Here is a 40,733-nt window from a genome sequence, read left to right as displayed (position 1 = left end):
TTTCCGATTTCACCTATGTGGCTACTTGGCAGGGCTTCGTTTACGTCGCGTTCGTGATCGATGCCTTCGCTCGCCGTCTGTCGGAAGCGTTGGCGACAGTTACGACAACGCTCTCGCCGAAACGATCAACGGTCTTTACAAGGCCGAGGTCATCCATCGGCGAGGACCATGGCGAAACTTCGAAGCCGTGGAGTTCGCCACGCTCGAATGGGTCGACTGGTTCAACCACCGTCGCCTTCTGGAACCCATCGGGAATATTCCGCCAGCCGAAGCCGAGGAGCAGTATTACGCCATGCTGGACCCGCCAGCTATGGCCGCATAACTCAAACGAAATGGCCTCCGGAAAACCCGGAGCGGTTCATACCGAGCTTGTCGCTTCTATAGTGCGAAGATAGATATTTGCTCGAGGATTCCGGGTCGTCACGGCTTCAAAGGCAGACCAGTTGAGTTAGGCGCCGGGGAAAATCCTTGGCACCACCACAGGGGCATCCTACGCGTGAACTTCAACATCGATTGGAGGTAACATGGCGACGATCCGGAAGCTCAGAAGACGTTGGCAGGCGCAGGTGCGCCGGCGGGGCATGAAACCCCGGTGCAAGTCCTTTGACAGCGAGCAGGAAGCCGAGAAGTGGGCGCGCGATCTGGAAGCCCAGGTCGATCGCTTTGGTGCTGCCCCAGACACGAAGATCCTCGAAGGCACGACGCTCGGACAACTTCTGGTACGTTACCAGCGCGAGATCTCTCCTACCAAGCGCGAATCCGTCCAGGAGACCCAGCGGATCGACGTGCTGCGTCGTCATGATCTTGCCTACGGGACTTTGATCGGGCTGAGCCAGCAGGACATCGCATCGTTCCGTGGGAAGCGGGCTCCAGTCGGTTGCCCGGCTGAGGACGCCAGACGGCGCGCTCGACCATCACAACTGCGGCGATGTCAGAATTGTCCGATCAGGCCTGCGCGAACGCAGCCGGTGAACCGGAGCCAGCGAAGGCGTAGCGCTTGGTTGCCGCGGTATGATCCAAACGGGGATCAACAGGATCCATGAGGGGGAGTGCTTCCATGATTGAAGCGAAGCGGATAAAGGTCTTCATAGCCCAACTCCTTCTCACTAAGGTTGTGGGTCAGGCCCTCGTTCGGCGTTGGTAGCACCAGCGAGGGCCGCTTAAGTTACGGAGATCGTTTGACTATCCGGCACGCGCCCGACTTAGCCCGGACACCATGCTCCGGCAAGGTAAATAGAACGCAGCCGGAACAAAGAGCTCCGGTATGGTCAACGATTTGCAGGACAAGTGCACTATGCGTCATCGAGTGGGCTTCGGCATTGGCGAAAAAATGGAGGGATGCCTCTAGCTTAAGCGGTGCTGCGGAACGGCCCCCATGTTCAATAGCTTCGACATTCGTCCAACTTGAGTTGGGTGCCACATTCCCGTCAGTTTTCGGGGAACAGCGCAGCTCCCGAGGAAAAGGCGCGGGCACCGAGCGGCTGCAGGCAGCCCCGCTAGTGAAGAAAACAGACATCTGGCAAATCATCATGTCGAGCGCAGGCAGTCACTACGGGTGCGGCCGAAATCACTTGCCGTGCTACAAAGATGCTGTTAACCGGACGTCAATCTACCTACGATCCCTTGGCCAAGGTTCATTTCCCAGCCAAGTCGGGCAATATTTTGCTGCAAATTATTGAGGTGCAGCTGGTCGCTCTGTTGGCGAAGACGGCATGGTACGGTTTGCTGCTAAATTTGGCCGCGTCAGTGCGAAGCCTTGTGGTACTGGCGAATTTTCAGGATTGATCCCTCATGACCGACGAAATGCGAAGCACAGAGAATTTAGCCAGCGATGAAAAAACTGAACGTGTCATCGTGTACTCGGACCTGCTTCGGGCGGCTCGCGCCGGTTGGCTTTGGATTTTGGGTTTAACTTTGGTTGCGACTGTCGTGAGCGTCGTCTGGGATGCTCGTCGCCCGCCGCTTTTCGAGGCAAATGCAACAGTAAGAATTGGATGGGTTCACGACGGCTTCAGTATTGTTCCAATCGAGCCAATCGAGGATCTCGTTATCATGATGAAGCAGGAGAGTTTCTTGAAGCCTGTCTTTGAGGGACTTAATGTGGATAGTGTAAGTGACAGAGAGAAAAATGAATTTTCTGGGACGCTTTCCATAAAATGGGCTCCGAAATCAAATATGGTCGAATTTAAAAATTTTTCCACGTCGAAGGAAAGTGCTCGCGTTTTGTTGGAAAGGCTAATTTCCTTCAAGGTTGCTCAGCATGAAAAAATAGTAAACGATTTTTTTGCTTCACGCCAACAGATGTTGGCAGAATGCAATCGCCTCGCGGAGAGTGGAAATCAGAGCGAGTCTGCTGATTTGTTGGGCCGTTGCTCGGCGCAACAATTAACGCTTGCGCACCTGGTGCCGCCGTTGATGGCGCATACCGTCGTTTCTCAGTCAGTCAATGTTGCCGAAAGAGCGGTTTTTCCTTCGTTGTATTTTCTGATCGTGGCCTCCGTTTTGGGTGGTCTAGTATTTGGCACGTTGTTTTCATTTGTACTCGGGATTTACAAGCGCCCCGAGTAATCCAAATCGGCCTAAAAATTGAAATCCAGTCCTCGGCGAGTAACATGAGAAAAAAAGCACTAATCACTGGCATAACTGGACAAGATGGTTCCTATCTAGCGGAATTTCTTCTGGAGAAGGGGTATGAGGTGCATGGCCTCAGGCGTCGGTCATCATCTTTCAATTCCAATCGTATTGACCACATTTACAGAGATCCGCACGATCCAGATGCGCGGATGTTTCTGCACTACGGTGATTTGGCCGATTCCTCGGGGCTTTCTCGGATAATCCAGACGGTTCAACCGGATGAGGTGTACAACCTAGGCGCTATGAGCCATGTGGCCGTTTCGTTCGAGGCGCCTGAGTACACAGCTGATGTGGATGCTGTCGGTACGTTGCGCTTGCTGGAGGCGATCCGACTGCTCGGGCTGGCTAAGAAAACTCGTTTCTATCAAGCCTCTACTTCTGAGCTCTATGGTCTGGTCCAAGAGGTGCCGCAGAAGGAAACTACCCCGTTCCATCCGCGCAGCCCGTACGCCGTCGCTAAGATGTATGCTTATTGGATTACTGTAAACTACCGCGAAGCCTATGATATGTATGCATGTAACGGCATACTCTTCAACCACGAGTCACCTCGTCGCGGAGAAACTTTCGTTACACGAAAGATCACTCGGGCGATCGCCAACATTGCAATCGGCACTGAGAAGGTCTGCTATTTGGGCAACCTAGACGCGCTGCGCGATTGGGGGCATGCCCGTGACTACGTCGAAATGCAATGGTTGATGCTTCAGCAAGACGTGGCCGAAGACTACGTCATTGCGACGGGAAAGCAGTATTCAGTCCGCAACTTCGTAGACGCTGCCGCAGCAGAGCTGGGCATCAGCTTGCGATGGGATGGTCAGGGTCTGGATGAGAAGGGTATTGTTTCTGCCGTCGAGGGCGACAAGGCGCCTGGTGTCGTGGTTGGGCAGGTCATTGTGGCCGTCGATCCGCGCTACTTCCGGCCTGCCGAAGTCGAGACCCTTCTTGGCGATCCGAGCAAAGCCAAGGAAAAGCTCGGCTGGTCGCCGCGCATTTCCTTCGAAGAGATGGTGCGTGAGATGGTCCGCGAGGACCTTGTGATCGCGAAACGTCACGCGTTGCTCAAGTCGCACGGTATGGAATTGCCACACTCCGCGGGTATGTGAATTTCTCGCAGCAGTGACATCAAGTAGTTGAAAAGATTCGGTGGTTGAAATGAAATACGATGTCAGAACAAAACGCGTTCTGGTTACAGGCGGAGCTGGATTCCTCGGGTCGCACCTTTGCGAGCGCTTGCTTGACGCCGGGCATGATGTGCTGTGTGTGGACAACTTCTACACCGGGACGAAACGCAATATTGCACATTTGCTCGACAACCCGAACTTCGAGGTTATTCGTCACGACGTGACTTTTCCTCTCTTCGTGGAAGTGGACGATATCTATAACTTGGCTTGTCCAGCGTCGCCGATTCATTACCAGTTTGATCCCGTCCAGACGACAAAGACCTCTGTTCACGGTGCGATCAATCTGCTTGGGCTGGCCAAGCGCCTTCGTGCACGTATTTTTCAGGCGTCCACCAGCGAAGTTTACGGGGACCCTGAGGTCCATCCTCAGACAGAAGATTATTGGGGTCGTGTAAACCCAATCGGGATGCGCTCGTGTTATGACGAAGGCAAGCGTTGTGCGGAAACGCTATTCTTCGACTATCGACGGCAGCACAATCTGACTATCAAGGTTGCTCGGATTTTCAACACTTATGGGCCTCGGATGCACCCGAATGACGGGCGCGTGGTGTCGAATTTCATCGTGCAGGCCTTGCGTGGAGAGCCGATCACTCTTTACGGCGATGGGAACCAGACGCGATCGTTCTGCTACGTTGATGACCTGATCAGTGCCTTCTTGGCCATCATGGACACATCCGATGACGTGACCGGGCCCATTAACATCGGGAACCCAACTGAATTCACTATTCGTTCGCTCGCTGAGATGGTGGTTGAGCTCACAGGGTCCAAGTCCCGCATAGAGTTCCGGCCGTTGCCCTCCGACGACCCCAGACAGAGAAAGCCCGACATCACCCTGGCCCGCGAAGCTCTGGGTTGGGAGCCGACTACGGCATTGAGGGATGGTCTCCTGAAGACTATTGCCTATTTTGAGCAGACGCTCTGACGTGACATCAGCACACACGATGAGTGTTTAGTTGCAGACGCAGCCTGCTCTGTGAGGAAGAGAATGAGCAAGTTAAGAGACCGAATTTACGGCCAATACGTTACTGCATCCGGCGAGACTTCCCGACTGAGCAGTGTCGGCGATATGGAAGGACGACGTCCGACCATGGAGCATGTGATCGATAGCTACTTCCCGCCCGACAAATCATCCGTGATAATTGATTTGGGCTGTGGACACGGAACACTGGTTCATTTCGCCCACAAGCGCGGGTACCATGCCATGCGTGGTGTGGATGTTTCTGCGCAACAGGTGGCACTTGCCGCACGTTTGGGCATCGAGGGGGTGACTGAAGGCGATCTCTCTTCGACATTGGCGGCGCTACCTCCGGAGTCGGTGGATGGGATTGTGGCTTTCGACGTGATCGAGCATTTCACCAGGGACGAGTTGATCGATTTCGTTGATGCAGTCCATCGCGTATTGAAGAAGGGCGGTCGCTGGATCATTCACGCCCCAAATGGTGCTTCGCCATTCGTCGGTGCGATCCGCTATGGCGACTTCACGCACGAACTCGCTTTCACGCGCTCCTCCCTTGAGCAACTCATGCTCGCGTCGGGGTTTAGCCATCTCACTTGCCACGAGTGCGCGCCCAGAGTGCATGGGGTGAAAAGCGCCATAAGGTTCGTTGCATGGAAGCTTACCCGCCTCGTGCTTCAGTTCATGGATGCCGCTGAAACCGGGGAATTACGCCGCGACAGTTTGTTGACCCGCAACCTTTACGCGGTAGTCTGGAAATAGGTGATGAACCCTAGCCCACACGCGGCGAAAGCTAAGGTCGCGTTCATCTGTGGCGTCACGGGCCAAGATGGCGCTTATCTTGCTGCCCATCTGCTCGCGAAAGGCTATGCAGTGCATGGCTCGACACGTGCGCTCCCCTTGCCGCCAAAGAACAATTTGGCGCGACTTGGTATCGAAGAGCGTGTTCGCCTTGTGCAACTCAATCCCGAGTGTCTGGATTCGGTCCGCGCCCAACTTGCTGCGGCTGTACCGACAGAGGTTTACAATCTGGCAGGCCAGAGTTCTGTCGGAGCGTCTTTTTCGCGCCCCTACGAGACTTGGAAGAGTATCGAGATTGTCGTCAACAATTGGCTTGAGGCGATCCGTTGCGATGCGCCCGACACCCGGTTTTTCAACGCTGGATCGGCTGAATGCTTCGGTGCAGTCAATGGCGCGATTAGCGAAGTCACAAATATGGCACCTATGAATCCGTATGCGGCCGCCAAGGCTGCGGCTCGTTGGCAAGTCAGTATCTATCGTGAGTGCTTTGGGCTTCACGCAGCCACGGGTTTGCTTTTCAATCACGAGTCCCCGTTGAGAGAAGCTCATTTCGTGACGCGCAAGATCGTGGATGGCGCGCGAAGAATTGCTGAGGGAGATAAACAGGCACTGCATCTTGGCAATCTCGATGTTTGGCGAGACTGGGGCTGGGCGCCTGATTACGTTGACGCTATGTGGCGCATGTTGCAAGTTCCGAGCGCCACTGACTATGTGATCGCGACTGGTAAAACCGTCAGCTTGCAGTATTTCGTGGAGCTTTCATTCGCCCACTTCGGTCTCGACTGGCGAGAGCATGTTGTGAGCGATACGGCATTCATGCGACCGTTCGACATCGTACGCACTGAAGCTGACCCATCGAAAATTCGCCGAGAGTTGGGTTGGCAGGCCGCGCAATCGGTCGAGCAGGTGGTAGCTTTGATGGCTAATGCGACATGAGCATCCAAAATGCATCTCCGCTGTCTTCGACCGCATATTCTGGAAGATTGGTCAGGGTCGACTACCTAAGGGGCACTTTTGCCATCTTCGTCGCCCTTGGTCATTTGTATGACATGGCGCGGCTCAATTCCGATGCCACGGGATGGCTGGACGTGCCTCGTTCGCTCTTCGGCACCAATTGGGTCATAGGCTTCGTCGTTATCAGCGGCTTTCTGATCGAAAGCTCTGTCGAGGGCATGATGAAGCGAGGCGAGGGCGTCGCTCGGTACGTTAAGGCCCGAGCGACTCGGATTGCGCCCTTGTATTATTTTGGTTTTGCAGCAGCACTGACCGTCGAGTACGCAGGTACATCGCTGTTCAATCCGGGAACCAGGCCGGCATACTGGCTGCCCGGCGATTGGGCCACTATTCTTGGCCAGCTCCTGCTGATGCAGAATGTTTTGCTTGGCTTAGGCACCTTCGGTTCATTTGCGGCGACTTCAACGGTTGCGTTCGAGGTCTGGTACTACTGCTTATGGGCAATCCGTATCCGGTTTTTCCGAGAGCAAAATCTGCCGTTGGTCTTCCTGGGGATTATACTGCTTTGGCCGCAGCTTGTGGCGACCGATTGGGTACTCACCAATGACGTCTGCCTCTTTTGGGGCTACTGGCTTATTGGGGCCTATACTTGGCATTACCGCTATGCGCTCCTAAGTCAGCCGATCATTCGTATGATGACGCGCTTTGGTTACCTGTGGGTAATGATATTCATGTCCTGTTATCTAGTCGTTCCGGCGACTGTTTTGGCCGAATATTACTGGTTGTTGGCGTTGCTGTTTGCGCTGCTGTTGTTGAAGGAAGAGCAGCCGAATCCTGGGGTGCGCAATCGACGAGTAGCTGCTTTGCTGGGTGATGCGAGTTATCCGATCTTCATCATGCATGGACCCGCTGGCATCTTCACAGCGTGGGCGCTGAATGCATCGGCATTCGAGGACTTCTACCTTCGGTACGGCAGTTTGCTTTGCGTAACAGCAGCAGTCTCATTGATTGTTGTTTTTCTTCTGGAGCGTCCATTGATGAGATGGCGTAGACAAGCATGAAAAAAGTTCGTTTGGCGTGGATATCCACGCACCCGATTCAGTACCAGGCGCCACTTTTGCGTCAGATTGCTACATGCCCCGACATCGAACTGACCGCGTTGTTCTTTTCGGATTTTTCGACGCGGAGCTTTGTCGATCCAGAGTTCAATCGAACTATTCATTGGGATACGCCCTTGTTGGAGGGGTATCACTCAGAGTTCTTGCCGGGGACGGGCTCGCAGGTCAGTGCGATCAAGGCCTTCGAGCCGCGTGTCGGCGGACTTTACAAGCGCCTCCACAAGGACAACTTTGATGCCGTGTTGGTGCAAGGCTGGCAGCACTACGGAATGCTCAAGGCGGCATGGCTGGCCAAGCGTGCAGGTTTGCAGGTGCTTATGCGTTGCGAGGCGACAGACCATGTGGCGTCGTCAAAAGGGCTAAAGGGCAAGGTGCGCGAGGCGATCGTTTCCTGCCTGCTGTCGAACGTTGATAAGTGTCTCGCTATCGGGACCCGAAATCGAGATTTCTATCTGCGCCGGGGCTTCAAGGCTGAGAACATTGGCAGCATGCCCTATTGTGTGGATAACGATCACTTCCGGCAGAAGGCAGAGGCGACCGATGTCTCCGCTTTGCGGGCCGAGCTGGGAATGGACGCGGATCGCCCCGTCATCCTGTACGCCAGCAAGCTGATGCGTCGGAAGTTTCCGGACCAGCTACTGCAGGCTTATGCCCAGTTGCCTGAGCCTCGGCCCTATCTGCTCTACGTGGGCGATGGCGAGCTTCGGGCAGCGCTCGAGGCCGAGGTTAAAGTGCAGAAACTTGGCGATGTTCGATTCTTAGGCTTCAGAAACCAAAGTGAGTTGCCGGCCTTCTATGCTCTGGCAGACATCTTCGTTTTGCCTTCCATCAACGAAACTTGGGGACTGGTGATCAATGAAGCGATGAATGCCGGCTGCGCCATCATCTCCACAGACCAAGTGGGCAGTGCAGTTGATTTGGTCGAACACGGCAAGAATGGGTATGTGCTCAAGGCAGGCGATACACCCGCTCTGACCGTCGCACTGAACTCATGTCTAGATGAGGAGCGCCTCGCGGCAATGCAGGCCGAGAGCCTAAAACGCATTGAGCATTGGGGTATCCGTGAAAATGTCCAAGGGCTGAGAGCGGCACTGGGCTTATCTGAGCTGGAGTAGGGGAGGGCACATGCGTTTCAGTATCGTGGTCCCCACGTATAACGAAGAGCACGACATTGCGAGGACGCTCGATAGCTTAGTCACGCTCGACTGGCCGGATCTTGAGATTATCGTCGTCGATGATTCGACAGATTCTACGCCGCGGATCGTTCGTTCCTATGCGGACAAGGGTGTCAAACTCATCCGGCCCGAAGTTCGCGAAGGGCGTTGCGGCGCACGAAATCTCGGCATCATGGCGGCGACAGGAGAGGTGGTGGTCGTTCTTAATGCTGACACTCACCTGCCGGTTGATTTCTTCAAGCGCATCGAGCCTCATTACGCCGCGGGAGCAGACTACGTCCTAGTGCGCTCTGTGGTCGAAAACATGAACGACCTGTTTGCACGCTATGTCGAGTCTTCCGGCATCGCGCTGTTCTACGGCCAAGATCCGAACCTCCTGGAGTGGACCGAGGGTTTTTCATGCCGCCGCGAGATGGCGATCCGCGCAGGCCTCTTTCCCACCGGTTTCGCGGTTCCCATCTGTGCGGGCGAGGACGGATTCTTTGGAGAGAAGCTCCGCAAGCTCGGCGCTCGCAAGAAAGTCGATCTGGACATTGTGGTTACTCATGTGGCGCCGGCTCCCATCGGCGAGTATTGGGCAATTCGCAAGGGGCGCGGGCAAGGTAGTCCCCAGGTTCGCCGGTTCCTTCAGAAATGGAGTTTCAGCCGCATTTTGGTCCGTGCCGCACTTAGGGTTGCAAAAAACAGTTTCATGGCGCTGTCGCTGTTCCCGATGCTTTGGGTTTGCTTTCGCTACGCCCGTGTTTCTCCACTGGGCGCGCGTGATACGCTGCCGTTTTGCTGGGCATGGTTGATCGAGCAGGCCGCATTCAGCGTGGGAGAGTGGCAAAGCCTTAAGCGCATCTATCTTGCCGAGCGCTCGCTGACCTGATAGTGCGCAGCTTCAGCCAGTATACAAGCAATCCACAGACGCATCGCGCGTCTGGCTGCACAGGGACAATCATGAGCCACTTGCCTGTCGGAGATCACACGCCTTCCGGGTACAGTTTGCCTGCGTCTAGTCGGCTTGAGCCAGTCAAACGACTGATCCGCGCCTATATTTACCCTTTGTACAACATTTGGAATCATCCGCGGCTGAAGGCCCGATACGGCCATCCAAGCATTGATGCCGATTTGTACCTGTGGGGTCAGCGGGGCAACGATTACGAGCGACATCGCCGACGTGTTGCCCGCTTTGTCCCGATCCAGTTCGCGCGCATATTGGTTGCTGGCTGTGGTACCGGGCGAGACGTAGAATCATGGGCTCGGCTGGGTCCGAAGTCTATTATGGGGCTCGACCTGTTTTCCTACCGTCAAGCATGGGAGATGTGGCAGTCGCGCTTCTCAACGGTGGCTCCTGAGGTGGATGTGTCTTTCGCTCAGGGAGACCTGGAAGATCTCAGCCAGTTTCCTGATGCAAGTTTTGACCTAATCAGTTCGGACGCTGTTTTCGAGCATGTTCGGGACTTGCAGACGGTGCTTTCTCAGTTCCACCGTATTCTGAAACCCGGTGGCGTGCTTTATGCAACCTTCGGGCCACTGTGGTACGGCTGGGGTGGAGACCATGTGTCGGGATACGATTCCGTACTGTCCGGCTTCAATCACCTGACCATGGAGGGAGCCGCCTACCGCCATTATCTCGACGGGTTGGGGTCTCAGGAGCATTCTGAGCACGATGGGAGAACGTGGATCGACAACGATCTGTTCAGCCGCCTGAAGCCGGTGCAGTATCTTCAATACCTCGACGCGGCGGGGTTCGAACGAATTTTCGTGTCCGAGATCATTGATCCGTCTGCGGTCGCTTGCCTTCAACATCCCGAGTTTGATCGCAGCCCCCTCCGGGACGTGGACGAGCATGATTTGATCGCCTCCGGCATGTCCATTATCTACCGACGCTCATCGTGAGTGGTATTTCTGACAGAGAGAGCGCTGCTGCAGACCCATTGAAGGTTGTCACGTCCTGCAGGGGGCGATTTCATATTTTTGACCAGGCACGCGAGTTGGCCAGCCTCGGCGTGCTTCATCGGCTCATTACGGATTATCCAGTCAGCCACGCCGAGCACTTTGGTGTTCCAGCAGACAAAGTCCACTCCCTATTGTTGCAGGGCGTCCTCAACCAAGGTTACGTGAGGTCGCGCCGTTTGCTCCCTGCCGCGCTTCAGGACTACGCTGACGAACTCATTCATAATAAGTTTTCTAAACGACTAGCAAACTACATTCCCAACGACAGCGATTTCTTCATTGGGCTCTCGTCTTTCTGTCTTGAAGCGTTGCAATATTGCCGCGAGCAGAATATTTCCTGCGCGGTGGATCACGGTAGCTTCCATTTGCAAGGCAGCAATTCGATATTGCAAGAAGAGGCTCGGCGTTGGGGCATTCGGGGAGCTTTGCCGATTGTCCAGGACTGGGTGATCGAAAAAGAAAATCGGGAGTACGAATGTGCGGAACGAGTGTATGTGCTCTCGACCGCGGCACGCGACAGCTTTCTTCGGTTTGGGGTCCAACAAGAGAAGATCTTCGTTAATCCCTGCGGGGTCGATCTAAGCGCGTTCCGTCCTGGACTGAAGCGGGACGATGTCTTTCGTGTGATCCAGGTCGGTGCGGTGAACCTTCGCAAGGGGGTGGTGACAGCCTTGAGTGCGTTTGCTGATTTTAAAGCCGCCGATGCGCAGATGTGGTTTGTGGGCGGCACACTCGAAGGTAGCGAAATCGAGACTGTCGCTGAAAAATTCCTTTCACCGCGGGTACAATTCCTCAAACCGGTGCCGCAGTTCGAGCTGAATGATTTCTATCAGCAGAGCTCTGTGTTTGTTCTTGCCTCTTTAGAGGACGGCTTTGGTATGGTGGTGGCTCAGGCTATGGCCTGCGGGCTACCGGTGATCGTGACGGAAAATGTAGGGGCGCGAGACCTAGTGCAGGACGGCGTCAACGGGTTCGTCGTGCCGGTGGGAGCCCCGGAAGTGATCGCAGAACGGCTCCGCTATTTATATGAACAGCCTGAACTCCGCCGCGAAATGGGTGTGAAGGCTCGACAGACTGTTGAATCAGGTTACGGCTGGAGGGATTATGGCCTCAGGCTCGTCTCGTCGATTAGATCACAGGTGCATGCATGACCGGCGAGTCTGACATGCGGGGACGCATTCTTCGCGCAATCGGCGCGGAGGGGGTTGGACAATTGCTTAATGTAGCAGTGCGGCTTCTTCTGGTTCCGCTGTTTTTGGCTGCTTGGGGTCCCGAGACTTATGGGGAATGGCTTATCCTGACTGCTGTTGCCGGTTGGTTTGGATTGGCCGACTTGGGGGGGCAGCTGTATTTCGTTAACCGCATGACTGAAGCCTGGGCCCAACAAAAGCTAGGGGATTTCCAAAAAATATTTGCGACCGGTCTCATTTTCTTCGGCGTTTCCTCGGCTGTGCTGATGAGCCTGGCGGCGGCGGTGTTGACCGCGCCATTCATTCCCAGCTGGCTAGGTATTCAAAGAACGAACACGGATGTCGTTTATTGGGTCTTGATCATCATGTGCCTGCGCGTGCTGGCATCATTACCGCTCGGATTGCTGTTGGGGGTCTATCGAGCTACGGGGGCTCAGGCAACGAGTGTGATGTATGGCAATCTCATGCTGCTCGTTCAATTGATCGCTGGTGCGGCAGTATTGATGTCAAGCGGTGGAATGTTGCTCATGGCGCTGACCGAGGTCGTGGGCTTGTTCGTCGTATCTGCCTTGGTCGCTTTTGATCTGCGTCGTCGCATGCCTGCAGGCGTGCGTTTGTTTTGGCCTATCCACCCTCAGATGAGTATTCTGCAAGACGCGTGGTCCCCGAGCTTGCATTTCCTGGGGATCCAGCTGGCGATGGCTGTTATGATCCAAGGTAGCGTGATCGTGGTGGCAAAGGCTATGGGACCGCTTGAGGTTGTGGTTTTCTCAATCATGCGGACGATAGCGAATTTGGTCTCCCGGTTCCTGGGCATGATGGCCCACTCAGCTTGGCCTGAATTTACGCGGCTGCATAGCAAAGGCGAAACTCAGCGATTTCAAGCTCTGTTCCGCACGATCCTACTTGCCAGCACACTGGCAGGGTTGCTGTTCCTTGGCTCGGTTCAGCTCTTCGGTAGCCAGTTGTTCGCACTCTGGTTGGGCAAGCAGTTGCCCTACGAAACCCAAAGCATGCTGATGATGGGAGCCTTGGTCATTTTCACCAACACTTGGACACTCGGGGGCAATCTGCTCATGGCGACGAACCGCCATAATGATTATGCCAGGGTGCAGTTGCCGGTGAATATGATTGCACTTGGTGTGGCTTACCTTGGCGGAGTCTGGTTTGGTCTCGAGGGGTTCATTGGAGGTCTGATTTTCGGCCAATCGGTTCCAATGATTGTCCTGACTGCATGGATGCTTCGGCGCAATGCGTGGGGGGAGGCGTCCCGATATCTTGGCGCCCAAGCCGCGCTCGTGCTAGTTCTGCTGCCTCTTTACGTTAATCCGTGGAGCGCTTTACTGGTAATGGCAGGGGTCATGTTTTTGGGCGCCTGGAGGTTTTGGCCCCGCAATGCCAAGGCCAGTGATTGAGGATGGCTTCCCGATAAGTTTTCAGAGGGATGACAGCGCTGAGAGATTATTTGAACCTGATGAGCGTGGCGAAGATCTATCTCTTCGTTCAGCTTTTTATCACGCCTTTACTGCTAAGTGTCTTCGCGCACTCGTCGTTGGTGCGCACCATCGAAAGCGAATTGTATTTTCCGCTGGCGACCACGTTCACGCTGGAATCCGTTGCGGTGAGCGCGGTCGCCTATATCTGCTTCCTGTTGGGAGGGCAGGTCCGCCTGCCGCGATTGACCAGTGGCACGGAAGAGCTCGATTGGCGCAGCCCGAACGTCGTTCGGCTATTCTGGGTTATCTTTCTAACCGGCTTTGCATTCAAGTTGCTTCGAATTGTGCTCGGCGGCGATATCCAGGTCAGTAGCGCGCGGATCGGATTCTTCAGTGACGTGGCGACGTTTTTTCAGTCGTTGAACTGGTTTCATATGGTCGCACTGCCATTTCTCGCAATCGCCTATTATGAGAATAGAACTTCGGCTCGGCGAGTTGCGCGCTATTATCCGGTGGTGTTGTTGGCCTATCTTGTCAACGGGGCCATTAACGGTGCGACGTCATTCGTCATCTTTCCGCTGATGATGCATCTGGCGATCAGCCAGCGCTATCGTCCGATGGACGGTCTGCGGATTGTCGGGTTGGGGCTCGTGCTGGTGCTACTGGTGTATCTCAAGGTGTACTTGAAGGTGCTCATCCTTGATGATCCCACCAATCAATTCAGTTTCTCTGCCCCGTTAACGTTTCTCGTCAACCGCGTCAGCGTGTCTTTTGTCGTGTCCGCCATTACCAGTGATCCGGGTTTCTCCTATGGGTCAGGCATCATCGAGCAACTCCTCCAAAGTCTTAAGGTGCCGGGATTTGAATACGCCATTTCCGACGGGAATGCGTTGGGGCGCTATTATTCAATCATTCGTACGGATGATTTCGTCACCGGCGTAGCCGTCTCGCTGGTGGGTGACTTGCTTCTGCATTGGGGCGTCATCGGGGCGAGCGCTGGCATGTTTTTTACCGGTATGCTTTACGGGCATGTTGCATGTCTCAGCGAGTCTAAGCGCCGACTGCCCTGGATAGTCTATGCCGTACTCTGGCCCATCATGTTGCATGGACTTGAGAGTCCGGTTCCTGTGCTGATTGCCACAATCCTGAAGATGGCGGCGTTGTGTATAGCCTATTACTATTTCGGGCGCCTGTTTCTGTTGCCGGGAAAGAATATATGGGACTCTCGACTCTTTCCACTGCGCGTGAGGAAGTCGTAAAATAGCGATAATCAGTGTGAGGCAGCGCTGTTCGGTTGTCGGGATAGGAATAACTAAGGAATCGGTATGTCGCTTCTCACCACTATCAAATTCATCTTGGATCATCCGCTCAACCGAGAGCACAAACTCAGATCCATCCTCCGCTTTGCAAAGTGGCAGATAGGTAGCCGTCTTGTGCCCGGCGCAATTGTGTACGAGTGGGTAAATCAGTCAAAGTTTCTGGTTGAAACGGGGGAGACCGGACTAACCGGAAATGTTTACACCGGGCTTCATGAGTTTGCGGATATGGGTTTTCTGCTGCACTATTTGCGGCCTGAAGATTTGTTCGTCGATGTTGGTGCGAATGTCGGATCCTATACTATCCTGGCTTGTGCAGCTATTGGTGCGAAAGGCATTGCGTTCGAGCCGGTTCCAAGCACCTACGAGAAACTTGTCCAGAACTTGCATATAAATTATCTGGGTGACAAAGTTGAAAGCGTGAATAGTGGTGTGGGTGCAGGGCAGGGAACGATTGCCTTCACGAGTGATAGCGACACAACTAACCATGTGGTTGCGTCGGGTGAGCGCTATGAGAACACAGTAACCGTCAATGTTACTGCGTTGGATGCCGCCTTGACCGGTCAATTCCCATCACTGATAAAGATTGACGTTGAGGGATATGAGACTCCTGTTCTAGAAGGAGCGCGTCAAACATTGAAGAACCCCAGCCTAAATGCTGTCATTATGGAACTCAATGGAAGCGGTAGCCGCTATGGATTTGACGAATCAGAAATCCTTGCGTTGATGCTCAAGTGCGGATTTAAAACGTATTCATACAACCCAATCAGCCGAACGCTTATCGATCTTGATGGTAAGAACATAACTTCCGGAAATACTTTGTTTATCCGTGATAGGTTTTTTGTCGAAGAGCGATTGAAAGGCGCGCCCCGAGTAGAAATTTTGGGAAGCTTTTTCTAAGTGAGGTCCTCTTTGGACTCTGTGCGGTGTTTAGAAACGTAAAAAGCCCCGCGCCAACGTCTGGATCTCAATTGTCATATGCCTCTGGGCAAGGGAACACGATGATCCAGCAGTGCAAGGAACAAGACAAGCCTGGCAGTCGGGCCAGGTGCGCAGCCTTCTCGGTCACCAAGTGAGAGTTCGGCTTCATGAACGTGAGGTGCTGAGGCGCCACCGAGAACCAGGCCAACCTGTTGGCAGTGTATGCGTTGAGCAAATTGTGGATGGTATGGAAGCGACGTCGGAAAGCAGGAGGGATGCATGAGCGGGGCCGAGATAGCTCAGACGCGTCTACGCGAATCCTCGCTCGATCTCATCCGCGGCGGGGCCGCATTGTTGGTGTGTGCCAATCATTTGCGGGCCGTTAGTGTCGAAAATTTTCAGGATGTGTTGAACACTTCTATCTTACAAAAGTTATTTTATTTGATGACCAGCCTGGGGCATCAGTCGGTCATCGTCTTTTTCGTTCTGTCGGGTTACTTTGTCGGTGGCTCACTGCTGGCACGGGGAGTTGCGTTCTCATGGCGCGAGTATGGTTCCGCGCGACTGATACGATTGTGGGCTGTGCTTGTCCCGGCGCTTGTGCTCACGCTTGCAATTGATCTGCATGTGACGAGCGTGGCACCTGGTGTTTTGTCTGGCGAATATGCGACGACTTGGAATATGGGGCCGCAGCCTGGGGGTGACTATTCTTTGGGCGTGGGAGCATTCGTCGGGAACCTCCTGTTCCTGCAGGAGATTTTTCTCCCTGTATTCGGCAGTAACGATCCCTTGTGGAGCCTCGCCTTCGAATTCTGGTACTACATGCTTTTCCCGTTGCTGCTGATCGGTTTCGGAGGAGTTCTGGGTTCGCATCGAATAGGAACAAGGGGGCTAGCGCTACTGGTGGCTGGGCTCATTCTCATAGTTCTTCCCGATACGGCACGCGTTGGCTTTCTGTGCTGGCTTGGTGGCGCTATGGTGTTTGTTTTGAAGCGGAGCAAGCGCCGGATCTGGGTGCCGGTATGGCTAGGCTACATGATATTCGCGGGCGGGACCGTGGTGTCGCGGTGGCTGGGGAAGGCCGAGTACGCCCCCGCGCAGGTCGATCTCGTCATGGGGGGCGCCACGATATTCTTGCTTGTCGCGGTCGCAAACAAGGCGCAGCCTTCCCTGCTGGATACGCTCCTATCGCGAGGCGCCTATCATTTGTCAGAAATGTCGTACTCTTTGTACCTGATTCACTTTCCGCTGGTGCTTCTCATCGGCGGAACGTTTTTTGGTAATGGGCGGCTTGTCCCTAACCCGTATGGACTGGCGATTTACTTTTGCTGGCTTGGTCTTCTGCTGGTGGTCGCTTGGGGGTTCTGGTACCTCTTCGAACGTCATACGCTTGAGATACGACGTGTCGTTCAGCAATTTCTGGTGCGGACGCAGTGAATATTGAGACTCATGAGAACAAAGAAACGCATCGCGGTGCTTGCGCCTGACCTAAGTGAACATGGTGGCGTACAGTCCATCGTTGAAATGGTGGTGCATCTGATCGAACAGAGCGACAGATATGAGTGCCGGATCATCTCTTTGGGGACTTCAGCTTCAGATCCGACGAGTGTACGGCTTTGTAAGCCAGCCACTTGGTTTCGTGGAGTGCGAACCGAATCGCGGGAGTGGCGCGGGCGTAAGATCATGCACCTGGGCTGTTGGTTGAGTGAATTCGAGTTCATGCGTTACCGCCCGCGTCGTGCTCTTTCTATCCTGCTGGAAGATTGTGACTTGGTGCAGGTAATCGGCGGCTTCCCTGCATGGGGTGCGAGTGTTGCTTCGAATACGGTACCAGTTGTCAATTGGGCTGCTACTCGCTGCCTGTGGGAGCGTTCCACCTTGCTGCAGAGTCCGCACAGCGCCAAGGCGTTATGGCGGCGTTTCATGACCCTCCTTGTTGACAGAATTGACGTGCGCGCTGTGTCTCATGCAGACAAGTTCATGGTGATGAACCCACTTATGCGCGAGTTCGCAATCCGCGGCATTGGGAAGCCCGAAAGTGATGTGATCGATGCACCTCCTGGCGTAAACACTGACTTTTTCGCGCCGTCGACCATTTCGTCGAGCGAACGGCTTGAGAGTGACTACATCCTGTCGGTTGGCAGATTAGGTGACAGCCGGAAGAATCCAGAGCTGCTTTTGGATGCCTTCATCCTCGTTCGTGATGCTGTCGGTACGGATATCCGCCTCGTGCTTGCGGGTGCGACCGCACCAGATGCAGCTTTTTGGGAAAAGGTTGAGCGCGCTGGTGTTCGCGACTGGGTGAGTTTTCGCGCATCTCCAAGTCAGGACGAACTGCGGGCGCTTTATCAGGGGGCCATATGTTTGGCGCTATCTTCCAACGAGGAAGGATTTGGCATGGTGCTGGTTGAGGCAATGGCATGTGCAACGCCTGTTGTCGCGACGCGATGCGGCGGGCCCGAAGGGATCGTCACCGATGGCTGCGACGGATTTCTTGTGGCGGTCGGAGATGCTCGCGCGCTCGCAACTCGACTGGAGCTACTGGTTCGAGATCGCGAAATACGTGGAGCTTTGGGGCTCGGAGCACGGCAAACCGCTTTGCAACGCTTCTCCGAGATGGAATCAGGCAAAAAGTTTTTAAGAGTCTGGGGTGAATTGCTTGGGGTAACAGATGGAAAATGACTCGAGGCGTCCAGGTCGGAGGACGGGACGCGTTGTGCTCGTATTCATTCATCATTATCTGCCTGGCTTTGAAGCAGGAGGGGCGCTTCGCTCGCTTGCGAACATGGTCGAATTGCTGGGTGACGAGTTCGATTTTCATATAGTGACAAGCAACCATGATCTGCTCGATCGGAAGCCATATCCCGGCGTGCTTTTTAACCGCTGGGTACCAGTGGGTAAGGCCCGTGTCTGGTACTGCAGTGGGGGCTTGTCCGGTGCGTGGTCGCTATTCAAGGAGCTACGCAAATTTAACAAGGCGCCGGTTTATTTGAATAGCCTGTTCGATCCGGCCTTTTCCCTGGTGCCTCTGATGCTTGCCAAACTGGGGGTCTTTAAAGGGCCCGTGATTGTCGGGCCGCGGGGAGAGCTCTCTCCTGGGGCATTGCAACTGAAATCCGCCAAGAAACGTGTGTTTCTGAAGCTATCACAGACTCTTCGGTTGTATAAAGACGTGGTTTGGCATGCGAGTACGCAACTAGAGAAACAGGATATCGTTAAAATTTTCCCTGATGGGCGTGCTTCGCTACAGGTGCATGTGGCATGCGATCTGGTTACCCATTCAGCGTCTGATCGCGGCAAAGAAGGAGGTAATCGAGATGTCGTTTTCCTATCACGAATTTCCCGCAAGAAGAATCTCGACTTTGCTCTGAAGGCGCTTTCGCTATGCCAAGAGCCCGCCGTTTTCCATATTTACGGAACCATCGAAGATGCGGGTTATTGGGACGAGTGCAAAACCCTGATTGCCGGCTTGCCCTCGCATGTAAAAGTGGTTTTCCATGGGGCATTGGCGCCGGCGCAAGTGCCTGATGCTCTGGCCAGCCACGGATTGTTTTTCTTTCCGACCCGTGGAGAAAACTACGGTCATGTCATAGCCGAGGCATTGGCTGCGGGCTTGCCCGTGCTGCTCAGTGATCGGACCCCGTGGTATGATGTCGTGGATGGCGGTGCCGGGTGGGTGTTGACGCTCGACAATGTTGGAGGGTTTGCATATGCGATTGACGGCTTCATGCGAATGAGTAGTGAAGAACATCGTCGTCTGTCTGCGGACGTTCGTGCATTTGCCGCGAAACGCATTTGCCGTCCAGAGGATGTGGACGATAGTCGGCGCCTTTTCACTGAGGTCACGGAGGGCCTCCAATGAGGCGATTGCGCGACCCAAGACGTAACAGCAATTTTTTGTGTGAGTGATCAGGTATGTTTAAAGAAAAACGTTTGATGATCACTGGGGGAACTGGGTCTTTCGGCAACGCCGTACTGAAGAGGTTTCTTGATACTGATATAGCGGAAATCAGGATATTCAGCCGCGATGAAAAGAAGCAGGATGACATGCGCAAACGCTATGCGCATCCTAAACTCAAGTTTTACATAGGCGACGTGCGCGACTTGCGGAGTGTGGAGCAAGCCATGCGGGGCGTGGACTATGTGTTCCACGCCGCTGCTTTGAAGCAGGTGCCGTCCTGCGAGTTTCACCCAATGCAGGCCGTGCGCACCAATGTGCTCGGCACCGAAAATGTACTGGAGGCCGCCATTGCCGCAGGGATCAAACGTGTGGTGTGTTTGAGTACCGACAAGGCGGTCTACCCCATAAATGCCATGGGCATTTCCAAGGCCATGATGGAGAAGGTCATGGTGGCGGCCAGCCGCAATCTGGAGGCCTCATCAACCGTGATATGCGGGACGCGCTACGGTAACGTCATGGCTTCACGCGGTTCGGTAATTCCGTTGTTCGTTGATCAGGTATTCGGTGACAAACCCATCACCATTACCGACCCGTCAATGACCCGCTTCATGATGACGCTCGCTGACGCGGTTGATTTAGTGCTTTATGCATTCGAGCATGGCAACAACGGTGATATCTTTGTTCAGAAGGCCCCTGCTGCAACTGTTGATGTGCTCGCTAGGGCAATATTGGGGATCATGAATAGACCTAATCATCCTGTTCATGTCATGGGCACCCGCCATGGCGAGAAGTTGTACGAAGCCCTTCTGAGCCGTGAAGAAATGGCCAGCGCTGAGGACTTGGGTGACTATTTCCGGGTGCCGGCGGACGGCCGCGACTTGAACTACGCCAAGTTCGTTGATCAGGGTGAGCAGAAGCTAACGCAGACCGCCCATGGTGAAGATTACAACTCACACAACACTCAGCGACTTGATGTGGAGGGTATGAAGCAGTTGCTGTTGAAGCTTGACTTCATGCAACGGATTTCCCGCGGTGAGCACGCGGTAGCCGAGGAGTAATTCAGTGAAGGTACTCATCACCGGTGTCAATGGGTTTATCGGCAAAAACCTTAGGCTACATCTGGCAGAGCGCGCTGACGTGGAGGTTGTCGGTTTTACGCGTGAGCAAGAATCGTCTCAGATACCCGAATTGCTGGATGGTGTGGATTTCGTTTTCCATTTGGCGGGCGTTAACCGGCCGCGCGAAACGGCAGATTTTGCTGTGGGTAATGCCGACTTGACGGCCAAGCTTTGTGTAGCGGTGGCTAGCGTGTTCAGCGCCACCGGCCGTAGAATTCCCGTAGTTTTTTCGTCATCTATCCAGGCAGCACTTGATAACCCCTATGGCGCAAGCAAACGGGCTGCTGAAGACACCTTGTTTGCCCTGCAGCGTCAGCATGGGGTGCCTGTGCACCTCTTCCGGCTGCCCAATGTATTTGGAAAGTGGTGCAAGTCTAACTACAACTCGGCCATCGCAACGTTTTGTCACAACGTGGCTCGCGATCTGCCCATTAGAGTTGATGATCCCACTGCCCGCTTGACCTTGGTGTATGTGGACGACGTCGTGCGGCGCTTTATCAGCTTGATGGATGGTGCCGATGCGGTGCCAAATGATGATGGCTTTGAGGTGGTGGCTCCCCAGTACACGACTACCGTGGGTGACGTGGCCCGACTGATCCACTCATTTAGGGATAGCCGTCAAAACCTGATGACCGAGCGTGTGGGCAGCGGGATGGTCCGGGCGCTGTATGCCACGTATGTGAGCTATTTGCCGCCCGAAGCCTTTGCTTACTCGGTGCCGATGTATCGAGATCCGCGTGGCGTATTTGCAGAGATGCTCAAGACACCTGACTGCGGGCAGTTTAGCTACTTTACGGCATATCCTGGTGTTACACGCGGTGGACATTATCACCACAGCAAAACTGAAAAATTTCTGGTCATTAAAGGGCAGGCCCGCTTCAAGTTTCGCCAGATGCACACTGGCGAAACCCATGAGTTGACGACCAGCGGCGAGAAAGCCGAAATCGTGGAAACCGCGCCGGGCTGGACGCACGACATCACCAACATAGGCTATGACGAAATGATCGTGATGCTTTGGGCCAATGAGGTGTTTGAACGCCAGCGCCCTGATACCATTGTGTGCCCGCTATGAGCGCCCTTGTGAAAAAACTGAAAGTTATGTCGGTCGTGGGTACGCGGCCGGAGATCATTCGCCTGTCGCGTGTACTTGCGGCGCTCGATCTGCATTGCGACCATGTGTTGGTCCACACCGGCCAGAACTACGACTACGAACTGAACCAAGTGTTTTTTGAGGACTTGGGCATACGAAAGCCCGACTACTTCTTGAACAGCGCCGAAGGCAGCACTGGCGCTGCCAATACAATTGGTAATCTCATTACTGCCGTGGACGGCGTGTTGGCAGAAGTGCAGCCCGAAGCTATGTTGGTGTTGGGCGATACTAACAGTTGCTTATCTGTAATCCCTGCCAAGCGACGCAAGATCCCGATCTTCCATATGGAAGCGGGCAACCGTTGTTTTGACCAGCGTGTGCCGGAAGAAACCAATCGCCGCATCGTCGACCATACTGCGGATATCAATCTGACTTACAGCAGCATTGCTCGCGACTATCTGCTGCGAGAGGGACTGCCGCCGGACCAAGTCATTAAAACCGGTAGTCCAATGTATGAGGTGCTTCACCACTACCTTCCTGCAATCCAGGCTTCTGACGCATTGGACCGATTAGAGTTGCAGCCCGAGCAGTATTTTGTGGTTAGTGCCCATCGCGAAGAGAATATCGACTCAGAAAAGTCGTTCACCAAACTCGTGGCAGTGCTGAACACTCTGGCTGAAGAGCATGATTTGCCAGTGGTTGTGTCGACTCACCCGCGTACACAAAAGCGGGTGGATGCAACTGGAGCTATATTCCATCCCATGGTCCGCCTCATGAAACCGTTGGGTTTTCACGACTACGTAAACCTGCAAATGCAGGCGAGAGCGGTCCTATCCGACAGTGGCACCATCAATGAGGAGTCCTCCATTCTCAACTTTCCTGCGCTAAACCTCCGAGAAGCCCATGAGCGTCCGGAGGGAATGGAGGAAGCTGCCGTGATGATGGTGGGTTTGGAGGTGGACCGTGTACGCCAGGGCTTGGCCATTCTGGCCTCACAGTCGCGTGGTGCAGACCGCAGCCTGCCGATAGTGGCGGATTACCGCATGCCCAACGTCAGCGACAAGGTGGTTCGCATCATTCATAGCTATACAGACTACGTAAACCGCGTTGTTTGGAAGAATTACTGAGGCACATTTGCGGATTCTTGTCGTCAGTCAGTACTTTTGGCCTGAGAATTTTCGTATCAATGATCTGGTGCGCGAATTGAATGCGCGCGATCACGAAGTCACAGTGCTCACAGGGCGTCCCAACTACCCCGCGGGAGAAATTTTTCCAGAATACCTTCAGAGCCCGGCCAGCTTCGCACGGTTCGACGGGGTAACGATCCATCGGGTGCCGATGTTAGCGCGAGGTAGCGGATCATTGCGACTTGCCCTCAACTATCTGAGCTTCGTGCTGGGAGCCAGCTTGTTCGCACCTTGGAAGTTGCGCGGCTACCGCCCCGATGTAATTTTCGTTTTCGAACCTTCGCCGGTGACGGTCGGCTTTCCTGCAGTATTCTTAGGTCGCATCAAGCGCTGTCCGGTGGTGTTCTGGGCGCTGGATTTGTGGCCCGAGACACTGGCCGCTGTAGGGGTGATCCGACACCCCGTGGCTCTGAGCGCGGTAGCTGGGATGGTGCGGTTCATTTACAATCGATGCACACTGGTACTGGGACAGTCACGCTCCTTCCTACCCTCCATTGCACGCCACTGCGACGACACCAGCAAGGTGCGTTACTTCCCGAGTTGGGCCGAAGACCTTTACCAGCATCAAGTGGATGAGCCCGTTCCAGAGATTCCAAAGGCGCCAGGAAGTTTCAATATTGTCTTTGCCGGCAACGTCGGGGACGCGCAGGACTTCCCGGCGATCCTCGATGCGGCTGACCGTTTGAAACACTTTAATGAGATCCGATGGGTGATTGTCGGTGACGGTCGCCGTTCAGCTTGGGTATCTGAGCAAGTCCAAGCAAGGGGGCTAGATGATCGGGTCTTGCTGGTCGGGCGTTATCCCATAGAACGTATGCCTGCTTTTTATGCCATGGCAGACGTATTGCTGGTCAGCCTAAAGAAAGACCCAACATTCAGCATGACGATTCCTGGCAAGGTGCAATCCTATTTGGCTGCCGGCCGACCCATTCTCGGTATGCTGGACGGCGAGGGCGCTGATGTGATCGAGCGAGCAGGCGCGGGAATGGTGTGCCCTGCGGGAGATAGCGAAGGTTTGGCAGAATTAATTCAAAAGTTCGCTAAAACGTCGACAGAGGAGCGGCAGCGAATGGGAGAAAGTGGGCGCGCCTACGCGCAGGTCGAGTTTGATCGAGGTAGATTGGTCACCAAGCTGCTCAATCTGCTGGAGGAGGCGATAAGCCTTCATCAACAAAAACAATTTTAATCGTTGCTTCCCGCGTACACTTTCAACGAGCGGTGCATCGCTACCTGAGGTCAAATTTCACTCCATATAGCGGCAGAACATTGGTTTTTGACATGAGCACCAATGCGCACCCAAGTTTGAACTAGCGGGAATTTCGATTATTCGCGGGCATGTCATTAGCCAAATTTTGTGATCACTGGTTCGCATTACTTAGGGATGTCTACCCCGCGGTGTTCATCGGCCTTTTTATCATTCGGTGATCATGTATACTGGTAGCGACGTTGCGTGGGAACCATTCCAAATGCCTGCAGGTCCGCTCAATATCGACTTGAAGGTTGTCCGTTAGCCGGGCGATCGCAGCCTCTCTCCTCAAAAGTGGACCGATGCAGCGAAGGAGCGCTGAAGGAACCGGAATGCTTTTCAGCCGACGTCCTGCTGCCGTGGCCAGTTTCTCGATTAACTCGTGTGTTGAAAGATCTTGCCCATCACTGACCAAAAGCACTTGGTTACCGGCCTTTGGATGATCCAGCACTGTGATCAACAGATCGCAAAGATTCTCGACATGCACAAACGACCGTTTGTTCTTCACGGCCGCAAAGATCGACGGCATCCCGCTCGCTGCCCACTTCATCAAGCTGCGGAAATTTCCTCTCACCCCCGGCCCATACACAAGGGGAGGGCGGATAATGGTGATTTCCATGCCGGTTTGCCGACCCAACTCCAATAGCGCCACTTCAGCTTCCGCTTTCGAAATGCCGTAAGGGTCCTGCGGGTTCCGTGGATCGCCGGCGGTAAATGGCTTCCCAGGCTCGGTGCGCTCTCCGTTTACTTTGATTGAACTTACGAACACGAAGCGGCGTACACCGGCCCCTGCCGCCTGTCGGGCGAGATTGACCGTGGCTGTAACATTTGCCTCCCGAAACAGGGAAAGTGGATCAGATGCGGTTTCCCGCATGACATGAACACGCGCCGCAAGGTGAACGACAGTGTCTACCCCCTTAAGGCAGTTGCTCCAGTTCATTTCGGGTCCATAGGTCTTGATGGTTATCAGGCCCGGCACCGTTCCCCGGGTGACACCGCGAACTGGTAGGCCGCGTCGTTTCATCTCCTCCATGAAGTGCGATCCGACAAAGCCCGAGGCGCCGGTCACCAGGGTCGTACCCATAACGTCTGCTCCATTTCCGTCGATCCGACGATGCCCGCTGCGCTGTATCATTGTCCTGGGGTATGTGACCTACGGGTCGTCACTCAAGTGATGTGCGGCCAATAAGACTTGAACGTACTTTCTCGCCTTTCGCCGCGTTCCAAATCAAACGATGACCATGCGAACCAGCACGTCGTCTTGCTGCCTTCAGACATGGTCAACAGTCGGATGCGGTAATTCTTCTTCTGAGATCAGTGCGAACAGAAGTGCCCTAGCCTGCGCTTCGCCTTCAGCGGCAATCGCATGTTCAAGTTCCCGCAACCAAGCGGCGATGTCGTAGTTGGCAATTGCCGTCGAGTCGGCGCGCATGATTTTCGGATGACGGGTCGGCTGCGCATTGCTTCGGTCGTAGAACAGCTCTTCGAAGAGCTTTTCTCCGGGGCGTTTGCCGATGACTTCGATGGCTATGCCGCTGTCCGGATTGTTGGCGTCTCGGACATTGAATCCCGCCAGACGGATCATGTTTTCCGCGAGGTCTCCGATACGAACGGGCTCGCCCATGTCCAGTAGGAAGACATCGCCCCCGGCCGAAAGCGCCCCGGCCTGGACGATCAATTCTGCGGCTTCGGGGATCGCCATGAAGTAACGAGTCATGTCCGGATCGGTGATCGTCACCGGCCCGCCTTTAGCGATTTGCTGTTTAAAAAGCGGCACGACTGAACCGTTTGATCCGATTACATTGCCGAAGCGGACGGCACAGAATACCTGTTTTTCGGGTTTCGTTCGCGCTTCAATCGCCATCTGCCGCACAACGAGTTCAGCCCAGCGCTTCGTTGCACCCATGACATTGGTCGGCCTAACCGCCTTGTCTGATGATATCAGCACGAAGCTCTCGACGTTTTGCTGAGCGGCGGTGGTCGCTACCGTCAATGTCCCGAAAACGTTGTTGCGGATGCCTTCCAGCACATTCGCCTCAACAAGCGGGACATGCTTGTGGGCGGCAGCGTGATAGAGGACCTGGACATTGTGGGTCCGGATGGCGCGCTCAACCGTTTTGGCGTCCGTCACGGAGCCAAGGACCGGGACGACTAGAGTGTTTCCTGCGGTTAACAGTTCCTGTTCGATGCGGTAGAGCGCATATTCGCTTGCTTCGAAAAGGATGAGCTTTTCCGGTTTGCGGCGGATGATGAGGCGACACAGCTCCGAACCTATGGACCCACCTGCACCCGTGACCATGACAATCTTGCCGGCCAGCGCCTGATCGAGTAACTCCGTGTCAGCCGGCACGAAAGAGCGGCCGAGCAATTCGTCGATTTCGATCTCGCGAATCTGGCTGACAATATAGCGGCCGTCCACCAGGTCCGAAATATCCGGTAGACTACGCACTTTCACGCCAAGACCCGTCACGCGGCCAAGCACCGCCTGTCGCTTGTCCATCGGTATGGACGACATGCTGAGCACGATTTCCGTGATACCGTAACGATCAATCAACGACGGAAGGTCGCTGGATGGAAACACACGGTAGCCGCCGATATCGCGCCCCTGATTTGTTGGGTCGTCGTCGATCAACCCCATGACATAGCGATTGCCATGGCCTCGGAGTGCTCGTGCGAGTTGAGCGGCGGCAGGACCTGCGCCGTAGATGAAGGTTGGCTCCTCGTCACGACGCAGGCCGGTGCCGGATACAAGGATCCATTTGGCGGCAAATCGCATGCCCCCGATTATGAGCGTTCCAAGAATGAAGTAGAGGAACGGCACAGAGCGGGGAACAATGCCTTGGCCGGCCATCTCCATCAGGAAGATAATGATGACCCAGCTCATCGTGGCGATCAGCATTGCCCTGATGATGGTCCAGATTGCGGCTTCCGGCAGGTAGCGGATCACAGATCGATAGAGGCCCAACCTGATGAATATTGGGATAGCCACCACGGGCGCGAATGCCGCGAGGATGAGGCGTTCGTTTGTGAGCGCCGGCGTCCAGACTGACAGTCGGATCGCATAACTTGCCCATAGGGCAATCATCAGTGCGATGATGTCGAGGCCGATCATGAAGACCCGCTTCCAGAAGCGCGGTGTCTTGATGATCTTTTCTCTGATGCGCTTGACCAGAGGCTGGTTGATCCATTCGGAAGCTAGCATGATCCTGCCGTTTAACTCACTAATGCTGGACGCCGGCTGCGCCTGCGACCTTTATGGCGGTCAGGCCCAGAATGCGCAAATCGAAAAGGAAGCTTCGACGCTTGAGATATTCTGCGTCGAGTGCGACCTTGTCCGGGATCGCCAGCTCGTCTCGCCCATTGACCTGAGCCCAACCTGTGAGCCCCGGCAGAAGCGTGTGTACATTCTGAGCCGTACGCGCGGCGATGAGGTCATCCTGATTGAACAGTGCCGGACGAGGGCCGACGAAACTCATGTCTCCCTTCAGGATGCACCAGAGCTGCGGAAGTTCGTCCAGGCTCGTTTTACGCAGGAAACTGCCAATAGGCGTGAGATGTCGTGAGGCGTCACCGAGAAGATGCGTGGCGACGACGGGCGTGTCGCTCCTCATCGTGCGGAACTTCGGCATCGAGAACAGGCGATTGTCGCGGCCCACGCGCTGCGACCAGTAGAGCGCGGGTCCTTGGGATGTGGAGCGCACGGCAAACGCCACGATGACCATCGGTATGGCGAAGATGATCAGCGCCATCAGGACGCCCGCGATGTCGCATGTTCGCTTCAAAAGCATGATGGTTGGCCCGAACTGGACTTACGAAACTCAATGCCCGGGTCATTACGGTAAATTGTCAGCGATCGCCAGAGCTGAAGTCATTAATAGGTTCTTGTCCTTAGGATTTTGCGCTGCGGGACGACCGCTTGAAATCAGCTGATTGATTCAGTCATCCGCATGCGTGATTCTGACCACCGCGCTCGCCATATCCGTAGACTGTCTTCACCCATGGCTTAGTAGCCCTTCGATGCTGATGATGCAGCACTGGCCTGGGCGAACAGCGATCACGGTTTTGAGCCTTCAAGTCTGCGTTCAGCCATCAATGGGGAGGGCATTGGCAGCGAAGTCCGACTCTGCCGGAGCGCCGAATTTGATCTCAATTGCACCCTCTCTAAGTACCGTTTTTATCTTTTGACAACATGACTTAGCCGAGTATCTGAAGACGCCGGTAGCGCTTGGCCACCTGGTCGAGAGTCCCACCTATTGCCGCAATTCTCAAGGGTAGGGCCTTCTTCAGCCCTGATCGGTAAGTGAGGCTCGTATAAAGGCCTGGAGCACAACCTGGGTGTCCTATTATTACCTATAAAGGCGCGGTTAACCTCGAAGCCAACTCGGCATTCCACTTCTCGCCATGCCGCGAGTCGGTTACCTCTGGTCCATGAATATCGGCACCCTTCACGATCCGCAGACGCGGTCTGTATCCGAGCCCGTCCGGCAGCACGGTCGGCTCGTGCGCGTCGTGGTGCCCCTGGCGGTGATGTACAATGGCTTTCTCGCGATCATCAATGCACATGTGATGCCGCTCGGCTTTGCCCATGTCGCGCTTGTCGAGATCACGCTCCTCTTCGTCACATTGCTCTATCTGCTCTATCGCGGTCTTTCGGAGGAGGCGCTGCCGATTGTTGCGCTGGTCGGCTTCTTTGCGCTGGTCATGCTCTATACCTCTGCCGCCAATGGCATGCTGTTCGTGGATTTTTTCCGCAACGTGCTGGTCATCGCGGTTTTCTGCCAGCTCGGCATGACGACCGACGGTCGCAGTCTCGCATTTGTATTCCGGGTGTGCTGCCTCTTCATTCTCTCGGTTCTGCTGGTCGAGATCTTCTTCACCAGCCTCTATGAGGACCTGTTCTATCCGGCGCTCTATTTCACCAATACGCGGGGTCTGGAGCAGATCGCGTTCGGCGGGGCGAAGATCTTTCAGAACGCGATCAATATTCCCGGGCGGTTCTCGTTCGGGCTCAGCGACCACCGGACTTCGTCCCTGTTTCTCGAACAGGTCTCGCTTGCCAATTTCTCCGGCGTGCTGTGCGTCTATCTCGTCAGCCGCTTCCGCCAGGTCACGCGATTCGACCGCGTGCTGATCCTCGTCACGGTCGCCTTCATCCTGCTGACCAATGATTCGCGCAGCATGCTGGCCTTCTCGCTCATCTGCCTCTTCGGCTATTTCCTGTTTCCGAAGGCCACCAACGGCATCAGGCCTTTGATCATGCCTGCGATCATCATCGCCGGGGCCCTGGTCTACCTGATGCGTCCGGATGCGAGCGGCGACACGTTCGATGGACGGATCGTGCTCACCATGAAGGGCTTTTTCAGCCTCGACTTCATCGAGCTGCTGGCGCTCGATGCGCGCAATGTCGCAAGCTTTGCCGATAGCGGCTATATCTATGTGATCAATGCCAGCACCGTGTTCGGGCTTGTGGCCTTCTGGCTGTTCGTCAGTTTTTATCCGGCAGGGCAGACCGCGGCGCAGAAGCGTTGCGCCTTCGCACTCGGCATTTTCATCTTCCTCAACATGATGATCGGGGGGACGGCGATCTTCTCGATCAAGGTGGCGGCACTTCTCTGGCTGCTTGTGGGCCAGATGCGCGTTGCCGAGCCGGAAACCCATTAACCGCATTGCAAGGTCTGCGGGGACAAACTGACGCGTCCCAGGCTATAACCGATCCACGGTCCACGCCTCCGTCCGACGGATTGCCATTCCTCATGTGCGTTCAACTGCAGTATATCAGGGCGATCGCAGCTCTTCTCGTCGTCTATTTCCATGCGATCCTGCAGCTGGAGAACCTCAATCCGGATGCCCCGATCACGGACGGTCTCTTCGGCAAGAGTGGCGTCGATCTCTTTTTCGTTCTCAGCGGTTTCGTCATGTGGATCACGACGTCGGACAAGCCGCAGTCCGTTGCCGACTTCTGGTGGAAGCGTGTCCGCCGCGTGGTGCCGCTCTATTGGGCCGTTACGCTGGCTGCCGCTTTCGTCGCCCTGATCGTTCCGCAGATCCTCAGAACCACCCAGTTCGACGTGCCGCATATTCTTGCCTCGCTTGCTTTCCTGCCGTGGCTCCATCCGGCCGACCCGGCAGGCGAGATGATCGCGCCGCTCATCGTGCCGGGCTGGACGCTGAACTACGAGATGTATTTCTACCTCCTGTTCGGCCTCTGCCTGCTCGTGCCGGTGCGACATCGCATCGTGGCGGTCACGGCGCTGATCGGCGGCGTCTTTCTCGTCGCCAATCTTGTCCCCGAGAGCACGGCTGCCCGTTTCTATGGCGATACGGTGATCTTCGAATTCGTCGCCGGCATGGTCCTGGGCCGGATCTATAAGGCAGGGGTCCACATTGCCGCTCCCGTCGTCGCTGTCGGCGTAGCACTCGGCTTTGGCGTGCTCGTCTTTAACGACTATAACGACTTCGATCTGCCGCGCCTGATCACGATCGGCATGCCGGCAGCCCTCATCATCTTTTTCTCCACCGCGATCCGCATCCCGGATCTCAAGGCCTGGCGTTGGCTGAGGCTACTCGGCGATGCCTCTTATTCCATCTATCTCACCCACATCTTCACACTGGCGGGTTCCCGCATGATCTACCCTTGGGTGATCGGCACGCTTCAGAGCGACACGCTCTTCGTCGTGCTGATGATGGCCATGTCCACCGCCGTTGGCCTTGCCAGCTACTTTCTCTTCGAGGTTCCGGTCGGACGCATTCTGTCATCGGGCAACCTGCCGCGTTTCGTTCGGCCGGCAAAGGTCAGAAACGTATGAGATGGGACACCGACATGTATCTGGAGGCTGTGAATTCGCGGCGCGGTCGCGCTGTTCTGTCAGGCCTGCTGGCGGGGTTTATTGCAAGCTCTGCCTCTGCCGGGCCCGCCGATCTCTGCTTCCGGGGATTGAATATTTCGGGCGCCGAATATGGCGAGTTCGACGGTGTCGAGGGGGTGAACTTCACTTACCCCTCGGCCTCCACGGTCTCCTACTTCGCCGACAAGGGGTTCGATACCGTCCGTTTGCCCTTCAAGTGGGAGCGCCTCCAGCCGCGGCTGGGCGAGGCCTTCGAGCGTACCGAGCTCGAACGTCTGAAGACCAGCGTCGCGGGCTTGAGGGACAAGGGTTTCCTCATCATCCTCGATCCGCATAATTTCGGCTATTATTCGGGTAATAACATCGGGTCGGCCGAGGTCTCGCCGCGACAGTTCGCACAATTCTGGATCCGGCTTGCGGCCGAATTTGCCAATGAGGACGGGATCGGCTTCGGGTTGATGAACGAGCCGCATGACATTGCGCCGGCCGTCTGGCTCGATGCGGCAAACCAGGCGATTGCCGGCATTCGTGCCGTCGGCGCGCGCAATCTCATCCTTGTGCCCGGGACCCACTGGAGCGGCGTGGTGACGTGGCCTGAGGATTTCGGCCAGGGATCGAATGCAATGACGATGCTCGGCATCATCGATCCGATCGACAATTACGCCTTTGAAGTTCACCAGTACATGGACAAGGATCTGTCGGGCACGAACGAGGCTTGCGTCAATGCGGACCTGGCGGTCGACGGGATGGAGAAACTCTCGGATTGGCTGCGCCTCCACGGCAAGCGCGCCTTTCTCGGCGAGTTCGGCGGATCAAAGGATGCAGACTGCCTGGCCGGTCTGACGCGGATGACAGATCACATGGCGAGCCATTCCGACGTCTGGCTCGGCTGGACCTATTGGGCCGGCGGGGACTGGTGGTCGCCCGAGGAGGGCAACAATATCCAGCCGACAGCGGAGGGCGATCGTGCCCAGCTTTCCGTGCTTCTACCGGCTCTCAAACCCGATGCCACAGATCCGGGGGCATGCCTGCGTATTCCGCCCGCTGGATAAGACTTAATTAACCGTAAATACTCATAGTTCAGCAAGAAACGGGCGGCTCGCAAGCCCCCGCTGGACCTCTACATGCATGGGCAAGCCAATCGTGAAAGATCTGACGCGAGGGATGAGCGAATTCGAACCTGGGCGTCGTGAGGCGGACGCACAGCCAACGTCTCCTGCCGGTGGCGGGAATGTCAGCTTGCGCCGTTATCTCGGCACGTCCGTCGACGAGCGCGAGGTGCGTGAGCCGCAGTCCCGCCGGCCGCTCACCATGGATGATATCGAGCAGCGGGCCCGGGAACGATTTGGCTGGGACCTCTCGGGCGGCAATGACGCGCCAGAGACTGTCCGGGGGGATGCACATCGCGACCCGGTAAACGAGCCCGCGCCGGACGAGCGCCCGGCAGCCGTGCAGCCGCTGGCGGCCGCGCCCGATACGCCGCTGGTGATCGACCTGAAATTCGTCGCGCTCGCTGCCTGGAAGTATCGCAGGGCGGTTCTTGCTGGTGCCATCGTCTGCGCGATCGCAGGCGGTGCCATGACGACGCTGCTGGCCCAAAAGTACAGCGCGACCGCGACGCTCTATTTCGATCCGCAGAAGCTTGCGGTGGAACTCGTCGAGAACGACAGGGCGACGTCGCCGGAAGTGCTCAATGCGACGATCGACAGCCAGACGCAGATCATCACATCCCGCACAGTCCTGGAGACCGTCGCCGGCAATCTGAAGCTCATGTCGGATCCCGAGTTTCTCGATCGCTCCTCGGACAATGCCGCCACTGACATGAACAAGGTGATCACCAACCTGCAAAAGCAGATCCTGGTGTCGCGCCAGGAGGGCACGTTCATCTTTCAGGTGAAGGTGACGACGAGGGAGGCTGAAAAGTCTGCCGCGATCGCCAATTCGCTGGTTGCAGCCTATCTCAAGGACAGCCGCGTCAATGCCGAGGACAGTTTCGGAAGCGTCAATACGAGCCTGGTCAACCAGCTGACGGCGCTCCGCAAGGCGGTGATCACCGCCGAGGCCGAGGTGCGCGCCTTCACTTCGCAGAACGATCTCTTCGCCGTGGGTGGTGACCAGATCGCCGACAAGCGTCTGCAGTCGCTCGACGACCTGCTCGTTGCCGCACAACAGAAGATCATCGAGGCCAAGGCGCAGCTCGACACCGTGTCGAGGCTCGACATCAATGATGTTCTCGTCGGTGACGCGGCGGCGTCGCGAACGCTCGGAGATCTCCGCAATCAATATGCGAGCCTTTCGGCCAATGTGAGCAGCCTGACCGAGCGCCTCGGGCCGCGGCATCCGCAATTGCAGTCGGCCAAGGCGTCGCTCGGCGATATCGAGCGGCAGATCCGCCTGGAACTCGAGCGGATGGTGGTCGCTTCGCGCAGTGCTTATGAGTCGGCGCAAAAGGAAGAGGCCGACATCCTCAAGGAACTCAATGTCCAGAAGGCATCCCAGACCACCAATTCGACGGCGCTGATCGAACTCAGCGAGCTGGAGCGCAAGGCCAAGGCCGCACGCGACGTCTACGAGGCCGTGCTGAAGCGCAGCGAGGAGACGGCGGCCGAGATGAGCCTCTACTCAAGCAATGTCCGCATCGTCGCCGAAGCCTTCCCGGCGCAAGCGCCCGATGGTCCAGGCCGCAAGGTTCTGCTGATGGCCGGCGCCTTCGGCGGCGGCCTCTTCGGCCTCGGCCTGGGGATCGTTCTCGCTGCTGGATTTGCGCTGTTCCGGTCGATGACGAGAAAGCAAATTGAACCTTGCCTTTAAGTCTTCAATCCCATCCAACTCCGAACAAGAACGCTCAAAGTACTCGCGGATATCGGCATAAGACTGGTCGGCAAAATCCTGGCGCTGGATCGAGTCGAATTCTTGTTTGATCTTAATCCGACGAGCATGGGCAGAGGTGCCAAATGCGGATGCCGCAGGTCGGACTTCGCTTGCTTTTTGGCTTGATATCAATCGCCTCAGGCCCGTGACTACATCAAGAAATGCGACGTTTGCGTTTGTCCATTCTGAGATCGGCTTGCCGTCTTTCGGCAGCGCCATGATCTTTCTGAACGGGGAGTTGAGCCAATCGCACGGCTCAATGATCACCGGCACTATGTGAAGCTGGCCCTGATCTGAAAGCCGCTGGGCCTCGGCAAACTCCTTCTCGTAGCAGTAGTTCGAGGCGAGATAATCTGGGCTAACCAGAGCGATGAAAAACTGCGCGCTTCCCAAGGCCTCCATGACCGACTGGTCAAGGGCCGCTCCTGGATTGATCGCGTGGTCCGTCCAGGTTTCGAGAAGGCCTTCACGCATCAAAACGGAAAGATGTTTATGAAGGCGCTCAAGGTAGGCTTCGTCTACGTGGGAATACGAAATGAATGCGCGTGCTGTCACTCAGGATCTCCGTCTTTACCTGAGGTCTAAAATACGCCTGCCTTCACTCACGGCCAAGTGGCAGGCGCGACTTGCCAACACTTTTGAGGGTGCAAGCCGCAATCCCGATCTAGAATAGTTGCATCCTTGATTTGTCGATCTGCCCGCGTCATCCTGAAAGTCTAATCCCTGGTTCGGCGCTAGTGACCTCAGGATTCAGCATTGGAGATGTCGGGGCGTGTTCCTTTGTCATCTGGCTCTGCCTTGAATGGTTTCAAACTAACAATGCTCAGACGGAGATAATCATTAATACGCTGCTCAAAACTGTCGTGAATACCCTTAAGGTTCTGTGGGGCCAGGTGGTCGGGGAACACGACATCGACATGAAGGTGTGTGAAAACTTAGCGTCAGCCAAGAGGCCGTAGAGGCGGTTCGAGTCCGCCACCCCACACATCAGGAAGCCAACAGATCGCTAGATGCAATTTCTTCCAAGTAGGCTGGCGATCTGTTCCAAGTTGTCTGTTGGAAATCTTATCAAGACGCTCTGCTTTGCACCCCTAGTTTGACCGATAGAGATATCTACCAGCTTTGCCTCGACTATCTGGCTCAAGAGACCTCTGTCGATTTTGATAGTCGCGAACCCGATATTGCCATCTTGTGAAAACTTATACGTGGTATCAACCCAATCGCCAAAATCGTCTTCATCGACCTTGAGGGCCAGGGTCATGGAATCTGAATCGCGGTTCCCTATGCCGTCAACTTTTCCCAGTCCAGGTGATGGCGGTGGAAGTTCTGATGCGAAGACAAGTCGCAGGTCTCTGCCGACGCAAACAAATGTCACCTTACCGCTTGTATCAGCGGTTTCAGTACGTGCCAGAACGCCATTCTTGTATGGTTCAAGGCGCAAAGGGAGAGCGCGTACTGGGTCCCATACAATTCTTAGTAGGCGCATCTCATCGCCTGTAAGTATGCGCATGCCGCTATTATCTTGCTTAGCAGCCCAATCTATGACGAGGGGATCAATGCCCATTCTTTGGGTGTATTCAAGAAGAACACCTGTTAGCCTTTGAACTGCCGTCAACTCGAGGCGGGTGTATACAGGTGCGTCTACGTTGGTCTCTGCTATGTCACCTGCGAACGCATGGATTCCGAGGGTGGAGCCATCCCGCACTTCACGTTTCACCCCGCCGAAGAAAGCGTAAACACAGGCCGACAGGCATTCTCCACCGGGCTCCTCATCGTAGACAGATGAACCTGCTCTTTGCTCGGCCTTGTAGACACTTACGACTACTCCACGCCTTCTAAACTCCTCTCCGAGCGCAATCGCCCCCTCCAGACTTCCTCCCTTGGAGTTAATCAGAACTCTTGCGCCTCCGACTTCGCGAAAGTCATCTACTGAGTCTATGGAGATATCGCCGTCTGCGACGATAAACTCGCACTCGTTGCAGTTCCCGCCATTGCTTGTCGAGACAAACGTCATCCTCTTCGCATCGGCTGGCTGAATTTGTAGACATAAAATAACGCCAGCTGCCAAAGCGAATTTGACAAATTTCATTCTATTGCTCTCAGTTTGACTTCAAAGGTCGCTGGATCATCATCGGGGCGCAGTCGGAGTAAGACGTTCGCATATCCGGTCCGTCTAATGAGCAAGCTCTCTGTGGAATTGGCTGATTTATTCACAGGAACAAAAAACTCCACGTTTGTCCGGAACTCAGTTCGGGTACCGTTGAACCAGACCTCAGCGTTGCCAGGCTCACTGTCTAGCTTGACCTTAACTCTCTCTGCGCCCGCCTGTGGAACCGTCCAAGCTGTCGCGCGTAAAATTGGTGGTACGTATGCGATCTCGCCCGTTGCGGGGAACTGGTCGATGACAAGTTTTACCACACGGGCATCTGTGACCAAATTGGGATCAACTCGCTCTATGCGCGCTTTGCCATTGCCGAAGACCGCGGATACGAGCGGCACTTCAAAAGCACGCTCAATGACCTCACCATCGTCGGAAATCTGGATGTCGCAATAAGCAATCGCTGGAGGGGATGTTTTATCGTCCAAGAACTGCAAACGATATGTGCCTCTGGGGAGGACAACGTGGTCAGAAAACAAACCAACGAATAGGTCGGCAATAATCTGTGTTCCCTCAATTCTTTGGAGGCGAACTTGGCCATCGCCTGGCATGTCTAATTGCACTACCGCTTCGCTCGATAGCGCTGGTGTAGCTACTAAAGATAGGAGCAGAAGCATGACCGGCTTAATCATTCAGGTGCCTCCAGATAATGGAACCGGCTACGAGTAATGCAGACAACAGCGTTGCCCAATATTGCCAAGTCATAATAATCCAAGACCAAGAGTTATCTAGGGGATCTTGACCTATGCGAATATCGTTGACCACCGACTGATGCAGAAGCTGCCCGAAAAACAGTGATGCGAGCGAAGCGCCGCATACGAAGACGAATATGCAAATTACTAGCTGAGATCGCTTTCCGTCATTTACCAAAACAACCCAGCAGGCAACCATCAGGGCTATAGACCAATTGGAAAAGGAACTGGATTGCGCGAGAAGGCCAGCCACCGCGGTTTGATAAAGTCCTGCCTGCACCTCTGGGGCTAACGCCTTAACTATTCCCGAAGACGACAACGTCCCTTCGAACAGAACAAGGTAGCCCACCGCCAGCAATGTCAGCGCCGTGGCCAGGCTCACGAAGCCGCGTCGTCTGAGAAATTCCACGCTTTATGCCCCACCCTGGAGAATCCGAAATCTCTTGTTGGCAGTTTGAGCAAGCCTCGGTTACGGCTGCAAGTCTTTTAACCGCGCCAACTGTCCGCACGTTTTTGGAAATCAATGTCCTTCCACTGTTCTTTCCAAAGCGTGAGATACTTTATGTCCGAGGACGCCGGTTCGGGTTCACACTTTTGGACGTATACGACGCAGGGCATGATGACTGCATCACCGATTAACAGCGCTTCACCCTGCTCAAGTGCGGGCATACCCTCGGTTAGTCATCACATCGGATTTGGCACGAATTTATCTGACATCTCAGCAGAAGGTGGGGCCCTAGCTGGGTTCAGGGCGTGTTCCCGAAGACTGAAAAGTCCAACGAAACGATGACACTTTTTGGCTCCAGTTGGCGATCTTTCAAAAAATCAAGGAACGCTCCGTCGAACCCATCTCTCTTGGCTCCAGGGAAATGAAACCTCCAGTAACCTGATTTGTGATATTCATGATCTTCTGGTTCGTCGTATGAGATGAACCGACGGTCTGCGAGAAACCTCAATTCGCCGACTGTGTCACCGTACTTTGAGCGCCTATCTATCTGATCAGCATTTACATGGTATCCCCAAGCACCTGCACCAGGGCGCTCCTCTCTCCAACTCAGCATCCATGCTAGGAACTCTCGAGAGATTCTTGGCAGTTCCGAAAGCGCGTCAGCAAAGCCATTCAAATCGCTCGCCGCTGCCTCCGTCTCGTCACCATAAATCTCTTCCGCGGTTGCTGAGGTTACGAACAGACTACCGTCCGTCAAAACGACGCCACTTCTCGGCTCTACATAGTCTTCAAGGCTAGTAGGAAACTTTCCGTCTTCGCCCCTCACTTCTAGTTCTACTCGGATTCTGACAGTCTCTGCCATGATCAGCCGATGTAAATCCTGAAGCTTCAAAATTGGCAACATGACCGCATCACGAATGAGATCCGTCATGTCCCAGATGTTGGCTTCACTAAAGCCGATCCTGGCGACGTCGGGTGTGTCCAGGGTGTAGCTCCCCTGCTTGCTACCAATCGCTAGAATAATAATGCGATTGTATTGCAGTAAATGTTCGTTCGTGACTTTTTCAAGCGTCTTTTTTACTTTCTGACTACTCGCTGTGGCCGTAACTTGAACTGCGACTTTTGAATAAATATCTCCAAGATCGAGGCCAGGTTCATTGGATCGATGCTTGTTCAGATTCGCTAGGTTCCAATTATGAACTGTGTTCAGGATGTCTCTAAAAAAATTCTCTAATAGGCTGTTTAGGGCAAGGTCGCCGATTTTTCCTCGCATTTCGACCTGATGCGCTATCGCAGAAAGTTCATCAACAATCTGTCCAATGAAATAACCGCGACTAGAACTCATCATTGCACCTCATTCACGAATTCAGAACCACCAAATGTTTATGCTAGGGTCTCATTGATCCTGATAAAGAGCTTCTCGAAGTTCGCCAAAGTTGTTTCCGAAAGCTTTCCAAGAACCTTGTCCTTGGACCGCAGGAGATAATCTGCTGGCTTATTGTGATCGAAGCGCCTCTCTCCAATGATACGAGCAATCTGGTTCACGATCGGGTCGGAGCCTTTCAATTCAGACTTTTTAATCTGCTTGCCGAAAGCGCCGTTGAACAATCCGAGATAGTCTTCGGTTTCGAAGAGGTCTTCGATGTCGGCCATGGCGGTTCCAGTTAGCTCTCCGACAGCGATTATTCTTTGGTCTGTAAGGAAGCCGGCTTTAGCCAGAGCAGTTAGCTTTTGGTGGCCTTCTTTCCGCGAGTCGACGAGGACGGTTACATCGAGGTGGTTTCCGAGAAGCGCAACAAAAGCAGGAATAACATCCGCCCCGCCGATGGGCATCATCGACCAACGTTCGTTCAGGCCCTTACGACCGAGGGATCTCAGGTGTTGGGAGATGGTGTCGAGATAGATGAAATCCGAAGGTCCCTCCAAGACAAGGTTATCCTTGGCTATGAACAGGTGCTGCGCAATATCGTATCCCAAGGCGCTCTGTAGGGGAAAAAGGGTGTCCCGGTCTGTTGTGAGAACGTCTGCGGTGACCACAGCTCCTCTCTCGATGCCCTTATCTTCAATCAGACGCGTTCGTTCAATCTTATTCGGTTGGATCATAAAGGGTGAATGCGTCGTGTAGATTACCTGACACCGCTCCGACAAGCGTTCCTCTATGAAGCGGAGGAAGTCCTTCTGCGCTTTTGCATGAAGGCTCAGGGCGGGTTCATCGAGGAGGATGATTATTGGCGTCTTGTCGAACTCATAGCGAGAGAACGCTGTGAGGAAGGAGAAGAACCACCTGAATCCAGAAGACCTCTCGTCAAACGGCAACGACAGCATGTGCTTGTCGTCATACATTCGCACCTGCAGTTCGTCTATGACTGAACTGTAGCCGCTTCCGTTAGGGACTTGCTTTTGAGTTAGGTCCATCATCACATTCAAATGAATGTTCGTGGACCAGTATGTCAGAACCTGCCGCTTGAGCTCGTTCGAGGTGTTCTCTAGCTCTCTTTTACGCGTTTCATAGTCACTGTCGAGCAGATGATCTTTCTCGAACTCTGCTAGTTGCAATAGCGCCAACGCCGTCTGTTCATTTTCGTCTAGAGTTTCTGGGTCCGCATCGAGAATCCTCCTGATCGGAACCCTGCTGGGGAGACTGCTGTACTCACTGTAGTAGAAGAATTTTGGAACGCGCTCTGCAAGTTTGCTCGCGATAACCGTGCGCATGGGTGCCTTTTTCGGAAGCATTTTCTCCAAATGGGCTACGAGCTCTTTTCTCAGTTCAGCTGTGTCTTCATCGTCGCCGTCCGTGTAAGCGTCGATTGCCGTCCGCAATTCTTCAAAATTCGTACATGCATGAACGGTAGCCAGTTCCTTGTCGGGATCGTAGGTCCCAAGGAAGTTCTTCACTGCAACCGCTTCATCAGTGTCGAACACCGAGAGGGGGCTGTTGTTGTAGCGCCGTTTGTACGTGAATTCCGTTGATGTCAGTACGCCTGGGCCGAAGACTTCCTCGACAGCGTCGTGATCCGTTTTCTCAAGTTCAAAAGTCGCGGCAATAGGAAAGGTGTCGTCTAGGTCTTCGTCTTTGGCCTTGGCTTCTCGACGGTGCTTTTTCTCAAGCCAAGCGGGGTAGTGCTTGGCCGAGTCGAACTTGACTGCACCCTGTGCAGGCTTGAGGCGACGAAGAGCTTCGAGAAAGGCCGACTTGCCAGATTCGTTTTTGCCAACGAGGCATGTGATCTTGTCGTCTATTTCGACTTCAGAAGAGTCCAAGATGTGTTTGAAGTTCTTGATCTGAACAGTCCTGAGGCGCATGTACCCCTCCCAATTGTATGCACCAAAAATGATGTGCTCTGCTGGCGACGGTTGCAAGGCCTTAGTATTCACATCCAATGCTTTTTGCATGTCCGTAGGCGAATTTCTGTGAAGAATTGCCACTGTCGTTGATGTTTTTTCGTTTCCTTTCAAATTACCCGAAGCTTAATGTGGTTAAGTTTCGCTTCTCCAGATGCATTTTGAGATTCATCAAAATATTATTTCTTTCATTGGTCATTGCCGACCGTACAATTG

At 54.7% G+C, this 40,733-nt stretch carries 33 protein-coding genes and 4 pseudogenes; 27 read left to right on the top strand and 10 right to left on the bottom strand.

What is annotated here, in order from left to right; all coding sequences use genetic code 11:
* Together LJE98_RS19860 and LJE98_RS19855 are read left to right on the top strand one after the other, a co-directional pair.
* Positions 1-322: pseudogene (locus LJE98_RS19860) on the top strand (integrase core domain-containing protein); the annotation flags it as partial.
* A gap of 202 nt (positions 323-524) precedes the next feature.
* Positions 525-908: pseudogene (locus LJE98_RS19855) on the top strand (site-specific integrase); the annotation flags it as partial.
* 37 nt (positions 909-945) lie between these two features.
* On the opposite strand, the gene LJE98_RS19850 reads toward LJE98_RS19855, so the two are convergent.
* On the bottom strand, positions 946-1,089 hold the full coding sequence (locus LJE98_RS19850) for a hypothetical protein (RefSeq protein WP_229577003.1): 144 nt from the start codon (positions 1,087-1,089) through the stop codon (positions 946-948).
* A 468-nt stretch (positions 1,090-1,557) separates the two neighbouring features.
* Here LJE98_RS19850 and LJE98_RS20300 point away from each other — a divergent pair.
* The 21 genes and pseudogenes from LJE98_RS20300 to LJE98_RS19750 all read left to right on the top strand — a co-directional run.
* Positions 1,558-1,785: pseudogene (locus tag LJE98_RS20300) on the top strand (hypothetical protein); the annotation flags it as partial.
* A gap of 6 nt (positions 1,786-1,791) precedes the next feature.
* Positions 1,792-2,568: a hypothetical protein gene (locus LJE98_RS19845; protein WP_229577002.1), complete on the top strand. Its 777-nt coding sequence runs from the start codon at positions 1,792-1,794 to the stop codon at positions 2,566-2,568.
* Between the two features lie 44 nt (positions 2,569-2,612).
* Entirely contained in the window at positions 2,613-3,734 is a 1,122-nt protein-coding gene (gmd, locus tag LJE98_RS19840) for a GDP-mannose 4,6-dehydratase (protein ID WP_229577001.1), read from the top strand.
* A gap of 49 nt (positions 3,735-3,783) precedes the next feature.
* A complete protein-coding gene (locus tag LJE98_RS19835) occupies positions 3,784-4,734 on the top strand; it encodes a UDP-glucuronic acid decarboxylase family protein (protein WP_229577000.1) in 951 nt (316 codons plus the stop codon).
* Positions 4,735-4,797: 63 nt separating this feature from the next.
* On the top strand, positions 4,798-5,529 hold the full coding sequence (locus LJE98_RS19830; protein WP_229576999.1) for a class I SAM-dependent methyltransferase: 732 nt from the start codon (positions 4,798-4,800) through the stop codon (positions 5,527-5,529).
* A gap of 3 nt (positions 5,530-5,532) precedes the next feature.
* On the top strand, positions 5,533-6,504 hold the full coding sequence (locus tag LJE98_RS19825; RefSeq protein ID WP_229576998.1) for a GDP-mannose 4,6-dehydratase: 972 nt from the start codon (positions 5,533-5,535) through the stop codon (positions 6,502-6,504).
* On the top strand, positions 6,501-7,583 hold the full coding sequence (locus LJE98_RS19820) for an acyltransferase family protein (RefSeq protein ID WP_229576997.1): 1,083 nt from the start codon (positions 6,501-6,503) through the stop codon (positions 7,581-7,583). Before LJE98_RS19825 ends, LJE98_RS19820 begins: the two co-directional genes overlap by 4 nt.
* Positions 7,580-8,755, top strand: a complete 1,176-nt coding sequence (locus LJE98_RS19815) for a glycosyltransferase family 4 protein (RefSeq protein WP_229576996.1) — start codon at positions 7,580-7,582, stop codon at positions 8,753-8,755. The genes LJE98_RS19820 and LJE98_RS19815 overlap by 4 nt, the downstream gene beginning before the upstream one ends.
* A 10-nt stretch (positions 8,756-8,765) precedes the next feature.
* Entirely contained in the window at positions 8,766-9,686 is a 921-nt protein-coding gene (locus LJE98_RS19810) for a glycosyltransferase (RefSeq protein ID WP_229576995.1), read from the top strand.
* Positions 9,687-9,757: 71 nt separating this feature from the next.
* Entirely contained in the window at positions 9,758-10,699 is a 942-nt protein-coding gene (locus LJE98_RS19805) for a class I SAM-dependent methyltransferase (protein ID WP_229576994.1), read from the top strand.
* Positions 10,700-10,794: 95 nt separating this feature from the next.
* Positions 10,795-11,907 (top strand): glycosyltransferase family 4 protein, encoded by a 1,113-nt coding sequence (locus LJE98_RS19800; RefSeq protein ID WP_229576993.1) that lies wholly within the window; start codon positions 10,795-10,797, stop codon positions 11,905-11,907.
* Positions 11,904-13,361: a lipopolysaccharide biosynthesis protein gene (locus tag LJE98_RS19795; RefSeq protein ID WP_229576992.1), complete on the top strand. Its 1,458-nt coding sequence runs from the start codon at positions 11,904-11,906 to the stop codon at positions 13,359-13,361. Before LJE98_RS19800 ends, LJE98_RS19795 begins: the two co-directional genes overlap by 4 nt.
* A 50-nt stretch (positions 13,362-13,411) precedes the next feature.
* Complete coding sequence (locus LJE98_RS19790; protein WP_229576991.1) at positions 13,412-14,641, top strand: hypothetical protein; 1,230 nt, start codon at positions 13,412-13,414, stop codon at positions 14,639-14,641.
* A 66-nt stretch (positions 14,642-14,707) separates the two neighbouring features.
* Positions 14,708-15,598, top strand: coding sequence for an FkbM family methyltransferase (locus LJE98_RS19785; RefSeq protein ID WP_229576990.1), 891 nt, complete (start codon positions 14,708-14,710; stop codon positions 15,596-15,598).
* Between the two features lie 300 nt (positions 15,599-15,898).
* Positions 15,899-17,056 (top strand): acyltransferase family protein, encoded by a 1,158-nt coding sequence (locus LJE98_RS19780; RefSeq protein ID WP_229576989.1) that lies wholly within the window; start codon positions 15,899-15,901, stop codon positions 17,054-17,056.
* A 12-nt stretch (positions 17,057-17,068) separates the two neighbouring features.
* The gene (locus tag LJE98_RS19775) at positions 17,069-18,301 is read left to right on the top strand and encodes a glycosyltransferase family 4 protein (protein ID WP_229576988.1); all 1,233 of its coding nucleotides are present in this window, start codon (positions 17,069-17,071) and stop codon (positions 18,299-18,301) included.
* A gap of 34 nt (positions 18,302-18,335) precedes the next feature.
* Entirely contained in the window at positions 18,336-19,481 is a 1,146-nt protein-coding gene (locus tag LJE98_RS19770) for a glycosyltransferase (protein ID WP_229576987.1), read from the top strand.
* Positions 19,482-19,534: 53 nt separating this feature from the next.
* Positions 19,535-20,578 (top strand): polysaccharide biosynthesis protein, encoded by a 1,044-nt coding sequence (locus tag LJE98_RS19765; RefSeq protein WP_229576986.1) that lies wholly within the window; start codon positions 19,535-19,537, stop codon positions 20,576-20,578.
* A 4-nt stretch (positions 20,579-20,582) separates the two neighbouring features.
* Positions 20,583-21,710 (top strand): UDP-2-acetamido-2,6-beta-L-arabino-hexul-4-ose reductase, encoded by a 1,128-nt coding sequence (gene wbjC, locus LJE98_RS19760; protein WP_229576985.1) that lies wholly within the window; start codon positions 20,583-20,585, stop codon positions 21,708-21,710.
* Between the two features lie 8 nt (positions 21,711-21,718).
* Entirely contained in the window at positions 21,719-22,855 is a 1,137-nt protein-coding gene (gene wecB / locus LJE98_RS19755) for a non-hydrolyzing UDP-N-acetylglucosamine 2-epimerase (RefSeq protein ID WP_229576984.1), read from the top strand.
* Between the two features lie 7 nt (positions 22,856-22,862).
* The gene (locus LJE98_RS19750) at positions 22,863-24,101 is read left to right on the top strand and encodes a glycosyltransferase family 4 protein (protein WP_229576983.1); all 1,239 of its coding nucleotides are present in this window, start codon (positions 22,863-22,865) and stop codon (positions 24,099-24,101) included.
* Between the two features lie 199 nt (positions 24,102-24,300).
* On the opposite strand, the gene LJE98_RS19745 is transcribed toward LJE98_RS19750, so the two are convergent.
* The 3 genes from LJE98_RS19745 to LJE98_RS19735 form a co-directional block, all read right to left on the bottom strand.
* Complete coding sequence (locus LJE98_RS19745; RefSeq protein ID WP_229576982.1) at positions 24,301-25,245, bottom strand: NAD-dependent epimerase/dehydratase family protein; 945 nt, start codon at positions 25,243-25,245, stop codon at positions 24,301-24,303.
* 186 nt (positions 25,246-25,431) lie between these two features.
* Positions 25,432-27,363, bottom strand: a complete 1,932-nt coding sequence (locus LJE98_RS19740; protein ID WP_229576981.1) for a polysaccharide biosynthesis protein — start codon at positions 27,361-27,363, stop codon at positions 25,432-25,434.
* 19 nt (positions 27,364-27,382) lie between these two features.
* The gene (locus LJE98_RS19735; RefSeq protein ID WP_229576980.1) at positions 27,383-27,949 is read right to left on the bottom strand and encodes a sugar transferase; all 567 of its coding nucleotides are present in this window, start codon (positions 27,947-27,949) and stop codon (positions 27,383-27,385) included.
* Between the two features lie 640 nt (positions 27,950-28,589).
* Here LJE98_RS19735 and LJE98_RS19730 point away from each other — a divergent pair.
* The 4 genes and pseudogenes from LJE98_RS19730 to LJE98_RS20270 form a co-directional block, all read left to right on the top strand.
* Positions 28,590-29,822, top strand: coding sequence for a hypothetical protein (locus LJE98_RS19730; RefSeq protein WP_229576979.1), 1,233 nt, complete (start codon positions 28,590-28,592; stop codon positions 29,820-29,822).
* Between the two features lie 92 nt (positions 29,823-29,914).
* Positions 29,915-30,967 carry an acyltransferase family protein gene (locus tag LJE98_RS19725; protein WP_229576978.1) on the top strand — a complete coding sequence of 351 codons (1,053 nt, stop codon included), beginning with the start codon at positions 29,915-29,917 and terminating at the stop codon, positions 30,965-30,967.
* On the top strand, positions 30,964-32,058 hold the full coding sequence (locus tag LJE98_RS19720) for a glycoside hydrolase family 5 protein (protein ID WP_229576977.1): 1,095 nt from the start codon (positions 30,964-30,966) through the stop codon (positions 32,056-32,058). Before LJE98_RS19725 ends, LJE98_RS19720 begins: the two co-directional genes overlap by 4 nt.
* Positions 32,059-32,134: 76 nt before the next feature.
* Positions 32,135-32,752 (top strand): annotated as a pseudogene (locus LJE98_RS20270) (Wzz/FepE/Etk N-terminal domain-containing protein); the annotation flags it as partial.
* 876 nt (positions 32,753-33,628) lie between these two features.
* Here the strand turns inward: LJE98_RS20270 and LJE98_RS20265 are convergent.
* The 6 genes from LJE98_RS20265 to LJE98_RS19685 all read right to left on the bottom strand — a co-directional run bounded on the left by LJE98_RS20265 (position 33,629) and on the right by LJE98_RS19685 (position 40,478).
* A complete protein-coding gene (locus tag LJE98_RS20265; protein WP_229576976.1) occupies positions 33,629-34,432 on the bottom strand; it encodes a toll/interleukin-1 receptor domain-containing protein in 804 nt (267 codons plus the stop codon).
* Between the two features lie 451 nt (positions 34,433-34,883).
* Positions 34,884-35,966, bottom strand: a complete 1,083-nt coding sequence (locus tag LJE98_RS19705) for a hypothetical protein (protein ID WP_229576975.1) — start codon at positions 35,964-35,966, stop codon at positions 34,884-34,886.
* Positions 35,963-36,667, bottom strand: coding sequence for a hypothetical protein (locus LJE98_RS19700; RefSeq protein ID WP_229576974.1), 705 nt, complete (start codon positions 36,665-36,667; stop codon positions 35,963-35,965). Before LJE98_RS19700 ends, LJE98_RS19705 begins: the two co-directional genes overlap by 4 nt.
* Positions 36,660-37,136, bottom strand: a complete 477-nt coding sequence (locus LJE98_RS19695) for a hypothetical protein (protein ID WP_229576973.1) — start codon at positions 37,134-37,136, stop codon at positions 36,660-36,662. The genes LJE98_RS19700 and LJE98_RS19695 overlap by 8 nt, the downstream gene beginning before the upstream one ends.
* A gap of 337 nt (positions 37,137-37,473) precedes the next feature.
* Entirely contained in the window at positions 37,474-38,523 is a 1,050-nt protein-coding gene (locus LJE98_RS19690) for an SMEK domain-containing protein (RefSeq protein WP_229576972.1), read from the bottom strand.
* 35 nt (positions 38,524-38,558) lie between these two features.
* Positions 38,559-40,478, bottom strand: coding sequence for an ATP-dependent nuclease (locus LJE98_RS19685; protein WP_229576971.1), 1,920 nt, complete (start codon positions 40,476-40,478; stop codon positions 38,559-38,561).
* Positions 40,479-40,733 lie beyond the last annotated feature (255 nt).

This window comes from Rhizobium sp. 'Codium 1', from assembly GCF_020889605.1.
Lineage (GTDB): Bacteria > Pseudomonadota > Alphaproteobacteria > Rhizobiales > Rhizobiaceae > Allorhizobium > Allorhizobium algae.
This window is presented reverse-complemented; position numbering and strand designations above follow the sequence as displayed.

What these genes read in the sequence shown, in the direction of transcription:
- LJE98_RS19745 (WP_229576982.1), bottom strand. Translation starts at nt 25,245, where the DNA reads ATGGGTACGACCCTGGTGACCGGCGCCTCGGGCTTTGTCGGATCGCAC.
- LJE98_RS19720 (WP_229576977.1), top strand. Translation starts at nt 30,964, where the DNA reads ATGAGATGGGACACCGACATGTATCTGGAGGCTGTGAATTCGCGGCGC.
- LJE98_RS19805 (WP_229576994.1), top strand. Translation starts at nt 9,758, where the DNA reads ATGAGCCACTTGCCTGTCGGAGATCACACGCCTTCCGGGTACAGTTTG.
- LJE98_RS19830 (WP_229576999.1), top strand. Translation starts at nt 4,798, where the DNA reads ATGAGCAAGTTAAGAGACCGAATTTACGGCCAATACGTTACTGCATCC.
- LJE98_RS19845 (WP_229577002.1), top strand. Translation starts at nt 1,792, where the DNA reads ATGACCGACGAAATGCGAAGCACAGAGAATTTAGCCAGCGATGAAAAA.
- LJE98_RS19700 (WP_229576974.1), bottom strand. Translation starts at nt 36,667, where the DNA reads ATGATTAAGCCGGTCATGCTTCTGCTCCTATCTTTAGTAGCTACACCA.
- LJE98_RS19835 (WP_229577000.1), top strand. Translation starts at nt 3,784, where the DNA reads ATGAAATACGATGTCAGAACAAAACGCGTTCTGGTTACAGGCGGAGCT.
- LJE98_RS19780 (WP_229576989.1), top strand. Translation starts at nt 15,899, where the DNA reads ATGAGCGGGGCCGAGATAGCTCAGACGCGTCTACGCGAATCCTCGCTC.
- LJE98_RS19825 (WP_229576998.1), top strand. Translation starts at nt 5,533, where the DNA reads ATGAACCCTAGCCCACACGCGGCGAAAGCTAAGGTCGCGTTCATCTGT.
- LJE98_RS19705 (WP_229576975.1), bottom strand. Translation starts at nt 35,966, where the DNA reads ATGAAATTTGTCAAATTCGCTTTGGCAGCTGGCGTTATTTTATGTCTA.
- LJE98_RS19785 (WP_229576990.1), top strand. Translation starts at nt 14,708, where the DNA reads ATGTCGCTTCTCACCACTATCAAATTCATCTTGGATCATCCGCTCAAC.
- LJE98_RS19765 (WP_229576986.1), top strand. Translation starts at nt 19,535, where the DNA reads ATGTTTAAAGAAAAACGTTTGATGATCACTGGGGGAACTGGGTCTTTC.
- LJE98_RS19685 (WP_229576971.1), bottom strand. Translation starts at nt 40,478, where the DNA reads ATGCGCCTCAGGACTGTTCAGATCAAGAACTTCAAACACATCTTGGAC.
- LJE98_RS19735 (WP_229576980.1), bottom strand. Translation starts at nt 27,949, where the DNA reads ATGCTTTTGAAGCGAACATGCGACATCGCGGGCGTCCTGATGGCGCTG.
- LJE98_RS19850 (WP_229577003.1), bottom strand. Translation starts at nt 1,089, where the DNA reads ATGAAGACCTTTATCCGCTTCGCTTCAATCATGGAAGCACTCCCCCTC.
- LJE98_RS19730 (WP_229576979.1), top strand. Translation starts at nt 28,590, where the DNA reads ATGAATATCGGCACCCTTCACGATCCGCAGACGCGGTCTGTATCCGAG.
- gmd (WP_229577001.1), top strand. Translation starts at nt 2,613, where the DNA reads ATGAGAAAAAAAGCACTAATCACTGGCATAACTGGACAAGATGGTTCC.
- LJE98_RS19820 (WP_229576997.1), top strand. Translation starts at nt 6,501, where the DNA reads ATGAGCATCCAAAATGCATCTCCGCTGTCTTCGACCGCATATTCTGGA.
- LJE98_RS19810 (WP_229576995.1), top strand. Translation starts at nt 8,766, where the DNA reads ATGCGTTTCAGTATCGTGGTCCCCACGTATAACGAAGAGCACGACATT.
- LJE98_RS19725 (WP_229576978.1), top strand. Translation starts at nt 29,915, where the DNA reads ATGTGCGTTCAACTGCAGTATATCAGGGCGATCGCAGCTCTTCTCGTC.
- LJE98_RS19795 (WP_229576992.1), top strand. Translation starts at nt 11,904, where the DNA reads ATGACCGGCGAGTCTGACATGCGGGGACGCATTCTTCGCGCAATCGGC.
- LJE98_RS19815 (WP_229576996.1), top strand. Translation starts at nt 7,580, where the DNA reads ATGAAAAAAGTTCGTTTGGCGTGGATATCCACGCACCCGATTCAGTAC.
- LJE98_RS19690 (WP_229576972.1), bottom strand. Translation starts at nt 38,523, where the DNA reads ATGATGAGTTCTAGTCGCGGTTATTTCATTGGACAGATTGTTGATGAA.
- LJE98_RS19775 (WP_229576988.1), top strand. Translation starts at nt 17,069, where the DNA reads ATGAGAACAAAGAAACGCATCGCGGTGCTTGCGCCTGACCTAAGTGAA.
- LJE98_RS19740 (WP_229576981.1), bottom strand. Translation starts at nt 27,363, where the DNA reads ATGCTAGCTTCCGAATGGATCAACCAGCCTCTGGTCAAGCGCATCAGA.